52 protein-coding genes (2 of these 52 only partly in view) are annotated in these 57353 nt (G+C 67.3%); 31 read left to right on the plus strand and 21 right to left on the minus strand.

Annotated elements, in window-relative coordinates; genetic code table 11:
* The 4 genes from AC5P60_RS15155 to ampE all read left to right on the plus strand — a co-directional run.
* A protein-coding gene (locus AC5P60_RS15155; protein WP_024958552.1) for a bactofilin family protein crosses the window boundary here: on the plus strand, positions 1-108 show its final stretch. The gene continues 357 nt to the left of window position 1, outside the view; the window shows 108 of its 465 coding nt (coding positions 358-465); its start codon lies off the left edge, out of view; the stop codon is at positions 106-108.
* A gap of 31 nt (positions 109-139) precedes the next feature.
* Positions 140-532, plus strand: coding sequence for an iron-sulfur cluster insertion protein ErpA (gene erpA / locus AC5P60_RS15160; RefSeq protein WP_005411302.1), 393 nt, complete (start codon positions 140-142; stop codon positions 530-532).
* A 119-nt stretch (positions 533-651) separates the two neighbouring features.
* Positions 652-1557, plus strand: coding sequence for an NAD(+) diphosphatase (gene nudC / locus AC5P60_RS15165; RefSeq protein WP_049403567.1), 906 nt, complete (start codon positions 652-654; stop codon positions 1555-1557).
* A 134-nt stretch (positions 1558-1691) separates the two neighbouring features.
* Positions 1692-2579, plus strand: coding sequence for a regulatory signaling modulator protein AmpE (gene ampE / locus AC5P60_RS15170; RefSeq protein WP_005414686.1), 888 nt, complete (start codon positions 1692-1694; stop codon positions 2577-2579).
* Between the two features lie 559 nt (positions 2580-3138).
* Here the strand turns inward: ampE and AC5P60_RS15175 are convergent.
* The 9 genes from AC5P60_RS15175 to AC5P60_RS15215 all read right to left on the minus strand — a co-directional run bounded on the left by AC5P60_RS15175 (position 3139) and on the right by AC5P60_RS15215 (position 17382).
* Positions 3139-3564, minus strand: a complete 426-nt coding sequence (locus AC5P60_RS15175; protein WP_033833574.1) for a DUF2752 domain-containing protein — start codon at positions 3562-3564, stop codon at positions 3139-3141.
* Positions 3565-3607: 43 nt separating this feature from the next.
* Entirely contained in the window at positions 3608-3886 is a 279-nt protein-coding gene (locus AC5P60_RS15180; RefSeq protein WP_005411298.1) for a CD225/dispanin family protein, read from the minus strand.
* A gap of 34 nt (positions 3887-3920) precedes the next feature.
* Positions 3921-4208 (minus strand): CD225/dispanin family protein, encoded by a 288-nt coding sequence (locus AC5P60_RS15185; protein WP_005411297.1) that lies wholly within the window; start codon positions 4206-4208, stop codon positions 3921-3923.
* A gap of 182 nt (positions 4209-4390) precedes the next feature.
* A complete protein-coding gene (locus AC5P60_RS15190) occupies positions 4391-6280 on the minus strand; it encodes an MFS transporter (RefSeq protein ID WP_033833573.1) in 1890 nt (629 codons plus the stop codon).
* Between the two features lie 98 nt (positions 6281-6378).
* Positions 6379-7173, minus strand: coding sequence for an SDR family NAD(P)-dependent oxidoreductase (locus AC5P60_RS15195; protein WP_024958118.1), 795 nt, complete (start codon positions 7171-7173; stop codon positions 6379-6381).
* Positions 7174-7329: 156 nt separating this feature from the next.
* Positions 7330-9507, minus strand: coding sequence for a YccS family putative transporter (yccS, locus tag AC5P60_RS15200; protein WP_033833572.1), 2178 nt, complete (start codon positions 9505-9507; stop codon positions 7330-7332).
* 168 nt (positions 9508-9675) lie between these two features.
* The gene (locus AC5P60_RS15205; RefSeq protein WP_483693770.1) at positions 9676-12798 is read right to left on the minus strand and encodes an efflux RND transporter permease subunit; all 3123 of its coding nucleotides are present in this window, start codon (positions 12796-12798) and stop codon (positions 9676-9678) included.
* Positions 12799-12829: 31 nt separating this feature from the next.
* Complete coding sequence (locus AC5P60_RS15210; RefSeq protein WP_059035625.1) at positions 12830-16063, minus strand: efflux RND transporter permease subunit; 3234 nt, start codon at positions 16061-16063, stop codon at positions 12830-12832.
* Between the two features lie 74 nt (positions 16064-16137).
* The gene (locus tag AC5P60_RS15215) at positions 16138-17382 is read right to left on the minus strand and encodes an efflux RND transporter periplasmic adaptor subunit (RefSeq protein ID WP_005414679.1); all 1245 of its coding nucleotides are present in this window, start codon (positions 17380-17382) and stop codon (positions 16138-16140) included.
* 188 nt (positions 17383-17570) lie between these two features.
* On the opposite strand from AC5P60_RS15215, the gene AC5P60_RS15220 reads away from it, so the two are divergent.
* The 11 genes from AC5P60_RS15220 to AC5P60_RS15270 all read left to right on the plus strand — a co-directional run bounded on the left by AC5P60_RS15220 (position 17571) and on the right by AC5P60_RS15270 (position 29399).
* Positions 17571-18890, plus strand: coding sequence for a M20 family metallopeptidase (locus AC5P60_RS15220; protein ID WP_012481426.1), 1320 nt, complete (start codon positions 17571-17573; stop codon positions 18888-18890).
* Positions 18891-19412: 522 nt separating this feature from the next.
* Positions 19413-20231 carry an NADPH-dependent 7-cyano-7-deazaguanine reductase QueF gene (gene queF, locus AC5P60_RS15225; RefSeq protein ID WP_033833570.1) on the plus strand — a complete coding sequence of 273 codons (819 nt, stop codon included), beginning with the start codon at positions 19413-19415 and terminating at the stop codon, positions 20229-20231.
* 285 nt (positions 20232-20516) lie between these two features.
* Positions 20517-20810, plus strand: coding sequence for a LysM peptidoglycan-binding domain-containing protein (locus AC5P60_RS15230; RefSeq protein ID WP_005411287.1), 294 nt, complete (start codon positions 20517-20519; stop codon positions 20808-20810).
* Positions 20811-20855: 45 nt separating this feature from the next.
* A complete protein-coding gene (locus tag AC5P60_RS15235; RefSeq protein ID WP_005411286.1) occupies positions 20856-21368 on the plus strand; it encodes a hypothetical protein in 513 nt (170 codons plus the stop codon).
* Between the two features lie 342 nt (positions 21369-21710).
* Positions 21711-23933 carry an NADP-dependent isocitrate dehydrogenase gene (locus tag AC5P60_RS15240; RefSeq protein ID WP_033833567.1) on the plus strand — a complete coding sequence of 741 codons (2223 nt, stop codon included), beginning with the start codon at positions 21711-21713 and terminating at the stop codon, positions 23931-23933.
* A 314-nt stretch (positions 23934-24247) separates the two neighbouring features.
* Positions 24248-25210, plus strand: coding sequence for a hypothetical protein (locus AC5P60_RS15245; protein WP_005411283.1), 963 nt, complete (start codon positions 24248-24250; stop codon positions 25208-25210).
* Complete coding sequence (locus AC5P60_RS15250; protein ID WP_033833566.1) at positions 25203-25751, plus strand: GTP-binding protein; 549 nt, start codon at positions 25203-25205, stop codon at positions 25749-25751. Before AC5P60_RS15245 ends, AC5P60_RS15250 begins: the two co-directional genes overlap by 8 nt.
* Positions 25744-26160, plus strand: coding sequence for a roadblock/LC7 domain-containing protein (locus AC5P60_RS15255; RefSeq protein ID WP_005414671.1), 417 nt, complete (start codon positions 25744-25746; stop codon positions 26158-26160). The genes AC5P60_RS15250 and AC5P60_RS15255 overlap by 8 nt, the downstream gene beginning before the upstream one ends.
* A 53-nt stretch (positions 26161-26213) precedes the next feature.
* Positions 26214-26573, plus strand: coding sequence for a hypothetical protein (locus tag AC5P60_RS15260; RefSeq protein ID WP_005411280.1), 360 nt, complete (start codon positions 26214-26216; stop codon positions 26571-26573).
* 146 nt (positions 26574-26719) lie between these two features.
* Positions 26720-28450 (plus strand): bifunctional isocitrate dehydrogenase kinase/phosphatase, encoded by a 1731-nt coding sequence (aceK, locus tag AC5P60_RS15265; RefSeq protein ID WP_483693769.1) that lies wholly within the window; start codon positions 26720-26722, stop codon positions 28448-28450.
* Between the two features lie 61 nt (positions 28451-28511).
* On the plus strand, positions 28512-29399 hold the full coding sequence (locus AC5P60_RS15270) for an energy transducer TonB (RefSeq protein WP_483693768.1): 888 nt from the start codon (positions 28512-28514) through the stop codon (positions 29397-29399).
* 34 nt (positions 29400-29433) lie between these two features.
* Here the strand turns inward: AC5P60_RS15270 and AC5P60_RS15275 are convergent, their stop codons facing one another.
* The 3 genes from AC5P60_RS15275 to trxA form a co-directional block, all read right to left on the minus strand.
* The gene (locus AC5P60_RS15275) at positions 29434-31008 is read right to left on the minus strand and encodes a sensor domain-containing diguanylate cyclase (protein WP_005411277.1); all 1575 of its coding nucleotides are present in this window, start codon (positions 31006-31008) and stop codon (positions 29434-29436) included.
* 209 nt (positions 31009-31217) lie between these two features.
* The gene (gene rho, locus AC5P60_RS15280) at positions 31218-32963 is read right to left on the minus strand and encodes a transcription termination factor Rho (RefSeq protein ID WP_005414668.1); all 1746 of its coding nucleotides are present in this window, start codon (positions 32961-32963) and stop codon (positions 31218-31220) included.
* A 228-nt stretch (positions 32964-33191) separates the two neighbouring features.
* On the minus strand, positions 33192-33521 hold the full coding sequence (gene trxA, locus AC5P60_RS15285; protein WP_005411275.1) for a thioredoxin: 330 nt from the start codon (positions 33519-33521) through the stop codon (positions 33192-33194).
* Positions 33522-34032: 511 nt separating this feature from the next.
* Here trxA and rhlB point away from each other — a divergent pair.
* The 8 genes from rhlB to AC5P60_RS15325 all read left to right on the plus strand — a co-directional run bounded on the left by rhlB (position 34033) and on the right by AC5P60_RS15325 (position 41154).
* Positions 34033-35757, plus strand: coding sequence for an ATP-dependent RNA helicase RhlB (gene rhlB, locus AC5P60_RS15290; RefSeq protein ID WP_483693767.1), 1725 nt, complete (start codon positions 34033-34035; stop codon positions 35755-35757).
* Between the two features lie 158 nt (positions 35758-35915).
* Positions 35916-36602 (plus strand): cell division ATP-binding protein FtsE, encoded by a 687-nt coding sequence (gene ftsE, locus AC5P60_RS15295; RefSeq protein WP_005411273.1) that lies wholly within the window; start codon positions 35916-35918, stop codon positions 36600-36602.
* Positions 36603-36605: 3 nt separating this feature from the next.
* Complete coding sequence (gene ftsX, locus AC5P60_RS15300) at positions 36606-37553, plus strand: permease-like cell division protein FtsX (RefSeq protein ID WP_005411272.1); 948 nt, start codon at positions 36606-36608, stop codon at positions 37551-37553.
* Between the two features lie 7 nt (positions 37554-37560).
* Entirely contained in the window at positions 37561-38403 is an 843-nt protein-coding gene (locus AC5P60_RS15305) for a response regulator (protein WP_033834069.1), read from the plus strand.
* A gap of 9 nt (positions 38404-38412) precedes the next feature.
* A complete protein-coding gene (ung, locus tag AC5P60_RS15310; protein ID WP_033834068.1) occupies positions 38413-39126 on the plus strand; it encodes a uracil-DNA glycosylase in 714 nt (237 codons plus the stop codon).
* Between the two features lie 278 nt (positions 39127-39404).
* A complete protein-coding gene (gene rpoH, locus AC5P60_RS15315; RefSeq protein ID WP_005411269.1) occupies positions 39405-40280 on the plus strand; it encodes an RNA polymerase sigma factor RpoH in 876 nt (291 codons plus the stop codon).
* Positions 40281-40454: 174 nt separating this feature from the next.
* Positions 40455-40838 (plus strand): type II toxin-antitoxin system RelE/ParE family toxin, encoded by a 384-nt coding sequence (locus AC5P60_RS15320; RefSeq protein WP_033834072.1) that lies wholly within the window; start codon positions 40455-40457, stop codon positions 40836-40838.
* Positions 40822-41154 (plus strand): helix-turn-helix domain-containing protein, encoded by a 333-nt coding sequence (locus tag AC5P60_RS15325; RefSeq protein WP_005414661.1) that lies wholly within the window; start codon positions 40822-40824, stop codon positions 41152-41154. The genes AC5P60_RS15320 and AC5P60_RS15325 overlap by 17 nt, the downstream gene beginning before the upstream one ends.
* Before the next feature lie 78 nt (positions 41155-41232).
* Here the strand turns inward: AC5P60_RS15325 and purD are convergent, their stop codons facing one another.
* Positions 41233-42516 carry a phosphoribosylamine--glycine ligase gene (purD, locus tag AC5P60_RS15330; protein ID WP_483693766.1) on the minus strand — a complete coding sequence of 428 codons (1284 nt, stop codon included), beginning with the start codon at positions 42514-42516 and terminating at the stop codon, positions 41233-41235.
* A gap of 61 nt (positions 42517-42577) precedes the next feature.
* Positions 42578-44161 carry a bifunctional phosphoribosylaminoimidazolecarboxamide formyltransferase/IMP cyclohydrolase gene (purH, locus tag AC5P60_RS15335; protein ID WP_049403520.1) on the minus strand — a complete coding sequence of 528 codons (1584 nt, stop codon included), beginning with the start codon at positions 44159-44161 and terminating at the stop codon, positions 42578-42580.
* A 223-nt stretch (positions 44162-44384) separates the two neighbouring features.
* On the opposite strand from purH, the gene AC5P60_RS15340 reads away from it, so the two are divergent.
* Genes AC5P60_RS15340 through AC5P60_RS15365 form a run of 6 tightly spaced genes read left to right on the plus strand, consistent with a single transcriptional unit; the run spans position 44385 to position 50185 of the window.
* Positions 44385-45002 carry a CDP-alcohol phosphatidyltransferase family protein gene (locus AC5P60_RS15340; protein ID WP_033834064.1) on the plus strand — a complete coding sequence of 206 codons (618 nt, stop codon included), beginning with the start codon at positions 44385-44387 and terminating at the stop codon, positions 45000-45002.
* 34 nt (positions 45003-45036) lie between these two features.
* Positions 45037-46788 carry a bifunctional alpha/beta hydrolase/class I SAM-dependent methyltransferase gene (locus AC5P60_RS15345; RefSeq protein ID WP_483693765.1) on the plus strand — a complete coding sequence of 584 codons (1752 nt, stop codon included), beginning with the start codon at positions 45037-45039 and terminating at the stop codon, positions 46786-46788.
* Positions 46788-48116, plus strand: a complete 1329-nt coding sequence (locus AC5P60_RS15350) for a phosphatase PAP2/dual specificity phosphatase family protein (RefSeq protein WP_483693764.1) — start codon at positions 46788-46790, stop codon at positions 48114-48116. The genes AC5P60_RS15345 and AC5P60_RS15350 overlap by 1 nt, the downstream gene beginning before the upstream one ends.
* On the plus strand, positions 48113-48550 hold the full coding sequence (locus AC5P60_RS15355) for a hypothetical protein (RefSeq protein WP_033834060.1): 438 nt from the start codon (positions 48113-48115) through the stop codon (positions 48548-48550). Before AC5P60_RS15350 ends, AC5P60_RS15355 begins: the two co-directional genes overlap by 4 nt.
* A 13-nt stretch (positions 48551-48563) precedes the next feature.
* Entirely contained in the window at positions 48564-49193 is a 630-nt protein-coding gene (locus tag AC5P60_RS15360; protein ID WP_033834059.1) for a lysophospholipid acyltransferase family protein, read from the plus strand.
* Positions 49190-50185 (plus strand): phosphatidate cytidylyltransferase, encoded by a 996-nt coding sequence (locus AC5P60_RS15365; protein WP_005414654.1) that lies wholly within the window; start codon positions 49190-49192, stop codon positions 50183-50185. The genes AC5P60_RS15360 and AC5P60_RS15365 overlap by 4 nt, the downstream gene beginning before the upstream one ends.
* A gap of 125 nt (positions 50186-50310) precedes the next feature.
* Here the strand turns inward: AC5P60_RS15365 and fis are convergent, their stop codons facing one another.
* The 3 genes from fis to prmA all read right to left on the minus strand — a co-directional run bounded on the left by fis (position 50311) and on the right by prmA (position 52431).
* Positions 50311-50586: a DNA-binding transcriptional regulator Fis gene (gene fis / locus AC5P60_RS15370; RefSeq protein ID WP_005419706.1), complete on the minus strand. Its 276-nt coding sequence runs from the start codon at positions 50584-50586 to the stop codon at positions 50311-50313.
* Between the two features lie 114 nt (positions 50587-50700).
* The gene (locus AC5P60_RS15375; protein ID WP_033834058.1) at positions 50701-51468 is read right to left on the minus strand and encodes a DUF3426 domain-containing protein; all 768 of its coding nucleotides are present in this window, start codon (positions 51466-51468) and stop codon (positions 50701-50703) included.
* Positions 51469-51510: 42 nt separating this feature from the next.
* Positions 51511-52431, minus strand: coding sequence for a 50S ribosomal protein L11 methyltransferase (gene prmA / locus AC5P60_RS15380; protein ID WP_033834057.1), 921 nt, complete (start codon positions 52429-52431; stop codon positions 51511-51513).
* A gap of 165 nt (positions 52432-52596) precedes the next feature.
* Here prmA and AC5P60_RS15385 point away from each other — a divergent pair, with 165 nt between their 5' ends.
* Both AC5P60_RS15385 and AC5P60_RS15390 read left to right on the plus strand, forming a co-directional pair.
* Positions 52597-53562: a hypothetical protein gene (locus AC5P60_RS15385; protein ID WP_032967023.1), complete on the plus strand. Its 966-nt coding sequence runs from the start codon at positions 52597-52599 to the stop codon at positions 53560-53562.
* Complete coding sequence (locus AC5P60_RS15390) at positions 53559-53933, plus strand: hypothetical protein (RefSeq protein ID WP_005411254.1); 375 nt, start codon at positions 53559-53561, stop codon at positions 53931-53933. Before AC5P60_RS15385 ends, AC5P60_RS15390 begins: the two co-directional genes overlap by 4 nt.
* A gap of 91 nt (positions 53934-54024) precedes the next feature.
* Here the strand turns inward: AC5P60_RS15390 and accC are convergent, their stop codons facing one another.
* From accC to AC5P60_RS15410, 4 genes are all read right to left on the minus strand, one after another.
* On the minus strand, positions 54025-55392 hold the full coding sequence (accC, locus tag AC5P60_RS15395; RefSeq protein WP_495201770.1) for an acetyl-CoA carboxylase biotin carboxylase subunit: 1368 nt from the start codon (positions 55390-55392) through the stop codon (positions 54025-54027).
* A 10-nt stretch (positions 55393-55402) separates the two neighbouring features.
* Complete coding sequence (accB, locus tag AC5P60_RS15400; protein WP_005411252.1) at positions 55403-55882, minus strand: acetyl-CoA carboxylase biotin carboxyl carrier protein; 480 nt, start codon at positions 55880-55882, stop codon at positions 55403-55405.
* 59 nt (positions 55883-55941) lie between these two features.
* Entirely contained in the window at positions 55942-56385 is a 444-nt protein-coding gene (aroQ, locus tag AC5P60_RS15405; RefSeq protein ID WP_005411251.1) for a type II 3-dehydroquinate dehydratase, read from the minus strand.
* Between the two features lie 423 nt (positions 56386-56808).
* On the minus strand, positions 56809-57353 hold the 3' portion of the coding sequence (locus tag AC5P60_RS15410; RefSeq protein WP_033834056.1) for a DOPA 4,5-dioxygenase family protein. The gene runs 184 nt beyond the window's last position; the window shows 545 of its 729 coding nt (coding positions 185-729); its start codon lies off the right edge, out of view; the stop codon is at positions 56809-56811.

Raw genomic sequence — 57353 nt, forward strand, 5'->3', positions numbered from 1 at the left:
CATGCCAGCGCCCCGATGGCCGCCCTGCCGGCCCCGGAAGCTGATGAGGCCAATGGCGGCAAGGGTGACACCGCCGCGCGCCGCAAGCTGGCCGAGGCGATGGCTTGAAAGCCATCGTCGGCACCCCCATGCTGACACCATGAGCACGCTAGTCTCCCTGCCCGGCGCCACCCCGGCCGCCGCGCCCGATTACCAGTCGCTGGAGCGCCCGCTGAACTTCACCGAGTCGGCGGCCGCCAAGGTCAAATCCCTGATCCAGGAAGAGGGCAACCCCGACCTGGCCCTGCGCGTGTACATCGAAGGTGGTGGCTGTTCGGGCTTCCAGTACGGGTTCGAGTTCGACGAGAACCGTGCCGAGGACGATCTGGCGGTACAGACCAGCGGGGTGACCCTGCTGGTCGACCCGTTGAGCCTGCAGTACCTGATGGGCGCCGAGGTGGACTACACCGAGAGCCTGACCGGTGCACAGTTCGTGATCCGCAACCCGAACGCAAAGACCACCTGCGGCTGCGGCAGCAGTTTCAGCATGTAGGCGGGGCGCGGGGCCTGCGTCCCGCGCGACAAGGTGTGTGGAGCAAGCTCCACACCCACAGACGGCTTCGGCAAAGCCCGCGGCTTGCCACCCGCATCGATTGGCGGCACGCTTGCAGGATGCCCAATACTCCTTCGCCGCTTTCCGGTTTCGCCTTCGTGGGCGAACCGCTGGAGCGCGCCGATGCCCTGCGCGAAGATGCCGATGCACTGGCGCGCCTGTGGCCGGGCGCGCACATTCTGGTGCTCGATCAGGACGGCAGCGCCTTCACCGGCGATGACGACCAGCCGCTGGCGCTGACCGGCGCCGACATCGGCGGCGGTCCCGGCTCCGCGATCTTCCTCGGCCTGCGCGGGGAACAAGCGTGGTTCTCGGTTGAAGCCGCCAGCGTCACCGTCAGCGCACCACGTCGCCTCGACCTGCGCCAGGCCGCCCTGCTGTGGTCGGTGGCTGATGCGACCGCTTTCAGCTACGCACGTGGCATGTCCTACTGGCACTCGCGCACCCGTTTCTGCGGGGTATGTGGTGGTACCGTAGCGTTTGCCCGTGGCGGCTTCGTGGGGCGTTGCGCGCAGTGTTCCACCGAGCACTATCCGCGTGTCGACCCCGCTGTGATCGTGGCGGTTGAAAACCAGGGCCGCCTGCTGCTCGGCCGCCAGTCAAACTGGGCGCCACGTCGCTACTCGGTGCTGGCCGGCTTCGTCGAACCGGGCGAGACCTTCGAGCAGACCGTGGTGCGCGAAGTCCACGAGGAGAGCAAAGTGCGGGTGACGGCCTGCCAGTACCTCGGTTCGCAGCCCTGGCCATTCCCGGGTGCGCTGATGGTTGGCTTTCGCGCACAGGCGCAGGATGACCTGCCGACCGTGGACGGTGAGCTGGAAGACGCGCGCTGGTTCAGTGCCGACGAGGTCGGCGCAGCGCTGGCGCGCGATGTGGAGGACGATGGCCAGGGCATCCGCCTGTCGCCGCCGATCTCGATTTCGCGCGGCCTGATCGAGCATTGGTACCGGCAGCAGAAGGGCTGAGGCGGGCCGGCTGGGGTGATTGCATTGCCGCCACCTGAACACGGCACGGGTTACAGTCCGGTTCACCGCTGAGGGCGCTGCTGCGACAGGTAAGGTAGCGGCGCCGAGCGTTCTGTTTCGTAGGGAGACCTGCCATGTTCACCACTCTGGCCGCCGTGCTGGTGGCACTGGCCCTGGGCCATGTTGCTCCGGCCGCTGCTGCCTCGCTGCGCCGTTTCGACGGTTTCCGGCGTTGGCTGGGCTGGCTGGATGCGCGTGGTGGCAAGGCCTGGCAGGGACCGGCCGGCGTTGCCTTGGCCCTGCTGCCGCCGCTGTTGCTGATGGCGCTGCTGGCGTGGCTGTTGCGCGGGGTGCTGTTCGGCCTGCCGTCGCTGCTGCTGGGCGTGGCGGTGCTGGCCTGGTGCTGGGGCCCGCGTGACCTGGACCGCGATATCGAGGCCATCATCGATGCCGATGATGCGGCGACGCGGCAGGCTGCAGTGCGCAACCTGCAGTCGGCCGGCGGCAGCCTGCGCGAGGACATTCCGTCGCTGGTCGAGGCGACGGTGCTCAACGCACTGCGGCGCTGGTTCGCGGTGCTGTTCTGGTTCCTGTTGCTGGGCCCGGCTGGCGCGCTCGGTTACCGGCTGCTGGCGCTGATGGCGGAAAGCCCGATGCGTGCCCGCGTGCCGGTCGAGCCGCTGGCGCTGGCGCAGCGGCTGCTGGGCTGGATCGAGTGGCCGGTGGCACAGCTGATGGCGTTCTCGATGGCGCTGGTGGGCAACTTCGATACGGCGTGGAAGGCGTGGCGCCAGGCCCATGGCGAGCGCCTGACCGGCAACACCGGGTTCCTGGGTGCGGTGGCGCGGGCCAGCGTCAACGCCGAACTGCGCGAGGACGCGCACGACTACACCGAGGCGGGGCTGTTGCCGGTGTGGCAGCGGTTGCCGGACCTGCGTGATGCGATGAGCCTGGTGTGGCGGATGCTGCTGCTGTGGCTGGCGATCCTCGCCCTGCTGGTGATTGCAGGCTGGGTGACGTAGTTGCTTTGCAGGGCTTGCAGCCCTGCACCTGCAGAGGCAACAGAGCAACAGCAACAGCTGGATTGCTGCGGGTTGGCGGGGTGGGGCGGATGGCGGGGGACGCCGTGAATCCGTCCATGGAGGCTTGGTCGCCGCTTGCTCGTGTGCGCTGTCCTGCGCACACGGCAAGACCCGGGTTGGGCGTCCTGCCCAACCCGCCCGAGGCATGCCTCGGGCCCATGCGGCTCACACCCCCGCCATCCAACCCACCCCGCCTTCGACAGTTTTCCGCGCACGGACGTTCTCCAGAGCCGAGCCATGCTTGGCTCCGAGCGAGCGTAGCGAAGCGATCCGCTTCTGCTTTTGATCTTCTCTTTCTTTTCCGTGGTGGACGCACACGGAAACTGTCCGTGGCCGGGCGGGATGGGTTTGCGGGGGGTGTCCGCGGCATGGATGCCGCGGCCAAGCCTCCACGGACGGATTCACGGCGTCCCCCGCAAACCCATCCCGCCCGGCCAACCCCAAGGCTTCTGCCTTCAAACGCCGCCCACCACGAGGGGCTGCGCCGTTGGCTGGAAACCTAGATCGGTGCCAGTGCAGTGAACGGTGCCCACGGCAGGTTGCGCAGCAGCGCATACCCGGGCAGCACCCAGAGCCAGAACACAGGATTGGCCAGCAACCGCATCAGCGGGTCGAGCACGCGTGGGCGGATGCCGGCGATGTTCAGCAGCATCAGCAACAGGAACGGCAGGCTGATGACCAGCAGCGGGTTCATCGCCATCGCGCCGGGCAGGTCGAAGTGGACCAGGGAGTACAGGCAGCGCGTGCTGCCACAGCCCGGGCAGTACAGGCCGGTCAGGGCGTACAGCGGGCAGCTCGGCAGTGGATTGCCGGCGACATACGGATTGACGTTGCGCAGCACCACCGTGGCACCCACGGCCAAGCCGGCGGAAGCCAGCAGCGGCGCCCAGCGGGCGAGTCGGGAACGAGCGGGAAGCGCGGACATGCAACAACGGATCCGGCGCAGGCGCCGGATCCGTCCAGGCGTATCAGTAGCCGCTGTTGCTCATCGCGCCCATGCCGCCGAGCACGACGAAGAACAGCACGTACAGCACGACCAGCACGGCCCAGGCAATGGCCGACCAGATGGCCCACTTCTTGGCCTTGGCGGCGGAGTCCTGGGCGCCGGCGATGTCGCCAGCGGCCAGCTTGCCGTTGACCTGTGCGGCGTAGACGATCGACACGATGCCGGCCGGCAGGCAGCAGAACAGGGTGGTCAGGATGGCCCAGACCAGGTTGTTCGGGACCTGCGGAGTAGCGGTATTCATGGGTTCAAGCTCCTTGATGGGTGGTGGTGGTGAATCATTGGTCGGAAAGAGCGCCCAGTACGGCCAAGCCGCCGAACAGCCCGAGCCACAACAGCAACAGGACCGGCAGGGCCACGGCCGAAGCCACCGCCCACCAGCCCGCCTTGCGCGACGCGCTGTAGGCCCCCGGCAGATCGCCAGCCGCGCGGCGGCCATCGACCTGGGAGGCATAGACGATCGACACCACGCCCAACGGCAGGCAGCAGAACAGCGTCGTCAAGATCGCCCAGACCAGATGGTTGGGGATGTAGACCGGACGGCTGAGCGGTGGTGGTTGATTCAAAGCGAGACTCCATTCCTTGGTGGCCGGCCTTGGTGAATCGGCCGAACCTCCCCCCTGTGGGTGCGTAATCTACCGCAACCGGCGTTGCATGTATGCGTTTACACGCACGACATGTCGTGTTCGCCACTGGACGGTGGCGTATGCGGGGGAGGTTGCCGGGCCTGCCTGTCAGTCCGATTCTGTCAGGCGTGATCGCCGCGCAGGGCCCGCACCTGGGCTTCCAGCGCCTGGGCGTTGGTGGTGTGGCCGTCCATGGACGGTGCCGCCACTACCTCGACGGTGGCTCGGAAACGGCGCGGCACCCGCATGCGGCCGAGGCGGCTGTCGCGCCGGCTCCACATGCTCGACCACATGCCGCGCAGGGCCATCGGCACCACCGGCACCGGCCGCCGTTCGAGGATCTTCTCGACGCCGGACTTGAACGGGGCGATTGCACCATCCCTGGTCAGTGCGCCTTCCGGGAAGATGCAGACCAGCTCGCCTTCGGCCAACGCGGCGTCGATGTCATCGAACGCGCGTTGCATCAGCGCCGGGTCTTCGCGCGCACCGGCGATCGGGATCGCCTTGGCGGTACGGAAGATCCAGCGCATCACCGGGATGTTGAAGATCCTGTAGTACATGACGAAGCGCACCGGACGCGGAATCGTCGCCGACAGGATCAGTGCGTCCATGTAGCTGACATGGTTGCAGACCAGCAGCGCGGCACCTTCGTCGGGCACGTTGGCTTCGATGCCGTGCGGGCGCAGCCGGTACAGGGTGCGCACCATCAGCCAGCTGAGGAAGCGCATCAGGAATTCGGGAACGATGGTGAAGATGTAGATCGCCACCAGCGCGTTGGCGATGGCCAGCGCCAGGAACTGCTGCGGGATGCTCCAGTGCAGCAGCTTGTGCGCGGCCAGCGACAACAGGGCTGCGCCGACGATGAAGCCGGAATTCTGGATGTTCAGCGCCGCGAACACGCGCGACATCTGCGCCTTCGGCGTGCGGCTCTGGATCAGCGCGAACAATGGCACCACGAAGATACCGGTGAACAGGCCGATGCCGATCAGGTCGATGACGATGCGGATGCTACCGGACTGCTGCAGGAAGGTGCCGATGGTCAACCCGTGCACCGTCGCCTCGCCGCTGCGCGCGAAGTACAGGTCGAGCAGGAACGCGGTCATGCCGAACGCGCCCAACGGCACCAGACCGATTTCCACCGTGCGTGCCGACAGCTTTTCGCACAGCAGCGAGCCGACGCCGGTGCCGACCGAGAACAGGGCCAGCGCAAAGATGTACAGGGTTGGTTCGCCGCCGAGGTTGGTCACCGCATAGGCCGGCAGCTGCGAGGTCAGCACGGTGCCGACGAACCAGAACCAGGACACGCCCAGGATTGAATTGCGCACCGCCTTCTGCTGGCGCGCCATGCGCAGCACCGCCAGCGATTCCGGCAGCGGGTTCCAGTTGATCTTCAGGTCCGGGTCGCCGGCATCGACCTTGGGAATCAGGCGGGCGGCGATGTTGCCGCAGATCGCCAGCGCGATGATCGCGCACGCGGCCACCACCGTGCCATGGCTGCCGGCCACGGTGAACACCAGGCCGCCGACGATCATGCCGGACAGGATCGACATCGAGGTGCCCATCTCGACCAGGCCGTTGCCGCCGGTCAGCTCTTCGGGCTTGAGCACCGAGGGCAGCACCGAGTACTTCACCGGGCCGAACAGGGTTGACTGCATGCCGGTGCAGAACAAGGCGACCAGCAGCACCGGCAGGCTCTGGGTAAGGAAGCCGGTGGCCGCCAGCGACATGATCACGATCTCCATGGTGGTGGTGATCACGATCAGTCGCGATTTTTCCAGTTTGTCGGCGATCTGCCCGGCCAGTGCCGAGAACAGGAAGTACGGCAGGATGAAGATGGCCGGTGCCAGCGTAGCGTACAGCCCCAGTTCTTCCTCCGGCACGGCCATGAACAGCAACATGCTGATGATCGCCTGCCGGTACACGTTGTCGTTGAATGCCCCCAGCGCCTGGACGACGAAGAACGGCAGGAAACGGCGCTGGCGCAGCAGGGCGAACTGGTTGTGACCGGACATGGAACCTCCTTGACCGGCGCAGCCTAGCATTCCTGCCTATCCGCTGTGGGTGCGGACCTGTGGGTGCGGACCGTTGGTCCGCACACCTGTCGATGGTCTCAGACGATATCGTCGACCACGCCGCCATCCACGCGCAGTGCTGCACCGGAGGTGGCGGAAGCCTGCGGCGAGGCCAGGTACACCACCATGTTGGCTACTTCCTCGACCGTGGCGGTGCGCTGGATCACCGAAGACGGCCGGTGTGCCATCACGAACTCGCGGCCGATCTGCTCCAGCGGCTTGCCGCTGCGCTGGCGTTCATCTTCGAACATCGCCGCGAAACCGTCGGACAGGGTCGGGCCGGGCAGCACCGCGTTGACGGTGACGCCACTGCCGGCCACGCGCTTGGCCAGGCCGCGCGACAGCGACAGCTGCGCGGTCTTGCTGACACCGTAATGGATCATGTCGGCGGGAATGTTGCGTGCCGATTCGGAGGAGATGAACAGCACGCGGCCCCAGCCGGCGTCGACCATCGCCGGCAGCAGTGCCCGCGACAGGCGCACGCCGGACATCACGTTGGTCTGCCAGTAGCGCTCCCAGGTGGCGTCTTCGGTCTCGAAGAAGTCCTCGGGGCCGAAGATGCCGGCGTTGTTGACCAGGATGTCGACCTTGGGCAGGCCGGCCAGCAGCACATCGACACCGGCTGCATCGGAAAGGTCGGCGGCGACGCCGATCACCTCGGCACCCGGAACGGTGGCGAGCAGGCGCTGGCGGGCGCGTTCGACACTGTCGGTGCTGCGGCCGTTGAGAATGACCCGCGCACCCGCCGCGGCAAGACCCTGGGCGATCGCCAGGCCGATGCCGGCGGTGGAAGCGGTAACGAGCGCGGTGCGGCCGGCGAGTTCGATCTTCATGGGGGGAGTCCAGGAGCAGGGGATCACCCAGTATCCGCGCAGGACCGTGATCGGGATGCAGCGCCAGGCGCAACACACGGTTGCACACGGTGCAGTAGATCCACGCCATGCGTGGATGGACTGCGGGTCGCGCCAGGCCATGCCCGGCGCCGGCCTTCAGGTGAGCGTGCGCACCGCCTCATTGGCCGCCGCCCGCACCTTCGGCAGCATCCGCAGCACCAGCGCCATCTGCGTGCGGATCAACTGCAGCTTCGCCGGCATCGCCTCGTCGATCTGCTCCAGTTCGGCCGCCACCGCGCGGTCGGCGTCGTTGTCATCCTCGCTGACCGGCCGCCGTGCCGTCAGGGCCGAGGCCAGCTGCTGCAGCGCTTTCCGCACGCGGTCACCGGCGGCCAAGGCCAGCGGATCGCCGGCGTAGCTGTCCACCTGGTCGCGGTGTGCACCCAGCGCCGACAAGTGCCCAAGCAGCGTGTTGGAGAGCGCCAGGAAGTGGAAGCCGGCATCCAGGTTGCGGCGCACATGACCGGGTTCGCGCAGCATGTTCGACAGCGCGGTGGACAGCGCGGCGTCGGCGTTGTGCATGTCGCGGCGGGCGATGCGATAGGCCAGGTCATCGCGCATGCCGCTGCGGTACTGGCCCAGCACCGAATCCAGGTAGCGCGCGGCGGTCTCCAGCACCCGCGCCAGCACAAGGTGCAGCTGACGGCCCTGCCAGTCGGGCAGGATCAGGAACGCGGCAGCAGCGGCGATCGCGCAGCCCAGCAGCGTATCGACCATGCGCGGCACGATCAGCACGAAGCCATCCCCGATCAGGTTGAAGCAGGTCAGGGCCATCACCGTGATCGCCGCCGAGGCCACCAGATAGCGGTCGGTGCGGGTGAAGAAGAACAGCAGCGCCGACAGCAGCGCGATCAGCAGCTGCACGTGCAGCTGCGGGAACAGCTGCAGCAGCGCCCAGGTGAGCACGAGGCCGGCCACGGTGCCGACGATGCGCTGCGCCAGGCGTTGGCGGGTGGCGCCGAAGTTGGGCCGGCACACGAACACGATGGTCAGCAGCACCCACGAGCCGTTCTGCGCATTGAACAGACGGATCGCGGCGAAACCGGCGATCAGCGCCAATGCCATGCGCAGGCCGTGGCGGAACAGGACCGAGCCGGGCGTGAGCTGCTGGCGCACGCGCACGCCCATCTCGCGCAGGGTATGCGGGTTGCTGTCGCGCAGGCGCGTATCGACATTGTCGAGACTGGCCTCGGAGCGTTCGGCGTCCAGCAGGCGGCGTTCGATGCTGCGCAGGTTGTGCACCAGCAGGTCCAGCGAACCCAGCAGTCGCTGCCACTGCGGGCGCTGCTGGTCGCGCAGGTAGGCCAGCGCATCGGCCAGGTCGCGCCCGGCCTGCTGGTTGTTTTCGCCATATACGAACGGGCGGCGCAGGCGGATCGCCTCGCCCAGGCGCGCGCAGGCCTGGCCTTGAAGATCGAGCAGGCGCTGGCAGCGGTACAGCACGTCGCTGTGGAAGAATGCATCGACCAGGGCGCCGTACGGGTAGTGCGAGGAACTGGCGCGCTCGTGGAAGTCCTGTGCCATGTAGTACAGGCGCAGGTACAGGCCGGAGTTCACGCCGGGCCGCCCGGAACGGCCGAAGCGGGCGAGAATCGCGGTCTTGGCCTCGTTCAACGCGCCGACCACGCGCCGGTTCTGCTCGGCCAGGTCGAGCTGGCGGCGTTGCAGGTCGGCCTCACGTACCGGTTCGAACAGGGCGGCCTTCAGCTGCAGGTAGCGGCCCAGCTCGATGTAAAGCCGCGCCACGCGCTCGCGCACCGGTCGGTTGGCGAACAGTGCGGTCCACAGGATCGACAGCAGTCCGTACCAGACGGCGCCCGCCAGCAGGTGGCTGACCGCTTGCAGCGCGGTATGCAGGTCGCTGGCACCGTGCTGCTCCAGCCCGATCATCGTGTAGATCGCCAGCGTTACCGTGGCCTGGGCGATGGATGCGTAGCGCTCGCCGAGCGCGCCCAGCAGGGTCAGGCAGAAGGTGGACAGTGCCAGCGCGCCGATGAAGATCCACGGCCAGGGGAACAGCCAGATCACCGACGCCGCAGCGATGCAGAAACACAGCAGCGACAGCGCCACCGCCTTGGTCCGGCCCCACCAGTTGTCGTCGGTCTCGGCGATGGCGCTGGCGATGATGCCGAGGAAAACGCCGGGCAGGGCGGTCAGCGCATCCAGCTGCCAGCACACGGCAAGCGCTGCGGTCAGGGCGATGAACACGCGCAGGCCGTAACTGGCCTTCTCGTGGGCCCACAGGCGGCTGAGGCGGGATTGGCGGGCGGGCATGCAGGCTCGGCGGAAGGATCTCCCACCATTATTGCGGGGTGCGCGTGAAATATGGAGGGCGGACCACCGCGGTAGTGCCGGCCGCTGGCCGGCAGATTTGCCGTACCGAGAAAGCCGGCCAGCGGCCGGCTCTACCCTTAGATCCACGCCATGCGTGGATGGGCCGTTCTACGCACGCTGCGCGCGCTTGAGCAGCTTCGCTTCGCGCTTGCGTGCGCGACGTGCCCGCCAGCGTTCGGCCAGGCACGAGAAGATCACGTACAGCGCCGGCGTGCTGAGCAGGGTCAGGCTCTGCGAGAACAGCAGGCCGCCGATCATCGCGATGCCCAGCGGGCGGCGCAGTTCGGAGCCTTCGCCCAGGCCGATCGCCAGCGGCACCGCCGCCAGGATCGCCACCATCGTGGTCATCATGATCGGGCGGAAGCGCACGATGCTGGCCTCGCGCGCGGCATCGCGCGGTGCCAGGCCATGCTCGCGCTGCGCCACCAGCGCGAAGTCGATCATCATGATCGCGTTCTTCTTGACGATGCCGATCAACAGCACCAGCGCGATCATCGAGATCACCGACAACTCGGTGTTGGTGCCGAACAACGCGAGCAGTGCACCCACGCCCGCCGCCGGCAGCGTGGACAGGATGGTGACCGGGTGGATCAGGCTCTCGTACAGCATGCCCAGCACCAGGTACACGGTCAGGATCGCGGCGAACACCAGAATCAGCATGTCGCTGGGGTCGGAGTTGAAGCCGAAGCCCGCATCATCGGCCAGGCGGATGTCACCGGGCATGCGCATGCCGGCCACGGTCGCGTCGATGATCGCCTTGGCCTCACCCATGCTCACGTTCGGAGCCAGGTTGTAGCTGAGGTCCATCGTCGTGTACTGGTTCTCGTGGGTGATCTGCGAAGGGGCCAGGCCGGGCATCTGCGTGGCCACCGCGGTGATCGGCACCATGTCGCCGTTGCGCGCACGCACGTACACCTCGTCCAGCGCGGCGGGGGTGGCGGTCTGCGAGGGCAGGGCGTTGACCACCACGCTGTACTGGTTGATGTCCGAATAGATGGTGGAGATCTGGCGCTGGCCGAACGCACCGTACAGCGCACCGTCGATGGCACCCACGGTGATGCCCAGGCGTGCGGCCTTGGCGCGGTCGATCTGGATGTTCTGGCGCAGGCCGGCGTTGTCCACGTCGGTACCGACATCGCGCAGCTTGGGGTTCTTCTTCAGCTCCGCCTGCAGCTTGGGCAGCCATTCCTGCAGCGATGCCAGGTCGTTGCCCTGCAGCGAGATACGGTACTGCGCGCCCTGGCTGGAACCGCCGCCATCGTTGCTGGGCAGATCCTGGATCGCGCGCAGGCGCAGCTGCAGGTCGGGGTAGCGGTCGGCCTTGGCACTCAGCCGTGCGAGTGCGTGCGCCGTGGTTTCGCGACGGCCATCGCTGCGCGACTTCAGCTCGATGTTGAACTGTGCGCTGGAGCCCTGGCGGCCGCTGCCCAGGCGCACGCCCACGGTCTTCACCGCGGGGTCGGCCATCAGCATGTCGGTGATGCGACGCTGGCGGGCGACCATGTCCTCGAAGGACACCGTGGCGCTGGAATTGGCGCGGCCCCAGATCAGGCCGGTGTCCTGCGGCGGGAACGCGCCCTTTTTCACCGCGCCGAACAGGAAGACGGTGGCGCCGATCAGGATCAGCGGGGTCAGCGACAGCAGCAGCGCGTGGCGCAGCGAGAAGTCGAGGAAGACCGTGTAGACGCGAAGCATGCGCTCATGGCCGGCATCCAGCCAGCGGCCGAAGCGCGACGGCGGCGCGCTGTGGTCGTGCGCGCTGAGGAACCGGCTGCACAGCGCCGGAGTCAGCGTCAGCGAGACGATCATCGAGACCACGATGGCCGCCACCAGGGTGACGGTGAATTCGCGGAAGAACGCACCCATCATGCCGCTGGCGAACAGGAGCGGGATGAACACCGCCACCAGCGAGGCGGTGATCGAGACGATGGTAAAGCCGATCTCGCGCGCGCCGGTGAGCGCCGCCTGCATCCGCGGCATGCCTTCGTCGAGGTGGCGCATGATGTTCTCGATCACCACGATCGCATCGTCGACCACGAAGCCGATGGCGATCACCAGCGCCAGCAGGCTCAGGTTGTTCAGGGTAAAGCCCATCACGTACATCACCAGCGCGGCACCGGCCAGCGACAGTGGCACGGTCACTGCGGCGATCAGCGTAGGTGCCAGCCGGCGCAGGAACAGCGCCATGGTCAGCACCACCATCGCCAGGCTGATCAGCAGGGTGATCTGCACTTCATGCAGCGACGAGCGGATGGTCGGCGTACGGTCGAAGTACGGCGTCATCGTGGTGCCGGGCTGCAGGTAATCGCGCAGGGTCGGGATCTGCGCCTTGACCCGGTCCACGGTCTCCACGATGTTGGCGCCGGCACGGGTGAACACGTACATCACCACCGCCGGTTTGTGGTCGAACCACGCGGCCTGGTAGGCATCCTGCTGGCCGTCGTAGACGTTGGCGATGTCCTTCAGGCGGATCACCCGGCCATCGCCCTGGGTCTTGACCACCAGGGCGGCGAAGTCGGCGGCACGCGCCACCGAGTCGTTGGCGATGATCGCGGTAGTGGTGTTGCCGTCGCTGAGGAAGCCGGTGGGCGAGGTCACGTTGGCCGCGCGCACGGCGTTGCGCAGGTCGTCGGCGGTCAGGCCGAGCGCGTTCATCAGGCGCAGGTTGACGTCCACACGCACCGCCGGCGTCGAAGCGCCAGCGATGTCGACCGAAGCAACGCCGCTGATCTGGCGGATGCGCTGGGCCAGCAGCGAGTCGGCGACGTTGTACAGCTCGTCGGCCGACTGCGTCTGCGAGGTCAGCGCGATGGCGATGACCGGGTCGTCGTTCGGATTCGCCTTCTGGTACATCGGCGAGCCCATGCCCGAAGGCAGGTCGGCCTGCGCCGAGTTGATCGCGGTCTGCACGTCCAGCGCGGCCGAATCGATGTTGTGGCCGCTCTGGAAGATCATGAACACCAGCGAGCTGCCTTCCGAGCTCGACGAGCGCATGCGGTCGATGCCCGGCAGCTGGCCGAGGTGGCGCTCCAGCGGCGCGGTGACTGTCGAGGCCATGGTCGCCGCATCCGCGCCGGACTGGCTCGCGTGCACGAAGATCACCGGGATCTCGATGTTCGGCAGTGCCGATACGCCCAGGCGCAGGTAGCAGATCAGGCCGACCATGAACAGGCCGATGGCCAGCAGCGCGGTGCCGATCGGGCGGCGGATGAAGGGGCCGGACAGGTTCATCGTGCGGCCCACCGCAGCAGCGGGGCGTGGATCATGCCTGCGGCTCCTGCAGCGAACCGTTGCGCAGTGCGCGCTGCTCGCGGCGGCGCGCCAGCCATTCGGAGAAGCGTTCCATGTACAGGTAGATCACCGGCGTCGTGTACAGCGTGACCAGCTGCGACAGCAGCAGGCCGCCGACGATGGCGATGCCCAGCGGGCGGCGCAGCTCCGAGCCGATGCCGGTGCCCAGCGCCAGCGGCAGTGCGCCGAGCATTGCCGCGGCGGTGGTCATCATGATCGGGCGGAAGCGCAGCAGGCAGGCGCGGCGGATCGCTTCATGCGCGTTGGCACCGGCGCGACGCGCCTCGATTGCGAAGTCCACCATCATGATGCCGTTCTTCTTGACGATGCCGATCAGCAGCACGATGCCGACGATGCCGTCCACCGACAGGCTCAGCCCGCACAGCATCAGCGCCAGCAGCGCGCCGACGCCGGCCGGTGGCAGCGTGGAGATGATCGTGATCGGGTGGATGTAGCTCTCGTAGAGCACGCCGAGCACGATGTAGATCACCACCAGCGAGGCCAGCAGCAGCCACACCACATCGGTCTGGCTGCCGGTGAATTCGGCGGCCTTGCCGATGAACTCGGCATGCAGGTGTGCCGGCATGTCCAGGCTGTCCTTGGTCTCCTGGATCGCACGCACCGCTTCGGACAGCGAATAGCCCGGCGCCACGTTGAACGAGACCGTCACCGCCGGCAGCTGCTGCTGGTGGCTGACCACCAGCGGCGCACTGCTGACCTTGCCTTCGGCCAGCGCCGACAGCGGGATGATGTTGCCGGCGCCGACCGTGATGCCGGTGTTCTGCGCGCCGATGCCGGTGGCGGTGGACGAGTTGGACGAGGTGACCTGGCCGAAGCTGGTGGCATTGGTGCCGGTCAGCGCGCCGGCGCCGTTGGAAGCCACGGCCAGCTGTTCCATCAGCGCGGTGCTGGTACGGAACTCCGGCGCCACTTCCAGCACAACCCGATACTGGTTGAGTTCGGTGAAGATGGTCGAGATCTGGCGCTGGCCGAACGCATCGTAGAGCGTGTCGTCGATGGTCTGCATCGGCACGCCCAGCACACTGGCCTTGTCGCGGTCGATGTTCAGTTCAAGCGCGCGGCCCTGGTTGGACAGGTTGTTGTCCACGTCGGCCAGTTCCGGGCGCTTGCGCAGCGCTTCGGTCAGGCGCGTGGCCTGCGTGGCCACCGTTGCCGAATCCACGTCCGACAGCGAGTACTGGTACTCGGTGGCGGCCACGCGGGTGTCCAGGGTCACGTCCTGCACCGGCTTCAGGTACAGCGCCACGCCCGGGATTCCGGCTACCGCCTTCTGCAGGCGCGGCAGGATCTCATCCAGGCCATCACGCTGGCTGCGCTCCTTCAGCACGATCGACAGCTGGCCCTGGTTGAGCGTGGGGTTCATGCTGCCGGCACCGATGAATGCCGACACGCCGGTCACGTCCGGATCCTGGCGCAGGGCTTCGGCGACCTGCCTGGTGCGCTGTTCCATCTGCGGGAAAGCGATGTTCTGGTCGGCCTGCACCACGCCGGTGATCAGGCCGGTGTCCTGCTCGGGCAGCAGCCCCTTGGGAATCAGCACGTACAGCAGCACGGTCAATACCAGCGCGCCACCGGCCACGGCCAGGGTCAGGCGCTGGTGGCCCAGCACCCAGTCCAGGCTGTGCTCGTACAGGCCGACGGTGCGCGTCCACAGGTTCTGTTTGCCGGCCGCCGCTGCGCGCTCATGCGCATCCTCGCCCTCGGGCAGGGCGTCGGGCTTGAGCAGGTAGGCGCACATCATCGGGGTCAGCGTCAGCGAGATCAGCATCGACAGCACCACGGCGATGCTCAGCACCCAGGCGAACTCGTGGAACAGGCGGCCGGTGACGCCGGGCATCAGCAGCAGCGGCAGGAACACCGCCACCAGCGAGACCGTCAGCGACAGCACGGTGAAGCCGATCTGGCGTGCGCCGATCTCGGCCGCTTCCTTGCCACTCTTGCCCTGTTCGATGTAGCGGACGATGTTCTCGATCATCACGATCGCATCGTCGACCACGAAGCCGGTGGCCACCACCAGCGCCATCAGCGACAGGTTGTCAAGCGACATGCCGGCAAAGGCCATCACCGCGAAGGTACCGGCCAGCGACAGCGGCACCGCCACCGAGGGAATGATCGTGGCCCACAGCCGGCGCAGGAACACGAAGATCACCGCCACCACCAGGCCGATGGTGAGGATCAAGGTGAACTGCACTTCGTGCACCGAGGCGCGGATGGTCTCGGTGCGGTCGTTGAAGATCTCCAGGTGCACGTCGGCCGGCAGCACGCCCTGCAGCTGCGGCAGGATCGCGCGGATGCGCTCGACGGTCTGCACGATGTTGGCGCCCGGCTGGCGGCGCACTTCCAGCAGCACCGCCGGCTTGCCATCGGCCCAGGCCGCCAGCTGGTCGTTCTCCACGCCGTCGACCACCTCGGCCACGTCGGACAGCCGCACCGGGCGGCCGTTCTTGTAGCTGATGATGGTGTCGCGGTACTCGGCGGCGCTGGCCAGCTGGTCGTTGGTGCCGATGCTGTAGGACTGCGTCTTGCCGTTCAACGAGCCCTTGGGCGCATTGACGTTGGCCTGGGTGAGCGCGCTGCGCAGCTGTTCCAGGGTCAGGCCCATGTTGGACAGCTGCGCCGGATTGACCTGGATGCGCACGGCCGGGCGCACGTTGCCGGCAATCGAGACCAGGCCGACGCCCTGCACCTGCGACAGGCGCTGGGCCAGGATCGAGTCGGCGTAATTGTTGACGTCGCGCAGCGGGCGCGTGTCAGAGGTCAGTTTCAGGGTGACGATGGCCGCGTCGGCCGGGTTCACCCGGTTGTAGACCGGCTGGTAGGGCAGCGACGAGGGAAGGGTGGCCTGGCGGATCGCCGCCTGCACGTCCTGCGCGGCGATGTCGATGTCGCGGTCCATCGAGAACTGCAGGATGATCGTCGACAACCCGGCCGACGAGTCCGATGTCATCAGTTCCAGCCCGGAGATCTGGCCGAACTGGCGCTCCAGTGGCGTCGTGACCAGCGAGGCCATGGTGGTGGCGTTTGCGCCGGGGTACTGGGTGGTGACCACCAGGCTGGGCGCATCGATTTCCGGCAGCGCCGACACCGGCAGCTTGCGGTAACCGAGGATGCCCAGCAGCAACAGGCCCGCCATCAACAGCGAGGTAGCGATCGGGCGGCGGATGAAGATCGTCGAAAAGCCCACGGACTGATCCTTGCTGGCACTTCAATGTCGGCGCCGGCGGGTCCGCCGGCGCGAGGGAGAACCGTGGCCTGCGCTCAGCGCGGACCGCCACCGCGACGGCCACCGCCGCCACCGTTCTTCTGTTCGGCCGCCTTCAGCTCGGCCTCGGTTGGTGCGGCCGGGGTTTCGCCCGGCTTCAGTGCGGTGACCTTGCTGCCCGGCTTCAGGCGGAACTGGCCTTCACTGACGACCCGCTCGCCGCCCTTCAGGCCTTCGGCGATCTGCACCTGGCTGTCGCCCACTTCCACGCCGCTGCGCACGGTCTGCATCTTCACCGTGTTGTCGCCCTGCACGACGTAGACGTACTCGCCATCCGGCCCACGCAGCACGGCCTGGGTCGGAATGACCACGCCGCCGGCAATCGTGCGCAGCTGCATGCGCACGTTGACGAACTGGCCCGGCCACAGGCCGTTGTCGGTGTTGTCGAACAGCGCGCGCGCCTTGAAGGTGCCGCTGTCGGCACTGATCAGGTTGTCGACCACGTCCAGCTTGCCGTCGCCGGACAGCACGTGCGAGTCGGCGCGGTCCAGTGCCGCCACCGGCACCGCGCCGGTGGCCTGCGCCTGGCGCACGTCGCCGAGCTGGCGTTCGGGCAGGTTGAACAGGACGTGGATCGGGTGGATCTGGGTCAGGGTGACCAGCGCGGTGCCGGCGTTGACCACGTTGCCCGCGTCGACCGCGCGGATGCCGGCGATGCCGGTGATCGGTGCGGTGACCCTGGTGTACTGCAGCTGCACCTGTGCCGAGCGCATGCTGGCTTCGTTCGCCGCGACTGCGCTTTCGTACTGTGCCACTTGGTTTCGTTGTGTATCCAGATCGGTCTTGGCGACGAACTGGCGGTACTCCGGCGCATTGGAGCGCTGGTAGTTGGAGCGCGCGGTGGCCAGCAGCGCCTCGTTCTGGCGCTTGGCTGCCGCGGCCTGGTCGTAGCTGGCCTGGGCGGTGCGTGGATCGATCACTGCCAGCACGTCGCCCTTCTTCACTTCCTGGCCTTCGCGGAAGTTCAGGCTCATCAGCTGGCCACCGACCTGCGGGCTGACGGTGACGGTGTTCATTGCCGTCACGGTACCCAGTGCGCTGGCATACACCGGTACGTCCTGGTGCGTGGCCTCGACCACGGTCACCGGCACCGGGCCGGCATCCGGGTCTTCGCCACCCTGGCGCGCTCCCGCTGCCGGCTTTCCAGCCTTGTCCTTGCCCCCGCCGATGACGCGCAGGCCGACCACGGCCAGCACCAGAACCGCCACGACCAGCAGCACGATCTTCCAAACACGTGACATTACGAGGACTCCAAGAGGGCTGGACGGGGCGCGGCCCCGGTTGGCAATGCGCAAAGCATACCTGTGCCACATCACGTTTCCTGCATGACGGATGGGACGGGCGCTAAGACCGGATCCGGCCGCGGAGGTTCCCGTGGCGGCGGTGTTGCCCTACATTCAGCTGGACCCCTCTTGCTGTGGAGATTGCGATGCGCCGTTCGCTGCTGCTGTCCGCCCTGCTGCTGGCCCTGCCGGCCGTTGCCCACGCCCAGGACGGGCAACGCCCCGAAGTGACCGCTGCTGCCCAGCGCCTGCAGGCCAAGGTGGTTGAATGGCGCCGCGACTTCCATCAGCACCCGGAACTGTCCAACCGCGAGGCGCGCACCTCGGCCGAGGTCGCCAAGCGCCTGCGTGCGATGGGCTTGAAGCCGAAGACCGGCATCGCCCACCACGGCGTGGTGGCGATCATCGAAGGCGGCAAGCCCGGCCCGAAGATCGCGCTGCGCGCGGACATGGACGCGCTGCCGGTAACCGAACAGACCGGGCTGCCGTTCGCCTCCAAGGCCACCGACCAGTACCGCGGCCAGACCGTGGGCGTGATGCATGCCTGCGGCCATGACGCGCACACCGCCACCCTGCTGGGCGTGGCCGAAGCGCTGGTGTCGATGAAGAAGGACCTGCCGGGCCAGGTGATGCTGATCTTCCAGCCGGCCGAGGAAGGCGCACCGCCGCCGGAAGAGGGCGGTGCCGCGCTGATGCTGAAGGAAGGCCTGTTCGCCGACTTCAAGCCGGAGGCGGTGTTTGGACTGCATGTGTTCTCCAGCGTGCAGGCCGGCCAGATCGCGGTGCGCGGTGGCCCATTGATGGCCGCCTCGGATCGTTTCGGGATCAAGGTGATCGGTCGCCAGACGCACGGCTCGGCACCGTGGAACGGTGTCGACCCGATCGTGGCCACCGCCGATCTGGTCGGCACCGCGCAGACCATCGTCAGCCGCCGCGCCAACCTGTCCAAGCAACCGGCGGTGCTGACCTTCGGTGCGATCAACGGCGGCATCCGCTACAACATCATTCCGGACGAGGTGGAGATGGTCGGCACCATCCGCACCTTCGACGAGGGCATGCGCCAGCAGATCTTCGCCGACCTGCGCAACGTGGCCGAACACACCGCCGCCGCGCACGGTGCGAAGGCGGTGACCGACATCTACGAATCAGAAGGCAATCCGGCCACGGTGAACGACCCGGCGCTGACCGCGAAGATGCTGCCGAGCCTGCAGGCGGTGGTGGGCAAGGACAACGTCTACGAGCCACCGCTGCAGATGGGCGCGGAGGATTTCTCGCTGTACGCGAAGGAAGTGCCGGGCATGTTCTTCTTCGTTGGTTCCACCAGCGTGGGCATCGACCCGGCGACGGCGCCGGCCAATCATTCGCCGAAGTTCCTGCTGGATGAGAAGGCGCTGGATGTCGGACTGCGCGCGCTGCTGCAGGTGAGCCTGGATTACCTGCACGGTGCCGGCACGCCTGCGGGGTGAGGGTTTCCGGCAGGGCTTGCAGCCCTGCACCCGCCTAAATCAACGTCAACGTCAAAAGCGGGCATTCCGTGGGATGGCGGGGTGGGTCCGGTTGAGGGGGACGCCGTAAACCCGTCCATGGGGGCTTGGCCGCGGCATCCATGCCGCGGACACCCCCTCAACCGGACCCACCCCGCCTTCGACAGTTTCCCGCGGCTGTTGGTGCCCGCTGCTGTTGGTGGGTGCCGACCGTTGGTCGGCACGGCGGACGTCATGAACGTCTGAAGGATCGGCTTTTGATCTTGATTTTTCTGATCTTTCCCGTGGTGGCGCGGGAAATTGTCCATGGCCGGGAGGGTGGGTTGGCTGGGGGCGTGAGCCGCATGGATGCGGCGACCGAGCTTACATGGACGTACTTGCAGCGGCCCCCAGCCAACCCACCCTCCCGGCCGACCCCGAGATCGTGCCTGAACCACCACGGAGGGGCTCCGCCGTTGGCCGGCCCGGCCGAAGGCCCGCCGTCCGCGCGATACAATGACCCCCATGAACACCCCACAGGATTCCAGCCTCGGTCGCGAGGTCAGTTACCCGTCGCAGTACGATCCCGGCCTGCTGTTTCCCATCCCCCGCAGCGGCGCCCGCGCCGAGATCGGCCTCGATGAGGCCGCGCTGCCGTTCGTCGGCCATGACCGCTGGCACGCCTTCGAGCTGAGCTGGCTCGACCCGCGTGGCAAGCCGCAGGTGGCCGTGGCCACCGTGCAGGTGCCGTGCACCTCGCCGCGGCTGATCGAATCGAAGTCGTTCAAGCTGTACCTCAACTCCCTCAACAGCACCCGCATCGACAGCGCCGAGGCACTGCGCGCGCGCATCGTGGCGGATCTGTCAGATTGTGCCGGTGCGCCGGTCCAGGTCGAGTTCGGGCTGCCGGGCCTGCGCGAGACGCCGCTCGGTGAATCCATCGACGGGCTGGAGCTGGAGATCGACTGCTACGGCCCGCCGCAGGCGGACTTTCTCTCGGCCAATGCCGGTGAGGTGGTGGAGGAGACCCTGGTCTCGGCGCTGCTGAAGTCCAACTGCCCGGTCACCGGCCAGCCGGACTGGGCGACGGTCAGCCTGCGCTACCGCGGGCCGAAGATCGATCGTGCCGGCCTGCTGCGCTATCTGGTCAGCTACCGCGAGCACGCCGAGTTCCACGAGCAGTGCGTTGAGCGGATCTTCAGCGAGGTGTCTGCGCGCTGCCAGCCGCAATGGCTGGAAGTCGAGGCGCGCTATACCCGCCGTGGCGGCCTGGACATCAACCCGTGGCGCGCCAGTCCCGGCATTGCCGCCCCGGCCGCGACCTACCGCGAACTGCGCCAGTAACCGCCGCAGGCGGTTGCCCGTTGTGCCGGGCCATGCCCGGCGAGCGCCGGCCAGCGGCCGGCACTACCATGATTCGCAGGCGGTTACGGGTAGTGCCGGCCGCTGGCCGGCAATCGGCCAAGGCCGGATCCCCCTGGCACAGCCGGCCAGCGGCCGGCACTACCGGGCACCGTCTCTCCCGATTGTTCAGCCGCCCCCCGGGGCGGCTTCACATCTGCACCATCCCCATTTAACAACCGCCATGGCACCGTGCGAGCCACGTAGTCATGCAGACGGGAGTTGTGGATGAGTACCGAGAAGAAAGCCGATTTCTCCGGCGTCAGCGCCAGCGTCGACAGTACCGCCGAGCAGGTGCCGAAGGCGGACTTCTCCGGCGTGAGCGCTTCGGTGGACAGCACCGCCGAGATCGTCAGCGGCGGCACCTATACCGTGCAGAAGGGTGACTCGCTGTCGAAGATCGCCAAGCAGCATCTGGGCGACGCCAACGCCTGGAAGAAGATCTTCGAAGCCAATCGCGATGTGCTTGACGACCCGGACAAGATCTTCCCGGGCCAGACCCTGAAACTGCCGCCGAAGTAAGCCGGCGATCAAACGCCGTCCGACAATCCCTGGGAGGAACCCCGAATGATCAAGACCACCCCGCTCCAGACCGCCCTGATCGCCGCCCTGTTGGGCAGCGTTGCCTTGGTCGGTTGCAAGAAGAAGGAAGAGTCGACCGACACCAACGCCGCTCCGGCCGCCACGGCTCCGGCCGAGCCGGCAGCGCCGGCACCGATGACCGGTGCACCGCCGCCGATGGCGGAAGCTGCCGCGGTCAGCGTTTCCACCGTCACCGTGGGCAAGACCGCTGCCGCCGACAAATCGGTCGCCCCGGCTGCACTGTTCTCGCCGAAGGATGATGTCATCGTCTCGGTCAAGACCGATGGCGCCGCAAACAACGTCAATGTCGGTGCCAAGCTGACCTTCCAGGACGGCCAGGTGGCCGGCGAACAGACCGCGACCCTGAATGCCAGCGGCGCGGAGACCACCAACGTCACGTTCAAGAATGCAAAGGGCTGGCCGGCCGGCAAGTACCGCGCCGAGGTCACGGTCGATGGCAAGGCGGCTGGAACGCCGCAGGAGTTCGAGGTCAAGTAAGTCCTGCCGACTCTCTCCCGGCAGGACTCACGATGGACGCAGCCGCAAGGCTGCGTCCTTTTTTATTGGCCGGTGGCTGGCTTCATCCATGCATGGCGTGGATCCACTGACGGCGGCGTTCGCGCAGATCCACGCCGTGCGTGGATGGATCACAGCGTCGCCGGCGTGCAGTACCGCCGCGTATGGCGCGGCTTTGCCCCGCGCGGCTGAAAACGCGACAATGCAGGGGTTTCCCCGCCGCGCGCCCACCCTGACGGCGACGGGGGAAAGCGACACGGTTGCACGTGGCCCGGCGCTGGCGCCGGCCTTCCCCTGAGCATTGCTACAGAGTCCAAGTCCCCCATGTCCAAGATCCTCTACACGCTGACCGACGAAGCACCGTTCCTGGCGACCCAGTCGCTGCTGCCGATCGTCGACGCCTACACCGCCACTGCCGGCATCGTGGTGGAAACCCGTGACATCTCGCTGTCCGGCCGCATCCTGTCGCAGTTCCCGGAACTGCTGTCCGACGCGCAGAAGGTCAGCGACGACCTGGCCGAGCTGGGCCAGCTGGCGACCACCCCGGACGCCAACATCATCAAGCTGCCGAACATCTCCGCCTCGGTGCCGCAGTTGAAGGCGGCCATCAAGGAACTGCAGGACCAGGGCTATCCGCTGCCGGATTACCCGGAGACCCCGGCCGACGACCAGCAGCGCGACTACAAGGCGCGCTACGACAAGGTCAAGGGCAGTGCGGTGAACCCGGTGCTGCGCGAAGGCAACTCCGACCGCCGTGCACCGCTGTCGGTGAAGAACTACGCGCGCAAGCACCCGCACCGCATGGGCGCCTGGGCGTCGGATTCGAAGTCGCACGTCGCGCACATGGCCGCCGGCGATTTCTACGGCAGCGAGCAGTCGGCCACCCTGGCCAACGCCGGTGCGCTGAAGATCACCTTCCACGGCAAGGACGGCAGCGCCGTCGTGCTGAAGGAAAAGACCGCGGTCAAGGCCGGCGAGATCGTCGATGCCGCCGTCATGAGCCGCAAGGCGCTGGCCGCGTTCATCGGTGAGCAGATCGCCGATGCCAAGGCCCAGGGCGTGCTGTTCTCGCTGCACCTGAAGGCGACCATGATGAAGGTCTCCGACCCGATCATGTTCGGTGTGGCGGTCAACGAGTTCTACAAGGACGTGCTGGCCAAGCACGCCGACGTGCTCAAGCAGGCCGGTTTCGATGCCAACAACGGCATCGGTGACCTGGCCGCGCGCCTGCCGTCGCTGCCGGAAGCCACCCGCGCCGCGATCGAAGCGGACCTGGCCGCCGAGTACGCGCAGCGTCCGGGCGTGGCCATGGTCAATTCGGACAAGGGCATCACCAACCTGCACGTGCCGAGCGACGTGATCGTCGACGCCTCGATGCCGGCGATGATCCGCGACTCGGGCAAGATGTGGAACGCCGAAGGCAAGCTGCAGGACACCAAGGCGGTCATCCCGGACCGCTGCTACGCCGGCGTGTACCAGGCCGTCATCGACGACTGCAAGGCGCACGGCGCCTTCGACCCGGCCACCATGGGTTCGGTGCCGAACGTCGGCCTGATGGCGCAGAAGGCCGAAGAGTACGGTTCGCACGACAAGACCTTCCAGATTGCTGCCGACGGCGTGGTCAAGGTCACCGACGATGCCGGCAACGTGGTGTTCGAACACGCCGTGGAAGCGGGTGACATCTGGCGCATGTGCCAGACCAAGGACGCTCCGATCCAGGACTGGGTCAAGCTGGCCGTCGAACGCGCCCGCCTGAGCAGCACCCCGGCCGTGTTCTGGCTGGATGCCGCCCGCGCCCACGACGCGCAGGTCATCGCCAAGGTCGAGCAGTACCTGAAGAACCACGACACCACCGGCCTGGACATCCGCATCCTGCCGCCGGTGGAAGCCACCGCGTTCTCGCTGGACCGCATCCGCAAGGGCGAGGACACCATCTCGGTGACCGGCAACGTGCTGCGCGACTACCTGACCGACCTGTTCCCGATCATGGAGCTGGGCACCAGCGCCAAGATGCTGTCGATCGTGCCGCTGATGGCCGGTGGCGGCCTGTTCGAGACCGGCGCCGGTGGTTCGGCCCCGAAGCACGTGCAGCAGTTCGTCGAAGAGGACTACCTGCGCTGGGATTCGCTGGGTGAGTTCCTGGCCCTGGCCGCGTCGCTGGAACACCTGGGCAACCGCTACGACAACGCCGCCGCCCGCGTGCTGGCCAAGGCGCTGGACGAAGCCAACGGCCAGTTCCTGGACAACGACAAGTCGCCGTCGCGCAAGCTGGGTGGCATCGACAACCGTGGCAGCCACTTCTACATCGCGCTGTACTGGGCGCAGGCGCTGGCCGCACAGGACGAAGATGCGGCACTGAAGGCACGCTTCGCACCGCTGGCCAAGGCACTGACCGACAACGAGCAGAAGATCGTCGAAGAGCTGATCGCGGTGCAGGGCAAGGCCGTGGACATCGGCGGCTACTACCGCCCGGACGTCGCCAAGGCGAGCAAGGCGATGCGCCCGAGCGCGACCTTCAACGCCGCGCTGGAGCAGCTGCGCGGCTGATCCAGCGCCGCTCGGTCGTGACACCGGAACCCGCGCTTCGGCGCGGGTTTCTTTTGGGCTCCGGGTCAGAACCCTTTTGCCATGCAAAAGGGATCTGACCCCATTCGACCCGCGTCCAGAACCGTGGTTCCCGTCGGCTGTCGGAATGTCGTCAACGAGGCATGAAACTTGCCCGCGATGGCCGTCGCAGAACTGATCGGACACCGTCTGCAACCGCCCTCGATCTGAGCAGTCGATCACGACGGCTGCCGCTGGCGATGCCCTAGCCTTGGCGACGCGAGGCCACCGGGGAGGTGGCCGCACGGGGAACACGGATGGCACGCGTGCTGGTAGTGGGAACCGACATCCAGGGCGAGCAGGCCCTGCTGCAGCGGCTGCGCGTGGCATCGGCCCTGCCGGACGGCCAGATCCGCCGCAGCCAGGACCTGGACGATTGCGACCTGCTGGTCATCCGCGATACGCCGGCGCTGCGCAACGCGGCCCAGCGCATGCGCCAGCAGCGTCCGCGACTGCAGTGCTGGATCGAAGACATCGGCGGCCAGCTGCGTGATGGCGACGGGCACCAGGACGTGCTTGATGACAGTGCCATCGGTCGCGCGCTGCGTCGCATGCAGTTGGCAGTGGAGCCCTTGGCCATGCACGCACCCGCACCGATCCGCCTGGCTGATGGTGCGCATGCCATCACCCGTCTGCTGCGCGAGCGGCTGCCGCTGCGACAGGGCCAGGCCCTGTTGAGTGATGCGGGCGAGCCACTGCTGCTGATGGACCTTGAGCATGACCAGGCCGTGCTGCTGCAGGAACCCGCTACGGCCCTGGTGGAGCGTTTGGCCGATGCCTTCGAACGCCTGCAGCTGGATGCGCTGACACCCGCACGCCTGCATGGCCTGGCCGGCGAGCGGCCACGCCAGCCACTGCGGCCGCTGCTGTGGCAATGGGCGCAACGCAGCCGCCATTGGCAGGCACTGGACGAGCGCCTGCGCGGTGCTTCGGTAAAGCTGCTGCGCTGGCCCGACTTCCGTGTGCTGGGCCATGACCATGATGGCTTCCGCCTGTGCTCGCTGCTGCTCAAGCGCGCGTGCACGGTGGACGAGTGCGCGATGTTGCTTGATCTGCCGCCTGCGGCCGTGCGCGATTTCATCCATGCCGCTTACCTGTGCGGTTACGCGCAGCTGCAGGCAGCGCCGGCGGTACCGCTGCCGGAACGCGCTGCCGGCGCTGACAACGGCCTGCTCGCCCGCCTGTGGCGTCACCTGCGTGGGAGCGAGCGCAATGCGTGAGCACAAGGTGGTGGTGCTGGGCGGCATGGGCAGTGGCAAGTCGACCCTGGTGCGCAGCATCGCGGCCGGCGCGGTGGTCGACACCGACGTGGCCAACAGTGACCGCGTCGGTGCCGACAAAGCCTCCACCACCGTCGCCCTGGACTATGCAGATATCGACCTGCCCAATGGCGAGCGGCTGCGCCTGTATGGCACGCCGGGCCAGCAGCGTTTCGATTTCCTCTGGCCGATCCTGCTGCAGGGCGCCCGCGGCGCCGTGCTGCTGCTGGATGCGCGGCGCGCGGGCGTGGTTGCCGAACTGGAGGATTACCTGCAGGTGCTGCGGCCGTTCGCATCGTCATTGGCGCTGGTGGTGGCCGTCACCCATCTCGACCAAGCACCGCACGCCGCGCTGGATGAGTGGCTCGCACGTGCGAGCCTCGATGATCAACCGCTGCCTTTGCTGGCAGTGGATGCCCGCGACCGCGAACAGGGATTGCTGCTGATGGATGTATTGATGGGCGAGATGGAAGCGCACGCACTGGTGGCCGCGCATGGCTGACGGACAGGTGGCGCTACTGCCCGACGCCGGCCAGCGTGAGCGCCTGCAGCCCTTGCTGCGAGACCTGCAGCAGCGGGTGGAAGGCATACGCACGGTGGTGCTGGCCAGTGTGGATGGCTTCGCCCTGGTCAGTGCCGGTGCCGAAGGGCGCGGTGAACGCCTGGCAGCGATGACCAGCGCGATGCTGGCGCTGGCTGCAGCAGTGGGGCGCGAACTGGTGCTTGGGGATCTGCAGACGCTGATGCTGGAAGCCGCGGGCGGCAAGGTGCTGATGCTGGCGATCCAGGCCGAGGGACGCGCACCGCTGCTGCTGATGGCGGCTTGCGACCAGCGCAGCGTGATCGGCCAGGTGCTGTGGCAGAGCAGGGAATGTGGCCAGGCGATCCTGGCCGAACTCGGCGGATCGTGAGCCCGGCCGCAGGGGAACGAGGGGCTCGAACCATCATCGACAAGGGGTGCGACGTGGCTGGACTGAACGAATCGTTGAACGCACTGATGGGCATCGACGGCGCGCAGGCAGTGGCGCTGGTCGACTATGAAAGCGGCATGCTGCTGGGCGAAGCCGGTGCCGGCATGGACATGGAAGTGGCCGCCGCCGGCAACACCGAAGTGATCCGTGCCAAGATGAAGACCGCCGCATCGCTGAACCTCAACGACAGCATCGAGGACATCCTGATCTCGTTGGGCAAGGCGTACCACATCATGCGCCCGGTGGCGAAGAAGAAGGGCCTGTTCTTCTACATCGTGCTGGACCGTACCAGGTCCAACCTGGCATTGGCGCGGCGCAAGGTGCAGGACGTGGAAGCCGAACTGGCGATCTGAGCCAGTAGTGCCGGCTGCTGGCCGGCATCTGCATCGATCCATCGACGGTCCAGGTGCTGCCGGCCAGCGGCCGGCACCACCTCCGCGCTCGACGGCATCGCACACGCCAGCGTATGGTGAAGCCGGTCCTTCCGGGTGAGCCATGCATGTCCAGGCCTGACATCGCTGCCGAGCTGGCACCGCGCATCGCGGTAGCCATCCGCGACGGTTTCGAGCAGTACCACGCCCGCTTTGTGGCGATCACCGCGCGGGCGCGGCAGCGCTTCGAGCAGCGCGACTGGGCCGGTGCGCGACAGGATGCGGTCGAGCGCATCGCCCTGTACGACCTGTGCATCGCCGAGCAGATGGATGCGCTGCGCCGCCTCGCCGGTGACGCGATCGGCGAGCGCGCGCTGTGGTTGCGGGTGCACGCCCGCTACAGCGCGCTGCTGCAGGGCCTGATCGACGCCGAGCTGTACAAGACCTTCTACAACACGTTGTCGCGGCGCCTGTTTGCCACCCGGGGCGTGGACCCGGCGCTGGAGTTCATCGCCTTCGATGTCGAACCCTCCGATGCCATCACCCACCCGGTGGCGCGGCATACCTACGCGGTTTCGCCGACGCGGCCGGTGGAGGCGCTGCAGCGGGTGCTGGCCGACTATCGCTTCGATATCCCCTATGCGCACCAGCTGCGCTGCGCCGCGGCCATCGCGGTGCGCCTGCAGGATGACCTGGCCCACTGGGGCGATACGCCGGTACGCAGCATCGAGCTGCTCGACACGGTGTTCTACCGCGAGCGCCGCGCTTACCTGGTTGGCCGCGTGTTCGGCGAGCATCGGTTCTCGCCGTGCGTGATTGCCCTGGTGAACGACGAGCGTGGCCTGCGCGCCGATGCAGTGCTGACCCGGCGCCGGGACGTGGCCCACCTGTTCGGCGTGTCACGCAGCTATTTCCAGGCCAACCTGGCCACGGTCGGTGATGCGGTGGTGTTCCTGCGCAGTCTGCTGCCGGGCAAGCCCATCGATGAGATATACACCGTGCTGGGCCGCGCCAAGCAGGGCAAGACCGAGCGCTACCGCACCTTCTTCCGTCATTTCAACGAGCACCCGCAGGAGCGGCTGGTGCATGCAGAGGGCACGCCGGGCATGGTCATGGCGGTGTTCACCCTGCCCAGTTACCCGCTGGTGTTCAAGCTGATCCGCGACCGTTTCGCGTGGCCCAAGGCGATGTCGCGGCAGCAGGTGGAAGAGAAGTACGCACTGGTGTTCAACCTCGATCGTGTCGGCCGCTTGCTCGATGCGCAGCCCTATCGTCATCTGCGCTTCCCGCGCGAGCGTTTTGCGCCGGCCCTGCTGGGTGAACTGCTGCAGCAGTGCGCGCAGAGCGTACGCATCGATGGCGATGAGGTCGAAGTCGCACTGTGCTATGTGCAGCGTCGTTTTCGTCCCTTGAATCTCTACCTGCGCGAGCAGGGCGCGGAGGCGGTGCGGGCGGCGGTGCTCGACTATGCGCAGGCGATCACCGACATGGCGCGCAACAACATCTTCCCCGGTGACATGCTGCCGAAGAATTTCGGCGTATCACGGCATGGCCGGGCCGTATTCTACGACTACGACGAGCTGTGCCTGGTCAGCGACTGCGTGTTCCGCGCCTGGCCGCAGCCGCGTACGCCGGAGGAAGCGATGTCCGACGAGCCATGGTTCCATGTCGGTCCGCGCGACGTGTTTCCCGAGCGCTTCGGCCCGTTCATGGGCCTGCCCGCTGCAGAGCTGGCAGCGGTGCGCGAGCACTACCGGCACCTGTTCGACCCGGGCTGGTGGCAGGGCCTGCAGGAACGTTTCGCCCGCGGTGACTATCCGGACACGCCGCCCTATGCTGGCGCGCACCGGTTGGCGTGAGCCAGCTGTCATGGGTGTTGGGACTGAGGTACTCTCGCCATTCATCACCAAGGATCCGGCAATGATGCGTCCCCCCCTGTTTCTCGCTCTCGCGTTGGCCGTTGGTGCCGGCGCTCCGCTGTTCGCCGGCGATGCCAGCGCGCAGACCACGCGCGCGGTGCGTGCCACCGCGGAGATGAGCATGGTGCTCTCTGGCCATATCGAGGTCACGCCCGAGGGCGCGGTCAGTTCGTTGGTACTGGACCAGAAGTCGATGCTGTCTCCGAGCATCGCGTCCTTCGTGGAGGGCACCATCGGTGGCTGGCGCTTCGAACCCACCCTGCGCGATGGCACGGCGGTGGCGGCACGTGCGCCATTGCGGGTGCGCCTGCGGGGCAAGGCCATGGCCGATGGTGGCTACGAAGTCAGCATGACCAGCGTCAACTTCAGCGAGTACGATGAGAAAGCCACAGATTCGGTGACCCAAGGTCGCATGGCGCCCCCGCGTTATCCGGAAGAGGTCTATCGGAGCGGCGGCCAAGGCGAAGTACTGCTGGTGGTCAGGATCGCGCGTGACGGCACGGTGGCCGATGTCGTTGCCGAGCAGGTGAACATGACCGTGGTCGGACGCGAGCGCACCCTTGCCAAGATGCGCGAAATCCTGGCCAGGGCCGCCGTCAGCAGTGCCCGCAAGTGGACGTTCAACCCACCGACCACCGGCGAAGCCAGCACCCGCGACAGCTGGACGGTACGCATACCGGTCAATTTCGGCCTGAACGATGATCCCAATGGAGCCGAGCGCTATGGCCGCTGGCGTGCCTTCATCCCGGGCCCGCGGCAGGCCGTGCCGTGGCGGAAGGCAGATGCGATCGAGCAGGCCGGCAGCGACCTGCTGCCCGAGGGCGGCATCTACATGGTCGACGGCGCCAAGCGCGGCCTGCGCCTGCTGACGCCGCTGGAGCAGGGCTGACGATCACTGCGGAGCCGGCCAGCCCGGCTTCGCGTCAATCGGCGTAGGGGTAGACCACCACTCGGTTGCGGCCCTGTTCCTTGGCCAGGTACAGCGCCTTGTCGGCCAGCCGCAGCGCCTGCTCGGCATCGACATGGAAGCTGGGGAAGTGGGCCACGCCCAGCGAGACGGTGATGGTGCCGACCGGTTCAAACGGATGGTCGGCAATGTGCTGGCGAAGACGCTCGCCAGCCTGTCGCGCTGACTCGGCGCTGATGCCCGGCAACAGCAGCAGGAACTCCTCGCCGCCGGCGCGGCAGAGGATGTCGCTGTCGCGCGAGTAGCGGCGCATCTGGTTGGCGATGTGGACGATGGCAGCGTCGCCGACGTCATGGCCGTGGTTGTCATTGATCGATTTGAAGCGATCGATGTCCAGCGCCAGGATCGCGAACGGGATGCCCTGTACCTGCAGGGCATCCAGCGCCTGCTGCAGGCCGCGGCGGTTGAGAAGACTGGTCAGCGGATCGGTGCGGCTGGCGCGGTTGAGCGTGCCGATGCGGTCCTGCAGCGCATTGAAGCTGTGCAGTACCGCCTGCTTGAGCTGGGCGACCTCGAAGTACCACGCGCGGATGCCGCTGACGTGGCTGATCGCATTGCCGGTGTCTTCGCCGCCCTGCACGTTGCGTGCGAGCTGCCACAGCGGCATCGAGATGCGACGGGCGAACCACCAGGTGATCAGCAGCGACAGCAGGCCCAGCGGGATTGCGTTCCAGATTACCGCAGTCATCAACCGCGACAGCGGCTGCAGCGTGGCCTCGGTCGGGCGCTGGGCGATGATGCCCCAGCCGGTGGCCGCCACCGGCGCATAGCCGGCCAGCATCGACACGCCCAGGTTGTTGCGCACCTGCTGCGCGCCACGCTCGCCGCGCACCACGGCCTTTACTGCGGGGTTGCCGACCACGTAGTCGCCCACCCGCTTGCCATCGGCGTGGTACAGCAGGCGGCCATGGCGATCGACCACGTACAGGTAGGAACCATCACGGTAGTAGTGCTTGCCCAGCAGCGTGTGCAGTGCGCTGCGCTGGCGCAGGTACAGGGTGCCGCTGACGTAACCACGGTAGTGGCCCTGGCGATCGAAGATCGGGTGCGACAGCGAGACCAGCAGCTTGCCGGTGGCCGACTGGTACGGGTCGCTGATCATCGGCTGGCGCGCGGCCAGCGCGGCATTGTTGCCGACGCTGTGCAGCACTTCGCCCTGCAGCTGCAGGGTCTGCGGCGAGGTGGCGATCACCAGGCCGTCGGCATCCACCACCAGCGAAGAGTTGAAGCTGTTGGTCTGCAGCTGCAGGCGGCTGGCTTCGTCCTGGGCCTGTGCCGGGTCGAGGTTGCCCTGGCCGAGCCGCGTGGCGGCGTAGGCCAGTTCCTGCTGGGCAGCCAGCAGGAAGTTCTGGGTCGTTTCGGCCAGTTTGGTGGCGTAGACGCGGTTGGCCTCCAGAGTGTTGCCGACCAGCTGGTCGCGCTGCACCCGGTAGCTGGCCAGCAGGGTGTTGGCCAGCGCGATGATGGCGCTGAGCAGGGCCAGGGCGAGGATCAGCTTGCCCAGGTTGAGGCGGGGAGACAGCGTTCGCATGCGTCGACGGATCCGGCAGGAGGCTGGACCCGACCGGTTCTCCGGAAGGGGTGACAGCGGGAATCGGTGGCCAGGCCCTCGGGGCCGGGCAGGGCGTCGGGCGGATTATCGCCAAAACCGGGCGGCGGTGAAGTGAAGTGGGTCGCCCTGCAGGCAAAAAAAAACCTGCCGCAGCGAGCGGCAGGTTCTTTTCGATGCAATGCCGTGGATCAGCGCTTCATCGAACCGAAGAACTCGTCGTTGGACTTGGTGTTCTTCATCTTGTCGAGCAGGAACTCCATCGCGGCCATTTCATCCATCGGATGCAGCAGCTTGCGAAGGATCCAGATCTTCTGCAGCAGTTCCGGCTCGATCAGCAGGTCTTCGCGGCGGGTGCCGGAACGGTTGATGTCGATGGCCGGGAACACGCGCTTTTCAGCGATGCGACGGCTCAGGTGCACTTCGCTGTTGCCGGTGCCCTTGAACTCTTCGTAGATCACCTCGTCCATCTTCGAGCCGGTGTCGACCAGCGCGGTGGCGATGATGGTCAGGCTGCCGCCTTCTTCCACGTTGCGCGCGGCACCGAAGAAGCGCTTCGGGCGGTGCAGGGCGTTGGCGTCCACGCCACCGGTCAGCACCTTGCCCGAGCTCGGCACCACGTTGTTGTAGGCGCGGGCCAGGCGGGTGATCGAGTCGAGCAGGATCACCACGTCCTTCTTGTGCTCGACCAGGCGCTTGGCGCGCTCGATGACCATTTCGGCCACCTGCACGTGGCGCGCGGCCGGTTCGTCGAAGGTCGAGCTGATGACCTCGCCGCGCACGGTGCGCTGCATTTCGGTCACTTCTTCCGGGCGCTCGTCGATCAGCAGCACGATCAGGTGCACGTCCGGGTGGTTGGTGGTGATGGCGGTGGCGACCTGCTGCATCATCATGGTCTTGCCGGCCTTCGGCTGCGACACGATGAGCGAGCGCTGGCCCTTGCCCTGCGGCGCCATCAGGTCGAGGATGCGGCCGGTGATGTCTTCCGACGAACCGTTGCCGCGCTCCAGGGTGAAGCGGCGGCGCGGGAACAGGGCGGTCAGGTTCTCGAACAGCACCTTGTTCTTCGACGCTTCGATCGGCTCGCCGTTGATGGTGTCGACGATGTTCAGCGCGAAGTAGCGCTCGCCGTCCTTCGGGAAGCGGATGCGGCCGGAGATATGGTCGCCGGTGCGCAGGTTGAAGCGGCGGATCTGGCTGGGCGAGATATAGGTGTCGTCCGGGCCGGCCAGGTAGCTGGCTTCGGCCGCGCGCAGGAAGCCGAAGCCGTCCGGCAGGATTTCCAGCACGCCGTCGGCGGCGACGCCGTCACCGTGGCGGGTCAGTACCTTCAGCAGGGCGAAGATCACATCCTGCTTGCGGGCGCGTGCCACGCCTTCGGAGATCTGCAGCTGCTCGGCGATTTCCAGCAGCTTCTGTGCCGGCATGCGCTTGAGGTCGCTCAGCGAATAGACCGGGAAGCCTTCCGGCACGTTGGCGTGCGGACGCGGCACGAAGGGCTGCTGCTCGCCGCCGTCGTTGGGCATGCCGTCGTCGCGGAAGCGGTTGTTGTTGCGGTCACGGTCGCGGCGGTTGCGGAAGCGGTCACGGCGGTTGCCCTGGCCTTGCCCCTGGCCCTGCTGGCCGTTCTGGTTGTACGGGTTCTGGCCCTGATTCTGGCCACCGCCCTGGTGGTTCTGCTGCCGCGGCTGGCCGGATTCGCGACCCTCACCACCTTCGCCACCGCCACTGCTGGCAGGGGCCTCGGCGGCGGGCGCGCTCGGTGCGGGGGCGGGGGCCGGTGCCTCGGGCGCGGCGGCCAGCGGCAGGGTCGGCTGCGCCGGAGCGGCGCTGGTTTCGGCGGCTGCCGGGGCGGCGGCCTTGCTCACGCGGGGCTTGCGCACGCGCTTTTCGGCGGGCGCATCGGCGCTGCCGGTTTCGGAAGTGTTATCGGACAAGAGCGTTATTCCTCGCTTGAAGGTGCGAGCGCCCGGCTGGGGCGGCGAACGTTGGGAATGGGTCTGGAAGAAACTGCGTCCAGAGGGTGCGGCACGCGAACGCGGCCGGATGTGCCGACACTATCATCGGCCTGCGGCGCCGTGCAAGGGCTGCCGGGAACAGCATTCATCATGGACGCAGGGCGTCCGCCGGCAGCCGCGGGTGGCGGCTGCCGGAAAACAGCAGGATCAGGCCAGGGCCTTGTCCAGCAGGCCGGCCAGCTGGGCCTTGCCCACCGCACCGATCTGCTCGCCGACCTTCTCGCCGTCCTTGAACACGACCAGGTACGGGATCGAACGCACGTGGTACTTGGCGGCCAGCGCACGATTGTGGTCGACGTTGACCTTGGCGATCTTGGCGCGGCCCTGGTAGGCATCGGCCAGTTCGTCCAGCGCCGGGGCGATCATCTTGCACGGGCCACACCATTCGGCCCAGAAATCGACCAGCACCGGTTCCTTGGAATTCAGCACTGCGCTATCAAAGTCGGCGTCGCCGACATGTACAACCTTGTCGCTCATCTTGGTTTCTCGTCTTGGATTGCACCCGGCCATGCCGGAGGTGGGTGAACTGGGCCATGCCCGGTGGCGCGACCCTCGTCGTTGCCTCGCGGCGCACTGCCGCGGTGCGTTCGGCGGGATGCCTGGACGCTCACGGCCGGCAGTGTACCCCTATCGCAGGGCGGGGACAGGCGCCGGCTGGAACCCAGCGTATCGTGATCGCTTCGAAGCCCGGTATGTGTCGGATTTCACTGTCTTCCCGAAGATGGGGATGGCAGCGGGCGACACCAGCGGGACCGGCGGGGTCGTTCAAGTCCCGTGTGGCTGGATGAAGGCGCGCCGTCTCTCCAGCTGGTGAGACAGGGCATTCCGGTTTGCCGGCCCGAGTGCGTTAAACTGGGCCATTGTGCGGCGCGCGGACCGGGTGGTCCCAGCCTGCCAACCCGCCGCAGGGGCCGCAGTTTGCGACGGTGCCCCTAGACGATGAAGTGCCAGCCGCCCCACGGGCCGGCGGCCATACCAAGACGGACTCATGAGCGACAAACCGCTGACCGATTTGACCTTTTCCTCCTTCGAGCTGCACCCGGCCCTGCAGGCCGGCCTTGAAGGAGCCGGATTCACCCGCTGCACCCCGATCCAGGCGCTGACCCTGCCGGTCGCGCTGGCCGGCGGTGATGTCGCCGGCCAGGCCCAGACCGGCACCGGCAAGACCCTGGCCTTCCTGGTCGCTGTCGTGAACCGCCTGCTGACGCGTCCGGCGCTGGCCGATCGCAAGCCGGAAGATCCGCGTGCGCTGATCCTCGCCCCGACCCGCGAGCTGGCCATCCAGATCCACAAGGATGCGGTGAAGTTCGGTTCCGACCTGGGCCTGCGCTTCGCCCTGGTCTACGGCGGCGTGGATTACGACAAGCAGCGCGAGCTGCTGCAGCAGGGCGTGGACGTGATCATCGCCACCCCGGGCCGCCTGATCGACTACGTCAAGCAGCACAAGGTGGTGTCGCTGCACGCCTGCGAGATCTGCGTGCTGGACGAAGCCGACCGTATGTTCGACCTGGGCTTCATCAAGGACATCCGCTTCCTGCTGCGCCGCATGCCGGAGCGCACCACCCGCCAGACCCTGCTGTTCAGTGCCACCCTCAGCCACCGCGTGCTGGAGCTGGCCTACGAGCACATGAACGAGCCGCAGAAGCTGGTGGTCGAAGCCGAGACCATCACCGCCGCGCGCGTGCGCCAGCGCATCTACTTCCCGGCCGACGACGAGAAGATCCCGCTGCTGCTGGGCCTGCTGTCGCGCAGCGAAGGCGCGCGCACCATGGTCTTCGTCAACACCAAGGTGTTCGTCGAGCGCGTGGCGCGTTCGCTGGAAAAGGCCGGCTACCGTGTCGGCGTGCTGTCCGGTGATGTGCCGCAGAAGAAGCGCGAGAGCCTGCTCAACCGCTTCCAGAAGGGCCAGCTGGAAATCCTGGTGGCCACCGACGTGGCTGCGCGCGGCCTGCACATCGACGGCATCAAGTACGTCTACAACTACGACCTGCCGTTCGACGCCGAAGACTACGTGCATCGCATCGGCCGCACCGCGCGCCTGGGTGAAGAGGGCGACGCCATCAGCTTCGCCTGCGAGCGCTACGCCATGGGCCTGCCGGACATCGAGGCCTATATCGAGCAGAAGATTCCGTCCGAGCCGGTCACCAAGGAACTGCTGACCCCGCTGCCGCGCCCGGAACGCCCGGCTCCGGCTGCAGGCGAGGAAGGCGAGGACAACGAAAGCGTCGGCCAGATCTTCCGCGAAGCACGCGAAGCCCGTGCCGCCGAGGAAGAGCGTCGGGGCGGTGGCCGCAGTGGCGGCCGTTCCGGTGGTGGTGGTGGCCGTGGTGGCCGTGACGGTGAGCGCAGCGGCGAACGCCGTTCGCGTGGCCCGCGCAAGCCACGCGCGGAAGGCGAGCAGGGCGCTGCCGCGCCGGCCGCCGGTGCCGAAGGCGCCGCTGCCCAGGCCCCGCGTCCGCCGCGCCCGCCGCGCGCCGAAGGCGCACCGGAAGGTGCTGCGGACGGCGAGCACAAGCCGCGCAAGCGCCGCCGCCGTCGCCACGGTCGTCCGGTCGAAGGTGCCGAGGGCGTGCAGAACGCCGCCGGCAATGGCGCCAGCCCGGTCACGCCGGTGCAGGTGGTGGCCAAGCCGGTGCGCACGGCTGCTGATACCGGCGATTCGTTCCTGACCCGCATCGGCCGCAAGATCCGCCGGATGCTGTCGGGTAACTAAGCCGTCGATGGTGGGTGCGGACCTTGGTCCGCACTGCCCCATGGGGTTGGGTAGTGCCGGCCGCTGGCCGGCAGCTGTGTGGGTTGCCGGCCAGCGGCCGGCACTACCGATCGTGTGACCGTCTCCACGACGTCGCGCCGGTCCTGCATAATCGGGGCATGAGTGTCCTGCGCTTCGACAATGTCAGCAAACAGTACGCCGGTGGCCACGAGGCACTGACCGATGTCAGCTTCGAGGTCGCGCCGGGCGAGATGCTGTTCGTCACCGGCCATTCCGGTGCGGGCAAAAGCACCCTGCTCAAGTTGATCCATCTGGACGAGCGGCCCAGCCGTGGCGCGGTGGTGTTCGACGAGCGCAACCTGCTGAAGGTGCGTGGCGGCGATGTGCCCCGCCACCGTCGCGCGGTGGGTGCGGTCTACCAGGACCACCGCCTGCTGATGGACCGCTCGATCGCCGAGAACGTGGCGCTGCCGCTGATCCTGCGCGGCACCCGCCGTGGCGACATCAGCAAGCGCGTGCGCTCGGTGCTGGAACGGATGGGCCTGGGCCACCGCGAGAAGGCGCTGCCCTCGCAGCTGTCGGCCGGTGAGCAGCAGCGCGTTGGCATCGCCCGCGCCATCGTCGGTGAGCCCAAGCTGCTGGTGGCCGATGAACCGACCGGCAACCTCGACCCGACCCTGGCGGCGGAGATCATGGCTCTGTTCGCCGAGCTGCCCGCGCGCGGCACCAGCGTGCTGGTGGTCAGCCACGACCTGCCGCTGCTGCGCCGCATGCGCAAGCGCGTGCTGATCCTCGACCACGGCCGGCTGGTGGATGACATCTCGCCGCAGGATCTGGCGGAGTAACCCATGGCGAAGAACGAAAACAGCGAAGCCGCCGCCCCCTCGCGCGTGGGCGTCTGGTTCCAGCACCACGCGCACAGCGTGGTGTTCAGCCTCGGCCGTGCCTGCCGCAAGCCGTGGGCGACCCTGCTGACGGTGATGGTCATGGCGCTGGCGCTGGCCCTGCCGCTGGGCCTGTCGATCGCGCTGGACAACCTCAAGCAGTTCGCCGGCAGCGTGCAGCAGTCGCGCGACATCAATGTGTTCCTGAAGGGCAACGTCGATGGCCCCGGCGCGCTGCGCCTGGCCGGCCAGCTGCGCGACCGCGACGACGTGGCCGAAGTGAACGTGCGCACGCCCGAGCAGGGCCTGCAGGAACTGCGCGACGCCGGCCTCGGCGAGGCGATCGACACACTCAATGACAACCCGCTGCCCTCGCTGCTGGTGATCACCCCCGGCCAGGGCAAGGACGACGCGCGCCTGGCACGCGCGCTGGAGAGCCTGCCCGAGGCCGACCTGGTGCAGCACGATGCACTGTGGCGCCAGCGCCTGGATGCCTGGCTGGCGTTCGGCGCGCGGCTGGTGCAGGTGCTGTCGGTCCTGCTCGGCGTCGGTGCCGCGCTGGTGGTCGGCAACACCGTGCGCCTGGACATCCAGGCCCGCCGCGAAGAGATCGGCGTGCTGCAGCTGCTCGGCGCCAGTGATGGCTTCATCCGCCGCCCGTTCCTGTACCTGGGTGCGTGGTATGGCCTGGGCGCCGGCGCGGTTGCGCTGGCGCTGATCGGCGCCGCCGGTGCCGCGCTGCGCGTGCCGCTGGCCGAACTCTCGCGCAGCTACGGCAGCCCGTTCGTGCTTCACGGCCTGGACCTGCTGCACGGTGGCCTGGTCCTGCTCGGCACGCTGCTGCTGGGCTGGCTGGGTGCGTGGCTGGTCACCGGCCACTTCCTGCGCCAGACCCGACCGACCGACACCTGAGACCGGCATGCAACCGCAAGCGCTGAAGCATCTTGAAGGGCCCGCGACGCGGGTGATGGTGGTCGATGGCTCGAAGCTGGTCCGCAAGCTGATCGCCGACGTCCTGCAGCGCGACCTGCCAGGCGTGGAGGTGATCGGCTGCGACAGCATCGAGGATGCGCAGCAGGCGCTGGCGCAGGGCCCGGTGGACCTGGTGACCACCTCGCTGACCCTGCGTGATGGCGACGGCCTGGCGCTGGCGCGGATGGTCCGCGAAGCGGCCGGCCAGGCCTATGTGCCTGTGATCGTGGTGTCCGGCGATGCCCAGCAGCATCTGGAGCAGCGTCGCTTCACCGAGTACGTCACCGACTATTTCGACAAGGCGCTGGGCCACGAGGCGCTGGCGACCTTCATCCGCGGCTATGTGCAGCCGCAGACCATTCCCGGCGCGACCATCCTCTACATCGAGGACAGCCGCGTGGTGGCCGAGGCCACCAAGCGCATGCTCGAACGCCAGCAGTTGAACGTGCTGCACGTGGTCAGCGCCGAAGAGGCGTTCACCCTGCTCACCGCCGAGTCGCTGGGCCGCAGCCGTCATCGCATCGACCTGGTGCTGACCGACGTCACCCTGAAGGGCGAACTGAGCGGCCGCGACGTGGTGCAGCGCGTGCGCGTGGACTTCGGCTACGGCAAGCGCCGCATGCCGGTGCTGGTGATGACCGGCGACGGCAACCCGCACAACCAGACCGGGCTGCTGCAGTCCGGCGCCAACGACCTGGTACTCAAGCCGATCGAAGAACGGCTGCTGGTCACCAAGGTGCTGTTCCAGCTGCGCCTGGCCCGGTTGAACGATGGACCCCTGATTCGATGAAGTGGTGCAATGATTGATGAAGTAGCGGACACCCCGACGATCCAGCTGGAACCGAGCTGGAAGCAGCATGTCGGCGATTACCTCCTGCAGCCGCAGATGCGCGAGCTGTCCAGCTTCCTGCGCCAGCGCAAGGCCAGTGGCGCAGCGGTATTCCCGCCCGGCCCGCAGATCTTCGCCGCATTCGACGCCACGCCATTCGAGCAGGTGAAGGTGGTGATCCTCGGCCAGGACCCGTACCACGGCCGTGGCCAGGCGCATGGCCTGAGTTTCTCGGTGCCGCCGGGCGTGCCGGTGCCGCCGTCGCTGCTGAACATCTACAAGGAGATCGAAAGCGATCTCGGTATCCCGCGCCCGGAACACGGCTGCCTGATCCCGTGGGCGCAACGCGGCGTGCTGCTGCTCAATGCCGTGCTGACGGTGGAGGAGGGCAAGGCCGGCGCACACCAGGGCCGTGGCTGGGAAGGTTTCACCGATCACGTGGTGGACGTGCTCAACCGCGAACGCGAAGGCTTGGTGTTCATGCTCTGGGGTGCCTACGCGCAGCAGAAGGGCAAGGTCATTGATACCCGTCGCCATCGCGTTCTGAAGGCCCCGCATCCGTCGCCGCTGTCGGCCCATCGTGGCTTCCTCGGCTGCCGCCATTTCTCGATGGCCAACGAGTACCTGCAGCGTCGCGGCCAGGCCCCGATCGACTGGTCGCTGCCGCCGCGCTCGGTGCTCTGAGCGCCGGCTGGCGGCCGGGCCTGAACGCCGGACAACGTTCCCTGGCCTGAATGGGCCTCCAGAACGGCCCGTTCAGCTCCGCTTGACCGGAATCGGCCGGCTTCCGGCAGGTAATTGCTTGAATTCCAAGGGATTGTGAATCCCGAAAAGCGCGCTCGCCACTGTCATCAAATCGCGCTACGGTAGGGCTCTGTTTGGGACCAGTGTTGCATCAATAGGATGCTGGAACTTTTTCCTCCTTTAGCAGTCCAAATCCCGGACTGCTAAGATGGGTGCCTATGAGCCAGAACACCTCTACTGCCCTTGTGGCAAACAATCTCCCGATTCCCAGTGCGCTCGGTTCGCTGGACGCCTACATCGGTGCCGTGCACCAGATCCCGGTGCTGTCGGTCGATGACGAACAGGACCTGGCCCGTCGCTTCCGCGACGGCAACGATCTGGACGCCGCCCGCGAGCTGGTGCATTCGCACCTGCGCTTCGTGGTGCACGTGGCCCGCGGTTACAACGGCTACGGCCTTGCCCTGGGCGATCTGATCCAGGAAGGCAACATCGGCCTGATGAAGGCGGTCAAGCGTTTCGACCCGGACATGGGCGTGCGCCTGGTCTCCTTCGCCGTGCACTGGATCCGTGCAGAGATGCACGAGTTCATCCTGAAGAACTGGCGCATCGTCAAGGTCGCCACCACCAAGGCGCAGCGCAAGCTGTTCTTCAACCTGCGCAAGTCGAAGACGCGTCTGGGCTGGATGAACGCGGCGGAAGTGAGCGCGGTGGCCAAGGACCTGAACGTGTCCGAGCGCGAAGTCATGGAAATGGAGTCGCGCCTGTCCGGCCGCGATATCGGTTTCGACGCGCCGACCGACGAGGACAACGAACACGCACCGCCGTCGCCGGCTGCGTTCCTGGTTGCCGATGACGAAGACCCGTCGATGGCCTACGAGCGCGAGGACAGCGAAGACAACCAGATGCAGCTGCTGCGCGAAGGCCTGGCGGAACTGGATGCCCGCTCGCGCGACATCATCCGCCGTCGCTGGCTGGACGCCGACAGCAAGGTGACGCTGCAGGAGCTGGCCGACGAGTACGGCGTGTCGGCCGAGCGCATCCGCCAGGTTGAGGCGAACGCGCTGAAGAAGATGAAGGCGCTGTTCACCGCGTAAGCGGGAAGGCGTTGGAATGAAGAAGGCCCGGCGGTGATGCCGGGCCTTTTTGTTTTTGGAGCGCATCCACGCATGGCGTGGATCAATCCTGACGCCAGGGCGGCAACTGCGCCGACCGCAGCATGCGCTGGACGCTGATTTTCACGCCGTACCACTCGGTGGCACGGTATGATCATGTCACGTGTCTTCCGCACCCGAAGCTTCAACCGCAGTACACGACGTTCTTCACTGACCGATAGAGCCTTGTGCCGCGCGGTGGTGGAAATGCGTCAAGGACTGATTGATGCAGACATAGGGGGCGGCCTTCTCAAAAAGCGAGTTGCGCTGCCGGGCCGCGGAAAGCGCGGTAGCGCCCGCGTTATTGTCGCAACCAAGGTGGGGCGCTACTGGTTCTTTCTCTTCTGCTACGAGAAGAACGCGCGCGCGACCATCAGTAGTGCGGAACGGGATGCCCTTCAGCTGTATGCGTCTGAGTTCTTGAGAATGAGCCCTGCACAGTTGGACAGGGCAGTTATCTGCGGAGAACTGCAGGAGATTTGCCATGACAAAGACGGTTGAACATAGACGTGCAAAGAGTGCGATCCTCGATGCGGTGCATGAAGGCGCGGCGGGCCTTTACGCCAGCGGCTTCATCGACAAGCGGCGCATGAGCATGTACGAGGCGCTTTGTCTGGAGCCTGTGCCCGAATACAGCAGCGCCCAGATCCGTGCACTTCGCACGTCGTTGGAACTTAGCCAGCCGGTGTTCGCAGGTGTGCTCAACACCAGCGTTTCGACGGTCCGTAGCTGGGAACAGGGCGAGAAGAAGCCGAGCGGGCCGTCGCTGAAGCTTTTGAACCTGATTGATCGGAAGGGTCTCGAAGCAGTCCTGTAAAGCAAAGGCCCGGCAATGCCGGGCCTTTGCTTTACCGTGGTATTCAATCCGCGCCATGCATGGAAGCGGGGGTGTGCCTCACCCCTCGCGTGCGATCGCGCGCCAGCCGATGTCGTTGCGGTGGAACTCGTTGGCCCAGGTCACCTTGGCCACGCCGGCATAGGCATTGGCCTGCGCGTCGCGCACGCTGTCGCCCAGTGCGGCCACGCACAGCACGCGACCGCCGGCACTGACCACGTGGCCCTGCGCGTCCAATGCAGTTCCCGCATGGAACACCTTGGCACTGGCCGGCACGTCGTGCAGGCCGGAAATCACGTCACCGGTGATCGGCGCTTCCGGGTACGGCCTGGCCGCCAGCACCACGCCCAGCGACGGGCGCGCATCCCACTGCGCTTCGACCTGGTCCAGGCGGCCATCGATGGCGGCTTCCACCAGCTCGACCAGGTCCGACTGCAGGCGCAGCATCACCGGCTGCGTTTCCGGGTCGCCAAAGCGCACGTTGAATTCGATCACCTTCGGCGCGCCGCTGGCGTCGATCATCAGGCCCGCGTAGAGGAAGCCGGTGAACGGGATGCCGTCGGCGATCATGCCCTGCACGGTGGGGTTCACCACCTCGCGCATCACCCGCGCATGCACCTCCGGCGTCACCACCGGGGCCGGCGAATAGGCGCCCATGCCGCCGGTGTTCGGGCCGGTATCGCCGTCGCCGACGCGCTTGTGGTCCTGCGAGGTGGCCATCGGCAGCGCATGCACGCCGTCCACCATCGAAATGAAGCTGGCTTCCTCGCCGTCGAGGAACTCCTCGATCACCACGCGCGCACCGGCATCGCCGAACGCGTTGCCCGAGAGCATGTCACGCACCGCGTCCTCGGCTTCGGCTAGGGTCATCGCCACGATCACGCCCTTGCCGGCGGCCAGGCCATCGGCCTTGACCACGATCGGCGCGCCCTTCTTGCGGATGTAGGCCAGGGCGGCGTCCACGTCGGTGTGCACGGCGTAGAACGCGGTGGGGATGTTGTGGCGGGCCAGGAAGTCCTTGGCGTAGGCCTTGCTGCCTTCCAGCTGCGCGGCGGCGGCGGTCGGCCCGAAGATGCGCAGGCCGGCGGCGCGGAAGCGGTCTACCACGCCAGCCACCAGCGGTACTTCAGGGCCGACCACGGTCAGTGCCACGCCTTCAGCCTGGGCCAGCGCCAGCAGACCGTCGATATCGGTGACTTTCACCGCCACGTTGCGGCACTTGTCTTCGCTGGCGGTGCCAGCGTTGCCGGGTGCCACGATCACTTCGGTGACACGGGAGGACTGGGCCAGCTTCCATGCCAGGGCGTGTTCGCGGCCGCCAGAGCCGATGACGAGGATCTTCATGGGACAGGGTTCTCGGGTACGGAAGAGAAAAGCCGGGCAGGGCCCGGCTTCGTGATGCGGATCAGTGGCGGAAGTGGCGCACGCCGGTGAACACCATCGCCAGGCCATGTTCGTCGGCGGCGGCGATCACTTCGGCATCGCGCATCGAACCGCCCGGCTGGATGACCGCCTTGATGCCGGCGGCAGCAGCGGCGTCGATGCCGTCGCGGAACGGGAAGAACGCATCGGAAGCCATCACCGAACCCTCGACCACCAGGTTCGCATCGGCGGCCTTGATGCCGGCGATGCGGGCCGAGTACACGCGGCTCATCTGGCCGGCGCCCACGCCAATCGTACGGTTGTCCTTGGCGTACACAATCGCGTTGGACTTCACGAACTTGGCCACCTTCCAGGCGAACAGCAGGTCGGTGAACTGCTTGTCGGTCGGCGCCAGCTTGCTGACCACCTTCAGCTCGTCGCGGGTCATGCCGCGGTTGTCCGAGGACTGCAGCAGCAGGCCCGAGCCGACGCGCTTGCTGTCGAAGTTGTTCAGGCCATCACCATGCGGGATGCGCAGCACGCGCACGTTGGCCTTCTTCTGCGCGTACTCCAGCGCGGCCGGCTCGTAGTCCGGGGCGATCAGCACTTCCACGAACTGGCGGTCCAGGATCACCTTGGCAGTGGCAGCGTCGAGCGGCTTGTTGAAGGCGATGATGCCGCCGAAGGCGCTGGTCGGGTCGGTGGCGTAGGCCAGCTCGTAGGCATCGCCGTTGCCGGCACCCACCGCCACGCCGCACGGATTGGCGTGCTTGACGATCACGCAGGCCGGCGCGTCGAACTGGCGCACGCATTCCCACGCCGCGTCGGCATCGGCCAGGTTGTTGTAGCTCAGTTCCTTGCCCTGCAGCTGCTGGAACGTGGCCAGCGTGCCCGGCACCGGGTACAGGTCGCGGTAGAACGCGCCGCTCTGGTGCGGGTTCTCGCCGTAGCGCAGGTCCATCACCTTCACGAAGGTGGAGTTCATCTGTGCCGGGTACTCGGCACGTACCGGCACGGCGGCGTCGGTGGCGGTGACCGCCGACAGGTAGTTGCTGATCGCCGCGTCGTACTGGGCGACGCGGTTGAACGCGGCCACCGAGAACGCGAAGCGGGTGGCGGCCGTCAGCTGGCCGTTGTTGGCCGCCAGCGAGGCCAGCAGTTCGGCGTACTGCGACGGGTCGGTGGCCACTGCCACGCGGGCGAAGTTCTTGGCCGCCGAACGCAGCATGGCCGGGCCGCCGATGTCGATGTTCTCGACCGCGTCGGCCAGGGTGCAGTCGGCCTTGGCGGTGACCGATTCGAACGGGTACAGGTTCAGCACGAGCAGGTCGATGGCACCGATGCCGTGTTCGGCCATCACCGCATCATCCAGGCCCGAACGGCCGAGCAGGCCGCCGTGCACCATCGGGTGCAGGGTCTTGACCCGGCCGTCCATCATTTCCGGGAAACCGGTGACGTCGGCCACGTCCTTCACGGCCAGGCCCGCATCGCGGATCGCCTTGGCGGTGCCGCCGGTGGACAGCAGCTCCACGCCGCGTGCCGCCAGCGCAGTGGCAAGCTCGACCAGACCGGTCTTGTCGGAAACGGAGAGGAGGGCCCGGCGGACGGGCAACAGATCAGCAGTCATGGGACAGAATCGGCAGCGGAGCGGGGCCGATATTGTAGGCGGTGGGGGCCGGTGGCGGGCGCTGGAAGGGGTAATTTGCCGTGGCGATCGACGCAAGGCCGGGTCGGGCACACCGATCCGGCCCGATCCGGGGGCTGGCCTGCGGACCAGAGCAGGGTTGTCGGAATCTGCCAACGATGGGGTAGGCTGTGCCCGCACTGCCAAGGATCAGCGGGTACGGATCATGTCGATCTATGCATTGAAAGGACGTTTCCAGGACCTGTTGCGTCCAGCCGTACGCGGTCTGTACCGCATGGGGATCACTGCCAATACGGTGACCGTGGCCGCTGCCGTGGTCTCGCTGCTGGTGGCCGCCGCCGTCTGGTGCTGCGCGCCGGCCCAGCCCCTGCTGTACCTGCTGCTGCCACTGTGGATGCTGCTGCGCATGGCGCTCAACGCCGTGGACGGCATGCTGGCCCGCGAGTTCGGCCAGCAGTCGCGGCTGGGCGCCTATCTGAATGAGCTGTGCGATGTAATCGCCGATGCGGCGCTGTACCTGAGCCTGCTCAGCGTGCCGGGCGTGCGCACCGAGATGCTGTGGCTGCTGGCCTGGACCGCGGCCCTGAGCGAGTACGCCGGGGTGCTGGGGCTGATGGTCGGTGCCAGCCGCCGCTATGACGGCCCGATGGGCAAGAGCGATCGCGCGTTCGTGATCGGTGCGCTGGGCCTGCTGCTGGCGTTTGAGTGGGTTGGCGCGATGACGGTCACTGGCGTGGCCGCGGTCATGGCGGTGCTGTGCGTGCTGACGATGGTCAACCGCGTCCGTCGGGGACTGCGGGAAGCAGCGGTTTCGCCGAATTAATCAAGCAGATACAAGAAGACAATCAGGAGATTGCATGCGTCAGGCGCAGGAACGGGAATTCCACAGCTTCGACCAGGTACCGCTGTTCTACCGGTACTGGGCGGGCACCACCGCAACGCCGGCCACCAAGGCCATCGTGCTGCTGCACCGCGGCCATGAGCACTCCGGCCGGGTCACCCACCTGGTCGATGAGCTGGACCTGTCCGACACCGCCTTCTTCGCCTGGGACGCGCGCGGCAATGGCCGTTCGCCGGGCGCACGGGGCGATGCACCGGGCTTCCCGACGCTGGTGCGTGATCTGGACAGTTTCATCGCCCACATCGGCGCCGAGCACGGCATTGCGGTGGAAAACATCGTGGTGATCGCACAGAGCGTGGGGGCGGTGGTCGCCGCCACCTGGGTGCACGACTACGCACCACGCCTGCGCGCGCTGGTGATGGCTTCGCCGGCGTTCAAGGTGAAGCTGTACGTGCCGTTCGCACGCCCGGGCCTGGCGCTGATGCAGAAGCTGCGCGGCAATTTCTTCGTCAACAGCTACGTCAAGCCGCAGTGGCTGACCCATGACCCGGCGCGGGTGGAAAGCTATCGCACCGACCCGCTGATCACCCGGCCGATTTCGGTGCGCGTGCTGCTGGGCCTGTACGAGGCGGCCGACCGCATCGTGGCCGATGCGCAGGCGATCAGCGTACCGGTGCAGCTGCTGGTGTCCGGCTCGGATTTCGTCGTGCACCGTGGCCCGCAGGACCGCTTCTACGAGCGCCTGTCCAGCCCGATCAAGGAGCGCGTGCATCTGCCGGGCTTCTTCCACGACACGCTGGGCGAGCGTGATCGTGCACCAGCACTGGCGCGCATCCGCAGCTTCATCCAGGCGCGTTTTGCCGAGCCGCTGCGCGAGCTGTCACGGCGCGACGCGCACCGCCATGGGCCGACCTTCGAGGAATCGGAGGTCCTGGCGTGGCCACCGGAGCGCAACAGCCTGTCCGACCTGCGCTGGCGCGTGGTACGTGGCGGCCTGCGTTTCGGCGGAACCTTGTCCGAAGGCATCGCGCTGGGCCTGCAGACCGGTTTCGATTCCGGCAGCACGCTGGACTACATCTATCGCGACGAAGCGCGTGGCAAGGGCCCGCTGGGTCGCATGGTCGATCGCAACTATCTGGATGCAATCGGCTGGCGTGGCATCCGCGTGCGCGGCAAGCACCTGCAGGAACTGCTGCGCGACGCTGCCCAGCGCCTGCGCGGGCAGGGCACGCCGGTGCAGGTGCTGGACGTAGCTGCTGGCCATGGTCGCTACGTGCTGGAAGCGCTGGGGCAGGGCGAACAGCGCGCCGATCGCATCGTGCTGCGTGATTTCAGCGATCTGAACGTGACCCAGGGCCAAGCGTTGATTGAGCGCCTGGGGGCGGCCGATATTGCCCGCTTCGAACAGGGCGACGCGTTCGATCCGGCGCAGCTGGCCAAGGTGGAACCCGCACCGACGCTGGCCGTGGTCTCGGGCCTGTACGAACTGTTCCCCGACAACGATGCGGTGCTGCGCTCGCTGCAGGGTATTGCCGCGACGGTGCCGGTGGGCGGCTACCTGGCCTATACCGGCCAGCCCTGGCACCCGCAGCTGGAGTTCATCGCACGCGCACTGACCAGCCATCGTGGTGGCGCAGCGTGGGTGATGCGCCGCCGTACCCAGCAGGAAATGGACGAGCTGGTGCGCCTGGCCGGTTTCGAGAAGGTGGCGCAGCGCATCGACGACTTCGGCATCTTCACCGTGTCGCTGGCGCGCCGGACCGCGTGATGGCGACGCTCGCCGCAACCCCGCTGGCCGCGGAAGGGCGCCCCTGGCGGCGCGCCCTGCTGTGGCTGGCCCTGCTGGGTCCGTTCTTCTTCGCAAGCTACGGCTTCGCCAACTGGATGGCCGGCCGCCACGCCACCCTGCCGGTGATGGCGTTCGCGTGGGAGACACGCATCCCGTTCGTGCCGTGGACGATCGTGCCGTACTGGTCGATCGACCTGTTCTACGCGATCTCGTTCTTCCTGTGCCGGCGTCGGCTGGAACTGGATCGGCATGCGCTGCGGCTGTTCAGTGCGCAGGTCATCGCGGTCACCTGTTTTCTGCTGTGGCCGCTGCGCTTCAGCTTCGAGCGTCCGGAGATCGGGGGTGTGTTCGGCTGGCTGTTCGATGTGCTGCTGGGCTTCGACAAGCCGTTCAACCAGGCGCCGTCGCTGCACATCGTGCTGTTGATCGTGCTGTGGGTGAAGTTCGCGCAGTACCTGCATGGCGCGTGGCGCGGGCTACTGCATGTGTGGGCACTGCTGATCGGCGTCTCGGTGCTGACCACGTTCCAGCACCATTTCATCGATATCCCGACCGGCCTGCTGGCCGGCTGGCTGTGCGTCTGGCTGTGGCCCGAGCAGGGCACGCCACCGTTGTGGGCCTGGCACACCGCGCGTGATGCGAGGCGTTGGCGATTGGCAGCGTTGTACCTGCTGGGGGCCGCTGTATTGCTGGTGCCGGTGGTGCTTCTGCGTGGCGCCGCGTTGTGGCTGCTGTGGCCGGTGGCGTCGTTGCTGCTGGTGGCGCTGGCCTATGCCGGGCTGGGTACAGCGGTGTTCCAGAAGCGCGCCGATGGCCGCCTGACGATGGCCGCGCGATGGCTGCTGGCACCGTACCTGGGCGTTGCCTGGATCAACTCGCGGCTGTGGACGCGGCGTGCGCCGCAGCCGGTGCCGGTGCTGGACGGCGTGTGGCTGGGCCGCATTCCCAACGGCGCGTTGCCGCCGCCACTGGCGGGCGTGGTGGATGCCTGCGCCGAGCTTTCCTGTCGCGCGCAGGGCGCCGCGTATGCCAGCGTGCCGATGCTGGACCTGGTGGTCCCTGCACCGGAACAGCTGCGCGAAGCGGCCGAGGCCATCGAGCGCCTGCATGCACACGGACCGTTGCTGGTGTGCTGTGCGCTGGGCTATTCGCGCAGCGCCGCCAGCGTGGCCACCTGGCTGCTGCGCAGTGGTCGTGCGGCCGATGCGGACGCGGCGGTGGCGATCGTGCGTGCTGCGCGCCCTGGCATCGTGCTGGGTACGGCCCATCTGCGTGCCATCACCGACGCGGCAGGAGTGCGCGCATGAGCACGGTTCCCGATCTGGCGACCATGCAGCTGCTGCTGCGGCAGGGGCGTTGGCCGGCATGCCTGTCGCTGGGGCTGCTGCTGGTGGCATTGCTGCTGCTCGGCACCGAGCCGGGCCTGGCGATGATCGCTGCAGGGTTGCTGCTGGCCAGCATGTCTGCAGGGGTGGCCCAGACGTACCACGCGTGGCGGGTTGCGCTGGACGCCAGCCTGCTGCAGCTGCTGCGCGATGAGCGCCTGGACGGCGATGCCGCCGCGCGCCGCACTGATCAGCTGCTGCACGACAGTGGCCTGCGCCGCGCGTCGCCCGATGCGCCCCTGCGGGGCTGGGACGCGCGCTGGGCCGGCATGCGTCGCCTGCTGCTGCGCCAGTACCTGCTGACAGCGGTGCAGTTCGCACTGCTGGTGCTGGCCGTGTTGTGGCCGCAGACGTGAACGGGAGGGACCAATGTTCGCCGAACTGATTGCCCGCGCCTGCAGTGGTGCGATCCATGTAGTGACCGGTGCCCGCGCGCTGTGGATCGGTTGCGCGCCGTCCAGCGAGCGCCGTGTGTACTACGGCAACCACGCCAGCCATGGCGACTTCGTGCTGATCTGGTCGTCGATGCCGCCTGCGTTGCGGCGCCAGGTGCGGCCAGTTGCCGCGGCCGAATACTGGCAGCGCGACGGCCTGCGTCGCTACCTGATCGATGCGGTGTTCAACGGCGTGCTGGTCGAGCGCGAGGCCGGCCATCGCCAGCAGGATCCGCTGCAGGCCCTGCGTGACGCGGTGGACGAAGACTGCTCGCTGATCCTGTTTCCGGAAGGTACCCGCAACGTGGGCGATGAGCCGCTGCTGCCGTTCAAGAGCGGCATCTATCACCTGGCACGGCAACGGCCGGAGCTGGAATTCGTGCCGGTGTGGATCGACAACCTGAAGCGGGTGATGCCCAAGGGCCGGTTCCTGCCGCTGCCGCTGCTGTGCACGGCCACCTTCGGTGCGCCGCTGCGGCTGCAGGCCGACGAGGACAAGGCGGCCTTCCTGGCCCGCAGCCGGCAGGCGCTGCTGGACCTGGCGCCGAACGGGGGGCGCGCATGAGTTTCCTGATCGATGTGTCCGGCGACCTGGCAGCGCAGAGCGTGGGCCAGCAGACCGGCCTGCTGTTCGCTGGCGTCGGTGCGGTGCTGGTACTGGCCACGCTGGTGGCCGAAACGCTGCGATGGCGCCAGCGCGGCAGGCCCAGCGCGGTCATCGCCAACCTGGTGTCGCGCATCCGCGCGTGGTGGGTAATGGCGATCGTGGTCGGGCTGGCGCTGTTCTTCGGCCGCGCCGGGGTGATCGTGCTGTTCGCGATCATCTCGCTGTTCGCACTGCGCGAGTTCATCACCCTGGCGCCGACCCGCTCAGGCGATTACTACGCGCTGCTGGCCGCGTTCTACATCGTGCTGCCGTGGCAGTACTACCTGGTGTGGATCGACTGGTACGGCATGTACACGCTGCTGATTCCGGTCTACGCGTTCCTGTTCCTGCCGATCCTGTCGACCATCGGCGGCGATACCACGCACTACCTGGAGCGCACGGCGAAGGTGCAGTGGGGGCTGATGATCTGCGTGTTCTGCATCTCGCACGTGCCGCTGCTGCTGAACCTGCACGTGCCGGGCCATGACCCCTCGCGCAACGTGCTGCTGTTTGCTTTCCTGGTGATCGTGGTGCAGTCCTCGGACGTGCTGCAGTACATCTGGGGCAAGTTGTTGGGCAAGCACCTGATCGCGCCGAAGCTGTCGCCGTCGAAGACGGTGGAGGGCTTCGTCGGCGGCGTGCTGAGTGCCAGCGCACTGGGCGCGGCGCTGTGGTGGATCACCCCGTTCACGCCGCTGCAGGCGTTCGGCCTGTCGCTGCTGATCAACCTGATGGGGTTCTGGGGCGGCCTGGTGATGTCGGCGATCAAGCGTGACCGGGGCATCAAGGACTGGGGCCACATGATCGAGGGCCATGGCGGCATGCTCGACCGGCTGGATTCGGTGTGCTTCGCCGCGCCGGTGTTCTTCCACGTGGTGCGGTATTACTGGAAGGCGGGCGGCGGCGGTTGATTCTGCCGGCTTCCATCCACGCATGGCGCGGTTCTACTGGTAGTGCCGGCCGCTGGCCGGCAACTGCAACATCCTGCCATCGTTCATGGGGTTGCCGGCCAGCGGCCGGCACTACCCGCGCGCGCTTACGCGCTGATGCCGTATTCCTTCAGCTTCTTGCGCAGGGTGGCACGGTGGATGCCCAGCATCGCGGCGGCGCGGCTCTGGTTGCCTTCGCAGTGGTTGAGCACTTCCACGAACAGCGGGATCTCCATCTCGCGCAGCACGATCTCGTAGACATCGTCCGCGTCGCAGCCATCGAGGTCACGCAGGTAACGGCGCACGGATTGGGCGACATGTTCACGCAGCGGTGGCCGGGGAGCGCCACGACTGTTGTCAGGACGAGAGAGGACAGCGTTCAAGGGGGTTCCCGATTCGGTGGGCCCGTGCGCGCGGTGCGCGCGGCCGGACGAGGTGGTGGCGGCCAGTCTAGCGCGAGCGTGCCCGGCCTGCCACGGCCGGTCGCCTTTTCACGTTCAGAGGAAGTCGAAGGTGAATGCGACGGTGGATGCGGCGGGCTCCTGCACACGGAAGGCGACGCGCGCGCTCTGGCCCGGTTCCAGCAGGGCGGCGCCGGGGTTCTCGCCCAGGTACTGCGCAGGCGTGAACACGCCGCTGCCGATCACCCGGCCATCAGCGTCGGACAGTGACAGACGCAGGTCCGGCCAGGCCTGTGCCCAGCGTGCGTCGTTGCGGATGCTGGCCTGCACTTGCAGCACGCCGGCCTGCCCGGGCAGCGGCCGGATCTCGCGGCTGGTCATGGTGAAGGCGGTCGGTTCATGCCAGGCCGGCAGGCTGCAGCGCAGGAGGCCGCAGAGCGTGCCCAGCCAAGCACGGTTGCCGGCGTCGGCGGCCAGCCGCGCACGGTCGGCCAGCACGCTCTGCAGCACCAGCAGCAGCGCCAGCCCTGCAACCAGCAGCCAGTGCCAGCGCGGTGCCGGCAGGCTGCGGGGGCGCGCACTGCCAAGGAAACTCGGCGCGTCAACGGCGGCCGTCGTCGCCGGCACTGCAACCGGTGCCGACGCGATGGCCGCAATGTCATCAACGATGACAGGCGCATCGTCGTGCTGCATCTCCGCCGCCACATGCGCCGCTTCGGCGGGCCCGGCTGGCACCTGCATGGCAGGCGACGCGTGTTCTTCTGGTTCCTGCGTGCGCGCATCGGTCGCAGGCACGGGCGAACCTTCCGGGGCGGTGCGCAGGAAGGTTGCCAGAGGGCGTCGCGGTGGGTTCGGCTCGGACATGCTCAGGGTGCGGGCTCGGGTCCAGCAGTCATTCAACCACGATCAGGCGCGGCGCACGCCGGTGATGCGCATCCAGTCGCCATCCTGCGTCGCCTGCAGGTCGTCGAACCATTCGGCATAGCGCTGCAGCAGTTCACCTTCCTGGCCGTGCAGGATGCCGGACAGGGCGATGCGGCCGCCGGCAGCCACGCGCGCGGCCAGCAGCTCGGCCAACGCGTCCAGTGCCGAGGCGAGGATGTTGGCGACCACGATCGGGTAGGTGGCGACTGGTTCGTCCGGCGGCAGGTACACGTGCATGCGCGCCAGTTCGCCGTTGCGCTCGGCATTGTCGGCGGTGGCGACCAGGGCCTGCGGATCGTTGTCCACGCCGATGGCCTCAGCGGCGCCCAGCTTCAGCGCGGCAAGCGCAAGGATGCCGGAGCCGCAGCCGAAGTCGAGCACGCGCTGGCCCTGCAGCAGGCCATCCACGGCCAGCTGGTCCAGCCAGCGCAGGCAGAGCGCGGTGGTCGGGTGGGTGCCCGAGCCGAACGCCAGGCCCGGGTCCAGCCGCACCACGGCGGCGTCGGCCGCCTGTGCGGCCTCCGGCAGTTCATGGTTCCACGGCACGATCCAGGTGCGGCTGCCGAAAGCCATCGGCTGGAACTGGTCCAGCCAGGCGCGTTCCCAGTCCTCGTCCTCGACCGCGCGGAAACTGCCGCTGCTCCAGTCCAGTTCCGGGTCGAACGCCTCCAGCGCGGCCAGCAGCAGCAATGCGTTGCTGTCGGCGGGAAACAGCGCGCTCAGCACCAGGGTGTCCCATAGCGGGGTCTCGCCCACGCCCGGCTCGAGGATGGCCTGTTCGTTGCTGGTATCGGCCTCGGCATCAAGCAGCGTGACGGCCAGTGCGCCGACATCCTCCAGCGCATTCTCATAGCGGGGCTGGGTAGCTTCGGTGCAACGCAGGGTCAGTTCCAGGAACGGCATGGCGGTGGGGGGCAATCGCGGGAAAGGGGGCCATGCTAGACCATCGGAGCGTCTCCGTATTGCCTGAGATGCCGCTCGGAGATGAACGGAACCGATTCAGACAGGCCTGGCGGGCCTTGCTAAACTTGGTGCTTTCCTGTGCGCCATGAACGCTCACTGCCGCCAATGGCCTTTGCTCCGACCCTGAAAACCTGGTTGCTCGTGCTGCCGGCGGTGGCCGTGCTGGGCGTGGCCGGGTATCGGGCCAGCGGCCATGCCGGGTCGGTACCGGTGACCGCAGGCGAACTGCCGACGGCGCAGGTTGCGGCGGACGATGCGGCGCCCCTGCCGGTCGTGCCGGAAGCGTTGGCTCGTCGCCTGGCGGCGTTCGAGCGCGGCAACGCGCTGCCTTCGGGCCTGCCGCTGGACCTGCGCGCGGACATCGAGGATGCGACCGATCTGTACGCCTACGCGCAGCGCCTGCGCGTGCAGGCAGACGACGGCAATCACGAGGCGCGCTGGATGCTCAGCCGGGTCTACGACTACTGCGCGCAGTACGCCATCGATCCGGGCGGTTATCGGTTGGACAACAATGTGCTGGCCGGGCTGGGCCTGACCGCTGCACCGGCGATGGTGCAGGCGCGCGAGCGCGTGGCGCAGCGCTGTGGCGGCTTCGTGCCGGGCGACAAGCTGGGGTCCGCGCTGGTGCTGGCCGAGCGCCGCAAGGCGGCCACGCAGGGCAACCTCGCAGCGGAAGCATCGCTGTTTGCCGAAGGCGAGCCGCTGAATGACAGCCCCGAGTACCGCCGTGACCTGGTCGAGCGGGTGCGCACATCGCGCGATCCGGAGGCCTTCATGGCCATTGCACCGGGCATGGGCGTGCGCGCGGCGGGCGACCAGGCGCTCACTGGCCTGGTGGCGGGTGAACAGCTCAGTGAACTGGCGTGGCGGGTTGCGGCCTGCGAGCTCGGTCTACCGTGTGGTGCCGACAGCGTGCTGGTCAACAGTTTTTGCGCGAATGGAGGGATCTGTTCGCAGGATGGGACGCAGGATTTCCGGGATTTCGTGTATGACGCTGCGGTTTCGCGGCAAGGTGCGGGGAAAATGAAGCAGTGGATCAAGCGATTGGTTGGAAAGAGGGGCGGGCAATGAACTACCGTCGATTCCTGCATGGGGCCAAGTTCTGGTTCTGGGTGGCGCTGTTCGTGGCCTATTCGGCCGGCGCGGTCGGGCTGTTGATGATCGACACCTATGAAGATCGTTACCGGCATCTGTCGAAAGTGGAACTGACCACGGTGAAGGCGCAGGAAGATGTGCGCCGCGTGGGTGCCAGCCAGGTCGCTGCGGTCTATCGCGCGCAGAGCGGCATGCCGTTCGCTTCGTTGCCGGCAGGCAGTACCTTCCAGGTGGTGTGGCCCGATGGGTCCACCGAGACGATGGTGATCGTCGACCCGAGCTCGCCCAATGGTGTACGCCCGCTGGCGAATTCGCAGATCCCGGCCGAAGCTGCCGACAAGCGCTGATGCACCTGCCGTAGAGCCGAGCCCGGCTCCGCGGCAATGGAAAAAGGGCGGGGATATCCCCGCCCTTTTCATGTCCAGTACCTGCTGCCGATCAGGTCAGTGCGATCGGCTTGTTCTTGCGCTCGGCAAGACGCTTTTCCAGGTAGTGGATGTTCTGGCCACCGGCCTGGAAGCCCTTGTCGCGCATGATCCGCTGCTGCAGGGCGATGTTGGTCTTGATGCCGTCGACCACCATCTCGCTCAGCGCCACCCGCATGCGGGCGATGGCAGTTTCGCGGTTCGGGCCGTGCACGATCAGCTTGCCGATCATCGAGTCGTAATTCGACGGCACGCGGTAGCCACTGTAGATGTGGGTATCCACGCGCACGCCGGGGCCACCCGGCGGATGGAAGCCGGTGATGGTGCCCGGGCTCGGCACGAAGGTCTCGGCGTCTTCGGCGTTGATGCGGCACTCGATCGCGTGGCCGGTCAGCACCACGTCGCTCTGCTTGATCGACAGCTTCTGGCCGGCGGCGATCTTCAGCTGCTCGGCCACCAGGTCGATGCCGGTGACCATTTCGGTGACCGGATGTTCCACCTGGATGCGGGTGTTCATCTCGATGAAGTAGAAGCGGCCGTCTTCGTACAGGAACTCGAAGGTGCCGGCGCCGCGGTAGCCGATGCGCACGCAGGCTTCGGTGCAGACCTTGCCGATCTGCTCGCGCTGTTCGGCGGTGATGCCCGGTGCCGGCGCTTCTTCCACCACCTTCTGGTGGCGGCGCTGCATCGAGCAGTCGCGCTCACCCAGGTGGATGGCGTTGCCCTGGCCGTCGGCCAGCACCTGGATTTCCACGTGGCGCGGGTTCTCCAGGAACTTCTCCATGTAGACCTCGCCATTGCCGAACGCGGCCTTGGCCTCGCTCTTGGTGGTTTCGATCGAGGTCTTCAACGAGGCCTCGGCATGCACCACGCGCATGCCGCGACCGCCACCGCCACCGGCCGCCTTGATGATGACCGGGTAGCCGATCTCACGGGCGATCTTGGTGTTGGCGACGATGTCATCGCCCAGCGGGCCGCCCGAACCGGGCACACACGGCACGCCGGCCGACTTCATCGCGCGGATGGCTTCGACCTTGTCGCCCATCATGCGGATGGTGTCAGCCTTGGGGCCGATGAAGATGAAGCCGGATTCTTCCACGCGCTCGGCGAAGTCGGCGTTCTCCGACAGGAAGCCGTAACCGGGATGGATCGCCTGCGCGTCGGTGACTTCAGCGGCGGCAATCAGCGCCGGAATGTTGAGGTAGCTCTGCGGCGACGGCGCCGGGCCGATGCAGACCGACTCGTCGGCCATGGCCACATGCTTGAGGTTGCGGTCGACCGTGGAATGCACGGCCACCGTGCGGATGCCAAGGGTGTGGCACGCGCGCAGGATGCGCAGCGCGATCTCCCCTCGGTTGGCGATGACGACTTTGTCGAGCATGGCGTGCCCCTCAGCCGATCACGAACAGCGGCTGGTCGAATTCCACCGGCTGGCCGTTCTCGCCGAGGATGGCGACGATGGTGCCGGACGTGTCGGCTTCGATCGGGTTGAACATCTTCATTGCTTCGATGATGGCCAGGGTCTCGCCTTCCTTGACCTGCTGCCCAACGGTGACGAAGGCCGGCTTGTCCGGGGCGGACGACGCGTAGAAGGTGCCGACCATCGGCGAGCGCAGCACGTGGCCTTCCGGCAGTGCCGGGCCCGGCTTGGCGGTACCGCCGGTGGAGGCTTCGGTCGGCGACTGCATCGGCATTGCCTGCGGTGCCGGGGCGGCCGGAGCGGCGTACACCGGGGCGGCGACCGGGGCGGCATAGCCGGCCACCGGGGCACGCGACAGGCGCACCGACTCTTCGCCTTCCTTGATTTCGATTTCAGCCAGGTTCGACTCTTCCAGCAGGTCGATCAGCTTCTTGATTTTGCGCAGATCCATGAGGGCCTCTTTGGTTTCTATCTAGGTGAGGAGAGCGCCGTGGGCGCCCGGGTCGACAATCAGGTGGCGGATACCCGCAGCAGCGCCGCGTCCATCGCGTAGCGGTAGCTGTCGGCACCGAAGCCGCACACCACGCCCACCGCCTTGTCACTGAAGTAGCTGTGCTGGCGGAACGGTTCGCGGGTATGCGGGTTGGACAGGTGGATCTCGATGAACGGCACCGCCACCGCGGCCAGCGCATCGCGCAGGGCAACCGAGGTGTGGGTGAAGGCGGCGGGGTTGATCAGGATGAAAGCGGTTCCGTCGTCGCGTGCGGCCTGCACGCGGTCCACCAGCACGTGCTCGGCATTGGACTGCAGGCTCTCCACCGCATGTCCGGCGGCCGATGCCTGGCTGGCCAGGGCCTGGTCGATGTCGGCCAGCGTGGTGTGGCCGTAGACCTCCGGCTCGCGTGTGCCGAGCAGGTTGAGGTTGGGGCCGTGCAGGACCAGCAGCTTCGCCATGGGATCCGGAAGACGGGAAAGGGCGGCAGTCTGGCGGAACCGGCGGATGCTGTCCAGTTCGGCGAAGTTTGCAGCGTTTCAATCGAGCGTTTGAAATCTGCCGGAGCGCTTGTGGCCGTATGGCGGGCCCTGGATCAAGGCGCGCTGAATGGCTCGCAGGGCGGGGATGCTTGCACGTAGGCCGACGATGGCGGCAGGCATGGGCAGGCTGATGCTGCCATGGGCGGTGCTGCGGTAGATCCACGCCACGCGCGGATGAGGCTACCGGTCAGTAGATCCACGCCACGGGTGGATGATGGGCCTCCGGTCGGTAGATCCACGCCATGCGTGGATGAAGGACGTTCGGTACGTAGCACGCTACGCACCCACCGAGGGGTAGCCCAAGGTGCGCCGCACACCTACTGCCCCCCGCCACGCCCCCGCTCACGTCTCCAGCGGCACCGTCGGCACCACATTCGGAAACACCTCTTCCAGCGGTTCCCGTTCTCCAGGCTTCGGTGCCGGCCAGTTGTAGGCATTCACCGGCTGCGCGCGGTTTACCCACAACGCGTAATACAGGTGGTCGGCGCGGCCATCACCGGTATTGGGGTGGATCAGGATGGTCAGGCCCAGGCTGTTGAGCTGCAGCCAGGGCACCAGCACCGGCAGCAGGTCGTTGGTGAAGCCGAAGTAGAACGACGGGGTGACGTGCGGCCCGCGTGGTTCCAGGTTCCAGTTGCCCAGCTCCACCGGGAAGCGCTCGGCCGCCCAGCGCCGCAGCAGCGCAGCCTTCTCGAAGCTGTCCTCGTCGAAGTAGATGTGCGCGTGATAGCTCTTGATGTCGGTGTAGGCGCGTGGGGTCACGGGCAGGGTGGCCTCGCCGGGACGCACGCTGGCCGGGCGCGGGGTCGGTTCGCTGGCCGTGGCCTGGCCCCAGGGGCTGCGCCCTTCTGGTGCTGGCGGCACGATGGCACGGAAGCCGGGGCGGC

This window comes from Stenotrophomonas sp. YJH_SMC_120, from assembly GCF_059368675.1.

Bases quoted from the DNA above. Each gene is read 5' to 3' on its own strand.
- AC5P60_RS15205 (WP_483693770.1), bottom strand. From the start codon at position 12,798: ATGAACCTGTCCGGCCCCTTCATCCGCCGCCCGATCGGCACCGCGCTG.
- AC5P60_RS15235 (WP_005411286.1), top strand. From the start codon at position 20,856: ATGATCAAGACCACCCCGCTCCAGACCGCCCTGATCGCCGCCCTGTTG.
- AC5P60_RS15375 (WP_033834058.1), bottom strand. From the start codon at position 51,468: ATGTCCGAGCCGAACCCACCGCGACGCCCTCTGGCAACCTTCCTGCGC.
- AC5P60_RS15230 (WP_005411287.1), top strand. From the start codon at position 20,517: ATGAGTACCGAGAAGAAAGCCGATTTCTCCGGCGTCAGCGCCAGCGTC.
- AC5P60_RS15385 (WP_032967023.1), top strand. From the start codon at position 52,597: ATGGCCTTTGCTCCGACCCTGAAAACCTGGTTGCTCGTGCTGCCGGCG.
- AC5P60_RS15190 (WP_033833573.1), bottom strand. From the start codon at position 6,280: ATGTCCGGTCACAACCAGTTCGCCCTGCTGCGCCAGCGCCGTTTCCTG.
- AC5P60_RS15390 (WP_005411254.1), top strand. From the start codon at position 53,559: ATGAACTACCGTCGATTCCTGCATGGGGCCAAGTTCTGGTTCTGGGTG.
- trxA (WP_005411275.1), bottom strand. From the start codon at position 33,521: ATGAGCGACAAGGTTGTACATGTCGGCGACGCCGACTTTGATAGCGCA.
- accC (WP_495201770.1), bottom strand. From the start codon at position 55,392: ATGCTCGACAAAGTCGTCATCGCCAACCGAGGGGAGATCGCGCTGCGC.
- AC5P60_RS15175 (WP_033833574.1), bottom strand. From the start codon at position 3,564: ATGTCCGCGCTTCCCGCTCGTTCCCGACTCGCCCGCTGGGCGCCGCTG.
- AC5P60_RS15275 (WP_005411277.1), bottom strand. From the start codon at position 31,008: ATGCGAACGCTGTCTCCCCGCCTCAACCTGGGCAAGCTGATCCTCGCC.
- queF (WP_033833570.1), top strand. From the start codon at position 19,413: ATGAACACCCCACAGGATTCCAGCCTCGGTCGCGAGGTCAGTTACCCG.
- yccS (WP_033833572.1), bottom strand. From the start codon at position 9,507: ATGCCCGCCCGCCAATCCCGCCTCAGCCGCCTGTGGGCCCACGAGAAG.
- AC5P60_RS15350 (WP_483693764.1), top strand. From the start codon at position 46,788: ATGGCGACGCTCGCCGCAACCCCGCTGGCCGCGGAAGGGCGCCCCTGG.
- AC5P60_RS15245 (WP_005411283.1), top strand. From the start codon at position 24,248: ATGGCACGCGTGCTGGTAGTGGGAACCGACATCCAGGGCGAGCAGGCC.
- erpA (WP_005411302.1), top strand. From the start codon at position 140: ATGAGCACGCTAGTCTCCCTGCCCGGCGCCACCCCGGCCGCCGCGCCC.
- AC5P60_RS15340 (WP_033834064.1), top strand. From the start codon at position 44,385: ATGTCGATCTATGCATTGAAAGGACGTTTCCAGGACCTGTTGCGTCCA.
- purH (WP_049403520.1), bottom strand. From the start codon at position 44,161: ATGACTGCTGATCTGTTGCCCGTCCGCCGGGCCCTCCTCTCCGTTTCC.
- AC5P60_RS15345 (WP_483693765.1), top strand. From the start codon at position 45,037: ATGCGTCAGGCGCAGGAACGGGAATTCCACAGCTTCGACCAGGTACCG.
- AC5P60_RS15215 (WP_005414679.1), bottom strand. From the start codon at position 17,382: ATGTCACGTGTTTGGAAGATCGTGCTGCTGGTCGTGGCGGTTCTGGTG.
- accB (WP_005411252.1), bottom strand. From the start codon at position 55,882: ATGGATCTGCGCAAAATCAAGAAGCTGATCGACCTGCTGGAAGAGTCG.
- AC5P60_RS15325 (WP_005414661.1), top strand. From the start codon at position 40,822: ATGACAAAGACGGTTGAACATAGACGTGCAAAGAGTGCGATCCTCGAT.
- AC5P60_RS15195 (WP_024958118.1), bottom strand. From the start codon at position 7,173: ATGAAGATCGAACTCGCCGGCCGCACCGCGCTCGTTACCGCTTCCACC.
- AC5P60_RS15180 (WP_005411298.1), bottom strand. From the start codon at position 3,886: ATGAATACCGCTACTCCGCAGGTCCCGAACAACCTGGTCTGGGCCATC.
- AC5P60_RS15220 (WP_012481426.1), top strand. From the start codon at position 17,571: ATGCGCCGTTCGCTGCTGCTGTCCGCCCTGCTGCTGGCCCTGCCGGCC.
- AC5P60_RS15305 (WP_033834069.1), top strand. From the start codon at position 37,561: ATGCAACCGCAAGCGCTGAAGCATCTTGAAGGGCCCGCGACGCGGGTG.
- ftsE (WP_005411273.1), top strand. From the start codon at position 35,916: ATGAGTGTCCTGCGCTTCGACAATGTCAGCAAACAGTACGCCGGTGGC.
- ftsX (WP_005411272.1), top strand. From the start codon at position 36,606: ATGGCGAAGAACGAAAACAGCGAAGCCGCCGCCCCCTCGCGCGTGGGC.
- AC5P60_RS15355 (WP_033834060.1), top strand. From the start codon at position 48,113: ATGAGCACGGTTCCCGATCTGGCGACCATGCAGCTGCTGCTGCGGCAG.
- rhlB (WP_483693767.1), top strand. From the start codon at position 34,033: ATGAGCGACAAACCGCTGACCGATTTGACCTTTTCCTCCTTCGAGCTG.
- aceK (WP_483693769.1), top strand. From the start codon at position 26,720: ATGTCCAGGCCTGACATCGCTGCCGAGCTGGCACCGCGCATCGCGGTA.
- AC5P60_RS15365 (WP_005414654.1), top strand. From the start codon at position 49,190: ATGAGTTTCCTGATCGATGTGTCCGGCGACCTGGCAGCGCAGAGCGTG.
- ung (WP_033834068.1), top strand. From the start codon at position 38,413: ATGATTGATGAAGTAGCGGACACCCCGACGATCCAGCTGGAACCGAGC.
- purD (WP_483693766.1), bottom strand. From the start codon at position 42,516: ATGAAGATCCTCGTCATCGGCTCTGGCGGCCGCGAACACGCCCTGGCA.
- nudC (WP_049403567.1), top strand. From the start codon at position 652: ATGCCCAATACTCCTTCGCCGCTTTCCGGTTTCGCCTTCGTGGGCGAA.
- rpoH (WP_005411269.1), top strand. From the start codon at position 39,405: ATGAGCCAGAACACCTCTACTGCCCTTGTGGCAAACAATCTCCCGATT.
- AC5P60_RS15255 (WP_005414671.1), top strand. From the start codon at position 25,744: ATGGCTGACGGACAGGTGGCGCTACTGCCCGACGCCGGCCAGCGTGAG.
- AC5P60_RS15360 (WP_033834059.1), top strand. From the start codon at position 48,564: ATGTTCGCCGAACTGATTGCCCGCGCCTGCAGTGGTGCGATCCATGTA.
- AC5P60_RS15250 (WP_033833566.1), top strand. From the start codon at position 25,203: ATGCGTGAGCACAAGGTGGTGGTGCTGGGCGGCATGGGCAGTGGCAAG.
- AC5P60_RS15240 (WP_033833567.1), top strand. From the start codon at position 21,711: ATGTCCAAGATCCTCTACACGCTGACCGACGAAGCACCGTTCCTGGCG.
- AC5P60_RS15320 (WP_033834072.1), top strand. From the start codon at position 40,455: ATGTCACGTGTCTTCCGCACCCGAAGCTTCAACCGCAGTACACGACGT.
- AC5P60_RS15270 (WP_483693768.1), top strand. From the start codon at position 28,512: ATGATGCGTCCCCCCCTGTTTCTCGCTCTCGCGTTGGCCGTTGGTGCC.
- ampE (WP_005414686.1), top strand. From the start codon at position 1,692: ATGTTCACCACTCTGGCCGCCGTGCTGGTGGCACTGGCCCTGGGCCAT.
- prmA (WP_033834057.1), bottom strand. From the start codon at position 52,431: ATGCCGTTCCTGGAACTGACCCTGCGTTGCACCGAAGCTACCCAGCCC.
- aroQ (WP_005411251.1), bottom strand. From the start codon at position 56,385: ATGGCGAAGCTGCTGGTCCTGCACGGCCCCAACCTCAACCTGCTCGGC.